At 55.3% G+C, this 49422-nt stretch carries 40 protein-coding genes and 2 pseudogenes (1 of these 42 running past the window's edge); 19 read left to right on the top strand and 23 right to left on the bottom strand.

What is annotated here, in order from left to right:
• Nucleotides 1-52: 52 nt before the first annotated feature.
• Nucleotides 53-637: pseudogene (locus QLG09_RS02910) on the bottom strand (molybdopterin-dependent oxidoreductase); the annotation flags it as partial.
• Nucleotides 638-858: 221 nt separating this feature from the next.
• On the opposite strand from QLG09_RS02910, the gene yddG reads away from it, so the two are divergent.
• The 3 genes from yddG to QLG09_RS02895 all read left to right on the top strand — a co-directional run bounded on the left by yddG (nucleotide 859) and on the right by QLG09_RS02895 (nucleotide 3979).
• Nucleotides 859-1737, top strand: coding sequence for an aromatic amino acid DMT transporter YddG (gene yddG, locus QLG09_RS02905; RefSeq protein ID WP_014170222.1), 879 nt, complete (start codon nucleotides 859-861; stop codon nucleotides 1735-1737).
• Nucleotides 1738-2367: 630 nt separating this feature from the next.
• Nucleotides 2368-3441 carry a porin OmpD gene (gene ompD / locus QLG09_RS02900; protein WP_020884056.1) on the top strand — a complete coding sequence of 358 codons (1074 nt, stop codon included), beginning with the start codon at nucleotides 2368-2370 and terminating at the stop codon, nucleotides 3439-3441.
• A 79-nt stretch (nucleotides 3442-3520) separates the two neighbouring features.
• Entirely contained in the window at nucleotides 3521-3979 is a 459-nt protein-coding gene (locus QLG09_RS02895; RefSeq protein WP_020884055.1) for a GFA family protein, read from the top strand.
• 37 nt (nucleotides 3980-4016) lie between these two features.
• Here QLG09_RS02895 and QLG09_RS02890 read toward each other — a convergent pair whose 3' ends face one another.
• Nucleotides 4017-5504, bottom strand: a complete 1488-nt coding sequence (locus tag QLG09_RS02890; protein WP_025204129.1) for an MFS transporter — start codon at nucleotides 5502-5504, stop codon at nucleotides 4017-4019.
• Between the two features lie 116 nt (nucleotides 5505-5620).
• Here QLG09_RS02890 and QLG09_RS02885 point away from each other — a divergent pair, with 116 nt between their 5' ends.
• The 6 genes from QLG09_RS02885 (at nucleotide 5621) to narI (ending at nucleotide 14508) form a co-directional block, all read left to right on the top strand.
• Nucleotides 5621-6196, top strand: coding sequence for a TetR family transcriptional regulator (locus tag QLG09_RS02885; protein ID WP_020884053.1), 576 nt, complete (start codon nucleotides 5621-5623; stop codon nucleotides 6194-6196).
• Between the two features lie 206 nt (nucleotides 6197-6402).
• Nucleotides 6403-7788 (top strand): NarK family nitrate/nitrite MFS transporter, encoded by a 1386-nt coding sequence (locus QLG09_RS02880; RefSeq protein WP_025204128.1) that lies wholly within the window; start codon nucleotides 6403-6405, stop codon nucleotides 7786-7788.
• Between the two features lie 66 nt (nucleotides 7789-7854).
• On the top strand, nucleotides 7855-11595 hold the full coding sequence (locus tag QLG09_RS02875) for a nitrate reductase subunit alpha (RefSeq protein WP_025204127.1): 3741 nt from the start codon (nucleotides 7855-7857) through the stop codon (nucleotides 11593-11595).
• The gene (gene narH, locus QLG09_RS02870; RefSeq protein ID WP_183516336.1) at nucleotides 11592-13136 is read left to right on the top strand and encodes a nitrate reductase subunit beta; all 1545 of its coding nucleotides are present in this window, start codon (nucleotides 11592-11594) and stop codon (nucleotides 13134-13136) included. The genes QLG09_RS02875 and narH overlap by 4 nt, the downstream gene beginning before the upstream one ends.
• Nucleotides 13136-13831: a nitrate reductase molybdenum cofactor assembly chaperone gene (gene narW / locus QLG09_RS02865; RefSeq protein WP_020884049.1), complete on the top strand. Its 696-nt coding sequence runs from the start codon at nucleotides 13136-13138 to the stop codon at nucleotides 13829-13831. The genes narH and narW overlap by 1 nt, the downstream gene beginning before the upstream one ends.
• Nucleotides 13828-14508, top strand: coding sequence for a respiratory nitrate reductase subunit gamma (gene narI / locus QLG09_RS02860; protein ID WP_014170231.1), 681 nt, complete (start codon nucleotides 13828-13830; stop codon nucleotides 14506-14508). The genes narW and narI overlap by 4 nt, the downstream gene beginning before the upstream one ends.
• Nucleotides 14509-14550: 42 nt before the next feature.
• On the opposite strand, the gene nhoA is transcribed toward narI, so the two are convergent.
• Complete coding sequence (gene nhoA, locus QLG09_RS02855; protein ID WP_020884048.1) at nucleotides 14551-15396, bottom strand: N-hydroxyarylamine O-acetyltransferase; 846 nt, start codon at nucleotides 15394-15396, stop codon at nucleotides 14551-14553.
• Nucleotides 15397-15539: 143 nt separating this feature from the next.
• Here nhoA and QLG09_RS02850 point away from each other — a divergent pair, with 143 nt between their 5' ends.
• Nucleotides 15540-16115, top strand: a complete 576-nt coding sequence (locus QLG09_RS02850) for a flavin reductase family protein (protein WP_020884047.1) — start codon at nucleotides 15540-15542, stop codon at nucleotides 16113-16115.
• Between the two features lie 42 nt (nucleotides 16116-16157).
• On the opposite strand, the gene fusA is transcribed toward QLG09_RS02850, so the two are convergent.
• The gene (fusA, locus tag QLG09_RS02845; protein ID WP_014170234.1) at nucleotides 16158-18257 is read right to left on the bottom strand and encodes an elongation factor G; all 2100 of its coding nucleotides are present in this window, start codon (nucleotides 18255-18257) and stop codon (nucleotides 16158-16160) included.
• Nucleotides 18258-18417: 160 nt separating this feature from the next.
• On the opposite strand from fusA, the gene QLG09_RS02840 reads away from it, so the two are divergent.
• Nucleotides 18418-18717, top strand: coding sequence for a helix-turn-helix domain-containing protein (locus QLG09_RS02840; RefSeq protein WP_014170235.1), 300 nt, complete (start codon nucleotides 18418-18420; stop codon nucleotides 18715-18717).
• A 43-nt stretch (nucleotides 18718-18760) separates the two neighbouring features.
• Here the strand turns inward: QLG09_RS02840 and pptA are convergent, their stop codons facing one another.
• The 10 genes and pseudogenes from pptA to QLG09_RS02790 form a co-directional block, all read right to left on the bottom strand.
• A complete protein-coding gene (gene pptA, locus QLG09_RS02835) occupies nucleotides 18761-18991 on the bottom strand; it encodes a tautomerase PptA (RefSeq protein WP_020884045.1) in 231 nt (76 codons plus the stop codon).
• A gap of 37 nt (nucleotides 18992-19028) precedes the next feature.
• The gene (locus QLG09_RS02830) at nucleotides 19029-19646 is read right to left on the bottom strand and encodes a glutathione S-transferase family protein (RefSeq protein WP_049023420.1); all 618 of its coding nucleotides are present in this window, start codon (nucleotides 19644-19646) and stop codon (nucleotides 19029-19031) included.
• A gap of 40 nt (nucleotides 19647-19686) precedes the next feature.
• Complete coding sequence (locus QLG09_RS02825) at nucleotides 19687-20574, bottom strand: transporter substrate-binding domain-containing protein (protein ID WP_049023421.1); 888 nt, start codon at nucleotides 20572-20574, stop codon at nucleotides 19687-19689.
• Between the two features lie 9 nt (nucleotides 20575-20583).
• Complete coding sequence (locus QLG09_RS02820; RefSeq protein WP_049023422.1) at nucleotides 20584-21357, bottom strand: amino acid ABC transporter ATP-binding protein; 774 nt, start codon at nucleotides 21355-21357, stop codon at nucleotides 20584-20586.
• The gene (locus tag QLG09_RS02815; RefSeq protein ID WP_049023423.1) at nucleotides 21341-22267 is read right to left on the bottom strand and encodes an amino acid ABC transporter permease; all 927 of its coding nucleotides are present in this window, start codon (nucleotides 22265-22267) and stop codon (nucleotides 21341-21343) included. Before QLG09_RS02815 ends, QLG09_RS02820 begins: the two co-directional genes overlap by 17 nt.
• A gap of 9 nt (nucleotides 22268-22276) precedes the next feature.
• Nucleotides 22277-22786 carry a GNAT family N-acetyltransferase gene (locus QLG09_RS02810; protein ID WP_020884041.1) on the bottom strand — a complete coding sequence of 170 codons (510 nt, stop codon included), beginning with the start codon at nucleotides 22784-22786 and terminating at the stop codon, nucleotides 22277-22279.
• A gap of 9 nt (nucleotides 22787-22795) precedes the next feature.
• Nucleotides 22796-25059 (bottom strand): annotated as a pseudogene (locus QLG09_RS02805) (NtaA/DmoA family FMN-dependent monooxygenase).
• 16 nt (nucleotides 25060-25075) lie between these two features.
• Complete coding sequence (locus tag QLG09_RS02800; RefSeq protein ID WP_049023424.1) at nucleotides 25076-26197, bottom strand: amidohydrolase; 1122 nt, start codon at nucleotides 26195-26197, stop codon at nucleotides 25076-25078.
• Nucleotides 26176-27195 carry an LLM class flavin-dependent oxidoreductase gene (locus QLG09_RS02795; protein ID WP_047356439.1) on the bottom strand — a complete coding sequence of 340 codons (1020 nt, stop codon included), beginning with the start codon at nucleotides 27193-27195 and terminating at the stop codon, nucleotides 26176-26178. Before QLG09_RS02795 ends, QLG09_RS02800 begins: the two co-directional genes overlap by 22 nt.
• Before the next feature lie 110 nt (nucleotides 27196-27305).
• Entirely contained in the window at nucleotides 27306-27845 is a 540-nt protein-coding gene (locus QLG09_RS02790) for an AAA family ATPase (RefSeq protein WP_049023425.1), read from the bottom strand.
• Between the two features lie 341 nt (nucleotides 27846-28186).
• Between QLG09_RS02790 and QLG09_RS02785 the strand changes: the two genes are divergently transcribed.
• Nucleotides 28187-29722 carry a PAS domain-containing methyl-accepting chemotaxis protein gene (locus tag QLG09_RS02785; RefSeq protein WP_049023486.1) on the top strand — a complete coding sequence of 512 codons (1536 nt, stop codon included), beginning with the start codon at nucleotides 28187-28189 and terminating at the stop codon, nucleotides 29720-29722.
• A 347-nt stretch (nucleotides 29723-30069) separates the two neighbouring features.
• Nucleotides 30070-31566, top strand: a complete 1497-nt coding sequence (ansP, locus tag QLG09_RS02780) for an L-asparagine permease (protein ID WP_020884034.1) — start codon at nucleotides 30070-30072, stop codon at nucleotides 31564-31566.
• 71 nt (nucleotides 31567-31637) lie between these two features.
• On the opposite strand, the gene QLG09_RS02775 is transcribed toward ansP, so the two are convergent.
• A complete protein-coding gene (locus QLG09_RS02775; RefSeq protein WP_049023484.1) occupies nucleotides 31638-32699 on the bottom strand; it encodes a YncE family protein in 1062 nt (353 codons plus the stop codon).
• Nucleotides 32700-32940: 241 nt separating this feature from the next.
• Here QLG09_RS02775 and pqqU point away from each other — a divergent pair, with 241 nt between their 5' ends.
• Nucleotides 32941-35055: a TonB-dependent receptor PqqU gene (pqqU, locus tag QLG09_RS02770; RefSeq protein WP_063435133.1), complete on the top strand. Its 2115-nt coding sequence runs from the start codon at nucleotides 32941-32943 to the stop codon at nucleotides 35053-35055.
• 133 nt (nucleotides 35056-35188) lie between these two features.
• Here the strand turns inward: pqqU and QLG09_RS02765 are convergent, their stop codons facing one another.
• The 3 genes from QLG09_RS02765 to QLG09_RS02755 all read right to left on the bottom strand — a co-directional run bounded on the left by QLG09_RS02765 (nucleotide 35189) and on the right by QLG09_RS02755 (nucleotide 37793).
• The gene (locus tag QLG09_RS02765) at nucleotides 35189-35857 is read right to left on the bottom strand and encodes a GntR family transcriptional regulator (RefSeq protein ID WP_020884031.1); all 669 of its coding nucleotides are present in this window, start codon (nucleotides 35855-35857) and stop codon (nucleotides 35189-35191) included.
• 254 nt (nucleotides 35858-36111) lie between these two features.
• Nucleotides 36112-37152, bottom strand: coding sequence for an NADP-dependent oxidoreductase (locus QLG09_RS02760; RefSeq protein WP_044868082.1), 1041 nt, complete (start codon nucleotides 37150-37152; stop codon nucleotides 36112-36114).
• 65 nt (nucleotides 37153-37217) lie between these two features.
• Complete coding sequence (locus tag QLG09_RS02755) at nucleotides 37218-37793, bottom strand: helix-turn-helix domain-containing protein (protein WP_014170255.1); 576 nt, start codon at nucleotides 37791-37793, stop codon at nucleotides 37218-37220.
• A 150-nt stretch (nucleotides 37794-37943) separates the two neighbouring features.
• On the opposite strand from QLG09_RS02755, the gene QLG09_RS02750 reads away from it, so the two are divergent.
• Together QLG09_RS02750 and QLG09_RS02745 are read left to right on the top strand one after the other, a co-directional pair.
• Nucleotides 37944-38462, top strand: a complete 519-nt coding sequence (locus QLG09_RS02750) for a GNAT family N-acetyltransferase (protein WP_020884028.1) — start codon at nucleotides 37944-37946, stop codon at nucleotides 38460-38462.
• The gene (locus tag QLG09_RS02745; RefSeq protein WP_014170257.1) at nucleotides 38459-38908 is read left to right on the top strand and encodes a DMT family transporter; all 450 of its coding nucleotides are present in this window, start codon (nucleotides 38459-38461) and stop codon (nucleotides 38906-38908) included. Before QLG09_RS02750 ends, QLG09_RS02745 begins: the two co-directional genes overlap by 4 nt.
• Nucleotides 38909-38922: 14 nt before the next feature.
• On the opposite strand, the gene QLG09_RS02740 is transcribed toward QLG09_RS02745, so the two are convergent.
• Nucleotides 38923-39156, bottom strand: a complete 234-nt coding sequence (locus QLG09_RS02740; protein ID WP_049023144.1) for a YdcY family protein — start codon at nucleotides 39154-39156, stop codon at nucleotides 38923-38925.
• A gap of 51 nt (nucleotides 39157-39207) precedes the next feature.
• Nucleotides 39208-40806 (bottom strand): ABC transporter substrate-binding protein, encoded by a 1599-nt coding sequence (locus QLG09_RS02735; RefSeq protein ID WP_025204114.1) that lies wholly within the window; start codon nucleotides 40804-40806, stop codon nucleotides 39208-39210.
• Between the two features lie 283 nt (nucleotides 40807-41089).
• Here QLG09_RS02735 and QLG09_RS02730 point away from each other — a divergent pair, with 283 nt between their 5' ends.
• From QLG09_RS02730 to QLG09_RS02720, 3 genes are read left to right on the top strand one after another with little or no spacing between them, the layout of a single operon-like run.
• Nucleotides 41090-42442 carry an SrfA family protein gene (locus QLG09_RS02730; RefSeq protein ID WP_047955671.1) on the top strand — a complete coding sequence of 451 codons (1353 nt, stop codon included), beginning with the start codon at nucleotides 41090-41092 and terminating at the stop codon, nucleotides 42440-42442.
• A gap of 4 nt (nucleotides 42443-42446) precedes the next feature.
• Nucleotides 42447-45428, top strand: coding sequence for a virulence factor SrfB (locus tag QLG09_RS02725; protein ID WP_244047205.1), 2982 nt, complete (start codon nucleotides 42447-42449; stop codon nucleotides 45426-45428).
• On the top strand, nucleotides 45425-47599 hold the full coding sequence (locus QLG09_RS02720) for a virulence factor SrfC family protein (RefSeq protein WP_049022274.1): 2175 nt from the start codon (nucleotides 45425-45427) through the stop codon (nucleotides 47597-47599). Before QLG09_RS02725 ends, QLG09_RS02720 begins: the two co-directional genes overlap by 4 nt.
• 33 nt (nucleotides 47600-47632) lie before the next feature.
• Here QLG09_RS02720 and QLG09_RS02715 read toward each other — a convergent pair whose 3' ends face one another.
• The 3 genes from QLG09_RS02715 to patD all read right to left on the bottom strand — a co-directional run.
• Nucleotides 47633-48391, bottom strand: a complete 759-nt coding sequence (locus QLG09_RS02715; protein ID WP_049022276.1) for an alpha/beta hydrolase — start codon at nucleotides 48389-48391, stop codon at nucleotides 47633-47635.
• Nucleotides 48392-48477: 86 nt separating this feature from the next.
• A complete protein-coding gene (locus QLG09_RS02710; protein WP_032670341.1) occupies nucleotides 48478-48651 on the bottom strand; it encodes a GhoT/OrtT family toxin in 174 nt (57 codons plus the stop codon).
• A 155-nt stretch (nucleotides 48652-48806) separates the two neighbouring features.
• A protein-coding gene (gene patD / locus QLG09_RS02705; RefSeq protein WP_232929764.1) for an aminobutyraldehyde dehydrogenase crosses the window boundary here: on the bottom strand, nucleotides 48807-49422 show its final stretch. The gene runs 809 nt beyond the window's last position; 616 of the gene's 1425 nt are visible here — the last part of the coding sequence; the start codon falls outside the window, past its right edge; the stop codon is at nucleotides 48807-48809.

Raw genomic sequence — 49422 nt, 5'->3', positions numbered from 1 at the left:
TCGCACCGCGACCAAATGTTGGAGCAAGACTTGCTACCGTTGGTCCGTGTCAGACGCGCGCCTGGTTATCTACCGCCAGCATGCCAAGGGAGCGCACAAATTTTTGCGTCAGCATGCCGGTTTCATTACTTGCCGCGGATGCGCACAGCATGCCGGTCGACAGCCAGCGGTTCACCGTAACGCCCTGCGCGTTCTTTTCGATAAAGTTGGCGTCGCGGTCAGCTTTCATCAGTTTTGCGATTCGGGAAAACGCCTCATCCCAGGAGATACGCTGCCATTTGTCAGATCCTGGCGCACGGTATTCCGGATAGCGCAGACGGTTTTCGCTGTGGACATAATCCAGCAGACCCGCCCCTTTCGGACAAAGTGCGCCACGGCTCACCGGATGATCCGGGTCCCCTTCAATATGATAAATCGCTTCTTTGGCGTTCTTCGCGCCATCGCCCAGGCTATACATTAAAAGCCCACAACCTACGGAACAGTATGTGCAGGTGTTACGGATCTCTTTCGCGCGCAGCAGTTTATAGTTGCGTGCCTGAGCCAGCGCCATTTTGGGTGCAAATCCCAGCATTGCGGCTGTTGTTCCGGCCATACCGCCCGCGCAGATTTTAAAAAATTGTCTGCGGCTGACGTCCATTGTTGTCCTCGTTTTCATATAAGACTTCGCGCCGCAAACTAGCAGTAAAGCCCCTGATTTTTTTGCGTCAAATCAAGGTCACTTGTCTTCACCCCCTTAATAGTCACCCCCACGGAATTTAAATACCTCTTTTTGATTAAAGACTTAAGAGAATAATTCGCGATGGCAGGAGGATTAATGCTATAAATTTTTCCTTTGATTTTTATAGCGATGGCAGGGTTATGGACAGAAAGAGAGCAACGCTCACGGGACTGGCGGCGATACTGTTGTGGAGCACCATGGTTGGCCTCATTCGTAGCGTCAGTGAGGGGCTGGGACCGGTGGGAGGCGCCGCAATGATATACACCCTCAGCGGATTACTGTGCCTGGTGACGGTAGGATTTCCTGATATCAGACGGTTTTCACCCCGGTATCTTATTGCCGGCAGCGTGCTGTTTGTCAGCTATGAAATTTGCCTTGCCCTGTCGTTAGGCTATGCCGCAACGCGCTCCCAGGCTATCGAAGTGGGAATGGTCAATTATCTCTGGCCAAGCCTGACGATTGTGTTTGCCATTTTATTTAACGGCCAACGGTCCACCCTGTGGGTGATCCCGGGCTTAGCCGTCTCATTGTTGGGCGTCTGTTGGGTATTAGGCGGAGAGCAAGGGCTACATCTTGATGACATCATGCGTAATGTCATCTCAAGCCCGCTCAGCTACGCGCTGGCGTTCGCCGGGGCTTTTATCTGGGCGGCTTACTGCACCGTCACCAGTAAGTTTGCCAACGGGCAAAACGGGATAACGCTTTTCGTGCTGCTCACCGCGCTCAGTCTGTGGGTGAAATATGCGTTCAGCGAACAGCCGCAAATGGTGTTTACTCTCCCGGTGGTCGTAAAGCTCATCATGTGCAGCGTCGCACTGGGGTTTGGCTATGCGGCATGGAATATCGGTATTCTTCATGGCAACGTCACGGTACTCGCAGCGGTATCCTATTTCACGCCTGTACTCTCAGCAGCACTCGCTGCCGTATTGCTGAATTCCCCCCTCTCGTTTTCTTTCTGGCAAGGCGCATTAATGGTTTGTGCCGGGTCTTTGTTGTGCTGGTACGCCACGCGAAAATAATATCGCTATCTTCTGCCGGGTCCATAATCGCCCGGCGGGAATTAACATAAATTTAATATGTGATCGCGCGTCAAAATAATGATCGGCGCGTTAGAAAAGCCGTTTAGATTCTGTTTATATTACCGCCCTTTCGTAAATCTCCGTCGTCCTTTATTGACATAACTTGACACCGTTACGTTATTAATCCCTTGCGAATATTAACAATGTATATAGCACAAAGTGCAATAGTGTGTTTCTGTGTGTTTCATGTCCAACAACGATTATCCCGTATAATGAAATAGTTAACTTACTGATTTTAAACAAATGACATTTATATCAAACGCGTAAAAAGACAGAAAATACCGACAATTAACAAAAGAAACTAAAACGGCTGAAAACTATATTGCGGCCAATGGTTTTGTTGAATAATTCATCAAAAAATGCACAAATCACCACCATCTCATTCGTTACAGCCGCAATTTATCCGATCCGGATCACACTAATTGAAATTATTGCTAATATTTTGAAACTTATTATTGAAACCCTACTACAAGATTCTTAAAAATAGCATGCCATTGATGATTAGCCTCGTTTAGAAATCGTTCAAAGTGGCTCAGGAAATACTGAAGAAAATTATAAGGAATATTTAAGATGAAACTTAAATTAGTTGCAGTGGCAGTGACTTCCATGTTGGCAGCAGGCGTTGTAAACGCGGCTGAAGTTTTTAACAAAGACGGTAACAAACTGGATCTGTACGGCAAAGTAACAGGTCTGCACTATTTCTCTGATGACGCTGGCAACGACGGCGACAAAACCTATGTTCGTCTGGGCTTCAAAGGTGAAACTCAGATCAACGACCAGATGACCGGTTATGGCCAGTGGGAATACGAGTTCAAAGGCAACCGCTCTGAATCTCAGGGTTCTGACGGCAACAAAACCCGTCTGGCATTCGCGGGCCTGAAATTCAACGAATTCGGTTCTTTCGACTACGGTCGTAACTACGGTGTTGCTTACGACATCGGCGCATGGACTGACGTTCTGCCAGAATTCGGTGGTGATACCTGGACTCAGACTGATGGCTTTATGACTGGCCGTACGACTGGCGTTGCAACTTACCGTAACACCGACTTCTTCGGTCTGGTTGATGGCCTGAACGTGGCTGCTCAGTACCAGGGTAAAAACGACCGTAACGACATCACCGAAGCGAACGGTGACGGCTGGGGTCTGTCTTCTACTTATGAATTCGAAGGCTTCGGTGTAGGTGCTACCTACGCGAAATCTGACCGTACTGACCGTCAGGTTGCTGCTGCAAGCAATCTGAATGCAGGCGGCGAAAACGCGGAAGTATGGGCTGCGGGTCTGAAGTACGATGCCAACAACATCTACCTGGCAACCACCTACTCTGAAACCCGTAACATGACCAACTTCGGTAGCGGTTTCATCGCTAACAAAGCGCAGAACTTCGAAGTGGTTGCTCAGTACCAGTTCGACTTCGGTCTGCGTCCATCCATTGCTTACCTGAAATCCAAAGGTAAAGACATTGGTACTTACGGCGACCAGGATCTGGTTGAATACGTTGACGTTGGCGCGAGCTACTACTTCAACAAAAACATGTCTACCTACGTTGATTACAAAATCAACCTGGTTGACGACAGCAGCTTCACTAAAGCAGCTGGTGTTTCTACCGACAACATCGTTGCTGTTGGTCTGACCTACCAGTTCTAAGATTTGTTAGTATAAAAAAGCCAGCCTTCGTGGCTGGCTTTTTTTATTCGGTTTGACTGGCGTAATAAAGGAGCACGCCATGCATATTTTCAAAGGACGCTGCCTGTGTGGGATGAGCCAATTCAGCGTTTCCCTCAACAATTTCGACGTCTATGCCTGCCACTGTACCCAGTGCCAGAAATGGTCGGGGGGAATGGCCATGTATCTGGAAGCGCAGGGGCAACCGCTTGTGGAAGAAGAGTCGATAGCCCCTTCTCATTTCACGTCATCTGCGCGCGGCGAACGCTGGTTTTGTCCCGGATGCGGTTGCCCGCTGTGGTTCACGCTGACCGCACGCTCAACGACGCGCTATTTCATTCCCTGGACACAGCTTGAGATGAGCGAAGACGAACGTCGCCGTCTGATACTTGCCGCTGAAATCTATACAGAAACGCAACCCGCATTCTTTGGCCTGACCGGGCAATACGCACGCTTTAGCGGCACCGAAATTGAAGCACACGACAAGCGCTGCCTGCTGACTCCCCATGACGCACACTGAGGGTTACCCGGTTAGCATTGCACCACCGGGCCTGATTTTACTGTTTCGGTACGTTTGCCAGGCTAAACCAAATCCCGACCGCCAGCACCAGTAACATTGCGCCAGCACTGCCTAACGCCACGCTGTGTGACGTGATAAAGGCCGTTTTTGCCGCCGCAATTAACGACTCCGCCAGCCCTGGAGTCAGGCTCTGTGCCACGTTTACCGCTTCGCCAATCGATGACGAGGCCTTATCGGCCAGCGTCGCGCTCAGTCCCTGCGGCAGGACAATTGACGCCGAGAAGCTGCGGGTTAACAGCAGACCAAAAATGGCAATGCCCAACCCTGCGCCCAGCTCATAGGACATGGTTTCAATCGCCCCTGCGGCAGCCGCTTTCTCTTTTGGCGCAGCCGCCATAATTGCCGAGGTTGAGGCCAACAGCGCACTGGCGGCACTGAAGCCCAGCAGCACCATCAGACTCCATGCCTGCCAGTGCTGCGTGCTGAAGTCGAGCATCGACAGACCGATAAAGCTGACGGCACTCAACCCCATTCCGCCTGCTGCCACCAGGCGCAGCCCCAGACGACCGACCAGCACACCGGCAATCGGCCCGCTAAACCCGCTGGCAACCATCAGCGGCAGCATAAACATCCCCGCTTCAAATGGCGTAAAGCCATGCACAAACTGCAGCTCCTGGGCCATCAACAGCTCAAACCCCACCAGCGCGATCATGGCGGTCATCGCCATCACGACACCGCTTAAAATAATGCGATGACAGAACAGACGCATGTCGATCATCGGCACGCGGGCGCGAAGCTGGATCCGCACAAAGATCATCAGCATCACCGCTCCGGTGAGCAGCGTCATTGCCACCAGCCACGGAGAAAGCACCCCTTTGAGCGCGGTTTTCGCGCTGTAGACCAGCAGCAATATCGCCACAATCAGCATGATTGCATGGGCAATATTCAGCGGCTGTTCCGGGCGTCCCTGTTGACGAGGCACCAGACGCGCGGCAAGGGAAACAACGATGACCACGATCGGCACGTTGATCAAAAAGACCGATCCCCAGTAAAAATGCTCCAGCAACATACCGCCAATCAAAGGACCAAACGCCGCACCGCCTGAACCGACGGCGGCCCAGACCCCAAGCGCGATGTTGCGATCGCGCGCATTAACGAACAACGTGCGGATCCCCGCAAGCGTGGCCGGGATGATCATCGCCGCCCCAATCGCCAGCGAGGCGCGGGCAGCAATCAGCCATCCTGCTGAAGGCGCAAATGCGGCAGCCAGCGATGACAAGCCAAACAGCGTACTGCCAATTATCAACAACCGTTTAAAACCAATGCGGTCACCCAGTGCGCCCATCGGCAGCACCATCCCCGCCATCACCAGCGAGTATATATCGATGATCCACAATAATTCGTTACCGCTGGCACCCAGCGTCATACTCAACGTCGGCGCCGCTACGTGCAGTACCGTCGCGTCGATCGCCACCGGGATATACACCAGCACGATAATGACTAACGCTAACCACTGACGAAACATAAATTTCCTTTTCTTTTAAATCATGGACACATGTCCAGCTTGCGATCCTACGTAAAGTTGAACGAGTGTCCAGCTTTTTGTTACACTTGTTTCAGTCCCATTAAGAGTGAGTGAAAATGCGATATCTGAGCAAGGATGAAAGGCGGGAAGAGATTTTACAGGCCGCTATGCGCGTGGCGCTCTCTGACGGACTTTCCGCAATGACGGTACGGCGAATTGCCGCCGAAGCCGGCGTCGCCACCGGACAGGTCCACCACCATTTCACCTCTGGCGGAGAGCTAAAATCGCTGGCTTTTGTGCGATTGATCCGTGAACTGCTGGATGCGGATGTAGTCGGCAAGCAGGCCAGCTGGCGACAGCAACTGCATGCCATGCTCGGCAGCGATGATGGCCGGTTTGAGCCCTATATTCGTCTGTGGCGTGAGGCGCAGATCCTGGCAAGCCGGGATACGGACATCAGGGGTGCATATGTACTGACCATGGAGATGTGGCACCAGGAGACCGTCGCCCTTATCAAAGCAGGCACTGACGCGGGAGATTTTACCCCGGGCGATCGGCCGGAAAATATTGCCTGGCGTTTAATTGGTCTGGTGTGTGGCCTGGACGGCATTTATATATTAGATATCCCAGAGATGGACGACGCTGCCTTTAATAACCATCTTGATAAATTAATCTCTCTGGAATTGTGTTAATACTCACTTATGAGTATTAACAGCCCTCACTTACAATTAGTAACACATTAAGCGAACCCTTATTTCCCCTCCCGACTCAGGGATTCGCTTTTTTATCTATCCTTTCAGATGTATCCCAAACCATCCAATAATTCCATAAACACACTGTCAGACATCCACCTGTTTTTATTCCATTTTTTCTTTTTATGGTTACGCAAGAGGGCGACATGTCACAACAAAGTGAGAAGAATAATCCTTATCTGCTGAGCAACTGGAAACCCGAAAATGCGCAATTCTGGGAGAATAAAGGAAAACATATTGCCCGAAGAAATCTTTTAATTTCTGTGGCTTGCCTGTTATTAGCGTTTTGCGTATGGATGTTATTTAGTGCCATTGCGGTCAATCTGAATAAAGTTGGATTTAATTTTTCCACCGACCAGCTTTTTATGCTAACAGCCTTACCCTCCCTGTCCGGTGCGATATTGCGCGTCCCCTATTCGTTTATGGTTCCTCTCTTTGGTGGACGCTACTGGACGGTGTTAAGCACGGTGATCCTGATTGTTCCCTGCGTCTGGTTAGGGATCGCGATTCAGGACACTGCCACTCCCTACTGGATCTTTATCGTCATCGCGCTGCTGTGTGGTTTTGCCGGCGCTAACTTCGCCTCCAGCATGGGCAATATCAGCTTCTTCTTCCCGAAAACGAAACAGGGTAGCGCCCTGGGGATTAACGGCGGGCTGGGGAATCTGGGCGTGAGCGTAATGCAGCTGGTCGCGCCGCTGGTGATCTTCCTGCCCATGTTCACCTTTCTCGGCGTAAACGGCGTGCCGCAGGATGACGGCTCAACGATGTGGCTGGCCAATGCCGCGTGGATTTGGGCGCCCCTTCTCCTGCTGGCCACGATTGCGGCGTTTTTCGGCATGAATGACATCGCGAGCTCTAAGGCCACGATTGCCAGCCAGCTACCGGTGTTAAAACGTTTTCACCTGTGGCTCCTGAGCCTCCTCTACCTGGCAACCTTCGGTTCGTTTATCGGTTTTTCAGCAGGCTTCGCCATGCTGTCGAAAACCCAGTTTCCTGACGTCAATATCCTCCATCTGGCTTTCTTTGGCCCACTGATTGGCGCGCTGGCCCGTTCTGCGGGCGGGATGATCTCAGACAAACTCGGCGGCGTACGCGTCACCCTGATTAACTTCGTCTTTATGGCGCTTTTCAGCGCCCTGCTTTTCCTGACGCTTCCCGGTTCCGGGTCGGGCAGTTTTCTCGCCTTCTATCTGGTCTTTATGGGTCTGTTCCTCACCGCCGGACTGGGCAGCGGGTCAACGTTTCAGATGATTGCCATCATTTTCCGCCAAATCACCCTCACCCGCGTGAAGCAACAAGGGGGAAGTGACGAGCAGGCGCAGCATGAAGCAGTCACCGAAACCGCGGCAGCGCTGGGCTTTATCTCCGCCATCGGTGCCGTCGGCGGGTTCTTCATTCCGAAAGCCTTCGGCACGTCGCTGGCCATGACCGGCTCGCCTGTGGGTGCCATGAAAGTTTTCCTCGTGTTTTACATCGTCTGCGTCCTGGTGACCTGGCTGGTTTATGGCCGCAAATCTTCACAACAATAACAATTACACATTCGCCTGAGAGTGGGCAGCCCTCTCCGAAAAGGCTATCGAAGCAGGAGAAATGTCATGAGTAAACTGTTGGATCGCTTTCGCTATTTCAAACAAAAAGGCGACAGCTTCGCCAATGGACACGGGCAGGTGTACAACACCAACCGTGACTGGGAGGACAGCTACCGACAGCGATGGCAGTTCGACAAGATTGTGCGGTCCACCCATGGCGTGAACTGCACGGGCTCCTGTAGCTGGAAAATCTACGTCAAAAACGGCCTGGTTACCTGGGAAACCCAGCAGACCGACTACCCGCGTACCCGCCCCGACCTGCCTAACCACGAGCCGCGCGGCTGCCCGCGCGGTGCAAGTTATTCCTGGTACCTTTACAGCGCCAACCGGCTGAAATACCCGCTGGTGCGCCGCACGCTGATCGAACTGTGGCGTGACGCGCTGGCGCAACACAGCGATCCGGTGCTGGCCTGGGATGCCATTCAGAACGATCCGCAGAAGAGCCGGAGCTACAAGCAGGCTCGCGGACACGGCGGATTTATCCGCTCCAGCTGGAAAGAGCTGAACCAGCTGATTGCTGCCGCCAACGTCTGGACCATTAAACATTACGGCCCCGATCGCGTGGCCGGTTTTTCACCGATTCCGGCGATGTCGATGGTCTCGTATGCCGCCGGGACGCGTTATCTCTCTCTGCTGGGCGGCACCTGTCTCAGCTTTTATGACTGGTATTGTGATTTACCGCCCGCCTCGCCCATGACGTGGGGCGAGCAGACCGACGTGCCGGAATCCGCAGACTGGTACAACTCCAGCTACATCATTGCCTGGGGGTCTAACGTTCCGCAGACGCGTACGCCAGATGCCCACTTCTTTACCGAGGTCCGCTACAAAGGCACCAAAACCGTGGCCATCACCCCGGACTTCTCCGAGGTCGCCAAACTGAGCGATCAGTGGCTGGCACCCAAGCAAGGCACCGACAGCGCGCTGGCGATGGCAATGGGCCACGTGATCCTCAAAGAGTTCCATCTCGACAACCCCAGCGAGTACTTCCTCAACTACTGCCGCCGCTACACCGACATGCCGATGCTGGTGCTGCTGGATGAACAGGCCGATGGCCGCGTGGTGCCGGGGCGGATGCTTCGGGCCTCTGATCTCACGGACGGGCTGGGTGAAGCCAATAATGCTGAGTGGAAAACCGTCGCCTTTGATATCGCCGGCGATCTGGTGGTGCCGAACGGGTCCATTGGTTTCCGCTGGGGCGAAAAAGGCAAATGGAACCTGGCGCCGCTGGCGGCAGATCATGAAACTGAACTCACCCTCTCGCTGCTGATTACCCACGACAGCGTGGCAGAGGTGGCATTCCCCTATTTTGGCGGCAATGAAAATCCACACTTCCGTAGCGTCAAGCAGGAGCCGGTCCTGACGCGCCGTGTACCGAGTAAAACCCTGACGCTGGCCGATGGCAGCCAGAAACGGGTGGTCAGCGTCTACGATCTGATTCTCGCTAACTACGGCCTCGATCGTGGTCTGGAAGACAGCAACGCGGCGGGCAGCTATGACCAGATCAAAGCTTACACTCCCGCCTGGGGCGAGCAGATCACCGGCGTCCCTGCTTACCTGATAGAGAAAATTGCCCGTGAGTTTGCCGACACGGCGCACAAAACACACGGCCGGTCGATGATTATCCTCGGTGCCGGGGTGAACCACTGGTACCACATGGACATGAACTACCGCGGGATGATCAACATGCTGGTGTTCTGCGGCTGCGTGGGTCAAAGCGGTGGCGGCTGGTCACACTATGTGGGTCAGGAGAAGTTGCGTCCGCAAACCGGCTGGCTGCCGCTGGCGTTTGCGCTGGACTGGAACCGTCCCCCGCGCCAGATGAACAGTACGTCGTACTTCTACAACCACGCCTGTCAGTGGCGTTATGAAAAACTGACCGCGCAGGAGTTACTCTCTCCGCTGGCGGACGCGACAAAATTCACCGGTCACCTGATCGATTTTAACGTCCGGGCAGAGCGTATGGGCTGGCTGCCCTCGGCACCGCAGCTAAACCTCAATCCGTTGCACATTAAAGCCCGGGCCGACGCCGCCGGCATGACCCCGCAGGAGTACACCGTGCAGGCATTAAAATCGGGCGATATACGTTTCGCCTGCGAACAGCCTGACAACGGTAAAAACCACCCGCGCAATCTGTTTGTCTGGCGGTCTAACCTGCTTGGTTCTTCGGGGAAAGGTCACGAGTACATGCTCAAATACCTGCTCGGTACTGAAAGCGGCATTCAGGGCGAGGATTTAGGGTCGACGGATGACGTTAAGCCCGAAGAGGTGGAGTGGCAAACTCAGGCCATTGAGGGCAAGCTTGACCTGCTGGTGACACTCGATTTCCGCATGTCCAGCACCTGCCTGTTCTCCGATATCGTGCTGCCCACCGCGACATGGTATGAAAAAGACGACATGAATACGTCGGATATGCATCCGTTTATTCATCCGCTTTCAGCTGCCGTCGACCCGGCCTGGGAATCCCGCAGCGACTGGGAGATCTACAAAGGTATTGCCAGCGTTTTCTCAGAGGTGTGCGTCGGCCATCTTGGCACCGAAACGGACGTGGTACTGCAGCCGCTGCAGCACGACTCCCCGGGGGAACTGTCACAGCCGTTTGATATTCAGGACTGGCGCAAAGGCGAATGCGATCTCATTCCGGGTAAAACGGCGCCGACGATTGCGGTGGTCGAACGACATTATCCGGAAACCTACGAGCGCTTTACTTCACTCGGCCCGCTGATGGACAAACTCGGCAACGGCGGAAAAGGCATTTCATGGAATACCCAGAGCGAGGTCGATTTCCTTGGCAAGCTGAACTACGTCAAGCTCGATGGCCCGGCAAAAGGACGCCCGCGTATTGAAACGGCGATTGACGCCTCTGAAGTGATCCTCGCCCTCGCCCCTGAAACGAATGGCCAGGTGGCAGTGCGAGCCTGGCAAGCGCTGGGCGAACTGACCGGTCGCGATCACACCCATCTGGCGCTGAACAAAGAAGATGAGAAAATCCGCTTCCGCGATATTCAGGCCCAGCCAAGGAAAATTATCTCCAGCCCCACCTGGTCGGGCCTTGAAAGTGAGCATGTCTCCTATAACGCCGGTTATACCAACGTTCACGAGCTTATTCCCTGGCGCACCCTTTCCGGTCGTCAGCAGCTGTATCAGGACCATCCGTGGATGCGCGCGTTCGGGGAAAGTCTGGTGGCCTATCGCCCACCGATTGATACCCGAAGCGTTAGCCATATGCGCGAAATCCCGCCGAACGGCTTCCCGGAGAAGGCGCTGAACTTCCTGACGCCACACCAGAAATGGGGCATTCACTCGACCTACAGTGAAAACCTGCTGATGCAGACGCTGTCACGCGGGGGGCCTATCGTCTGGATCAGCGAAACCGATGCCAGAGAGTTAGGCATTGAGGATAACGACTGGATCGAAGCCTTCAACGCCAACGGGGCCCTGACCGCCCGGGCAGTGGTGAGCCAGCGCGTCCCGCCGGGCATGACCATGATGTACCACGCGCAGGAACGTATCCTGAATATTCCGGGTTCAGAAGTCACCGGTCGTCGCGGCGGGATCCATAACTCGGTGACGCGCGTCTGTCCCAAACCGACACACATGATTGGCGGCTACGCCCAGCTGGCGTACAGCTTCAACTATTACGGCACCGTCGGCTCTAACCGCGACGAGTTCATCATGATCCGCAAAATGAAAAACATTAACTGGCTGGATGGCGAAGGTCGGGATCAGGTACAGGAGGCGAAAAAATGAAAATACGCTCACAGGTTGGAATGGTGCTGAATCTCGACAAATGCATTGGCTGTCACACCTGCTCGGTCACCTGTAAAAACGTCTGGGCCGGGCGTGAAGGTATGGAATATGCGTGGTTCAACAACGTTGAAACTAAACCGGGGATTGGCTACCCGAAAAACTGGGAAGATCAGGAGGAGTGGCAAGGCGGTTGGGTACGCGGGATCACCGGCAAGCTGACGCCGCGTCTCGGCGGGCGCGTGGGCGTGCTGTCAAAAATCTTTGCCAACCCGTCCCTGCCCGGCATTGATGATTACTACGAGCCCTTCACGTTTGATTACCAGGATCTGCACCGTGCACCACAAGGCGATCACCTCCCGACGGCCCGCCCGCGCTCGCTGATTAGCGGCAAACGGATGGACAAAATTGTTGGCGGCCCGAACTGGGAAGAACTGCTTGGCGGCGAGTTCGAAAAACGCGCCCGCGACCGCAACTTCGACAAGATCCAGAAGGAGATGTACGGCCAGTTTGAAAACACTTTCATGATGTACCTGCCGCGCCTGTGTGAACACTGCCTGAACCCGAGCTGCGTGGCCACCTGCCCGAGCGGTGCCATCTACAAGCGTGAAGAAGACGGCATTGTGCTGATTGACCAGGACAAATGCCGTGGCTGGCGCATGTGCATCAGCGGTTGCCCGTACAAGAAAATCTACTTCAACTGGAAAAGCGGAAAGTCGGAGAAATGCATCTTCTGCTACCCGCGCATTGAGTCTGGCCAGCCAACCGTCTGTTCGGAGACCTGCGTCGGGCGTATTCGCTATCTGGGCGTGCTGCTGTATGACGCGGATCGCATTGAAGAAGCGGCCAGCACCGAACATGAAACCGACCTCTATGAACGCCAGTGTGACGTATTCCTTGATCCGCATGACCCGGCGGTCATTGAAGAAGCCTTCAAGCAAGGTATTCCGCAGAACGTGATTGACGCCGCCCAGCGTTCCCCGGTTTACAAGATGGCGATGGACTGGAAGCTGGCCCTGCCGCTGCATCCGGAATACCGCACCCTGCCGATGGTCTGGTACGTTCCGCCGCTGTCACCAATCCAGTCTTACGCAGACGCGGGTGGCCTGCCGCTCAACGACGGCGTGTTACCGGCGGTCGAAAGCCTGCGCATACCGGTGCAGTATCTGGCCAACATGCTCAGCGCGGGCGATCCTGCTCCGGTGCTGCGCGCCCTGAAACGCATGATGGCCATGCGTCATTACAAACGCTCTCAGACCGTTGAAGGCGTGACCGATACCCGCGCCATCGAAGAAGTGGGCCTTAGCGTCGAGCAGGTCGAAGAGATGTACCGCTATCTGGCGATTGCCAACTACGAAGATCGTTTCGTGATCCCCACCAGCCACCGCGAAATGGCGCGCGACGCCTTCCCGGAACGCAACGGCTGCGGCTTCTCCTTTGGCGACGGGTGCCACGGTTCCGACACCAAATTCAACCTCTTTAACAGCAGCCGCATTGATGCCATCAACATCACCGAAGTGCGCGACCACGGGGAGGGAGAGTGATGCAGATCCTCAAAATCATCGCCCTGCTGATTGAGTATCCCGATGAAACATTATGGGAAAATCGCGAGGAAGCACTTTCCCTGATAGAACAGGATCTCCCTGCGTTACTGCCCTTTGCCCGCCAGCATCTGGATGCCGCACTGCTGGATAAGCAGGCCGAATGGTGCGAGGTGTTTGAGCGGGGTCGTGCGACCTCGCTGCTGCTGTTTGAGCACGTTCATGCTGAATCCCGCGATCGCGGCCAGGCGATGGTCGACCTGATGAGCCAGTACGAAAAAGCCGGCCTGCAGCTGGACTGTCGTGAGCTGCCGGACTATCTGCCGCTCTACCTGGAGTATCTCAGCCTCGTCACCGACGACGAGGCCCGCGAAGGGCTACAAAACGTTGCGCCGATCCTGGCGCTGATTGGCGGTCGCCTGAAGCAGCGCGGCGTGGCGCATTATCAGCTGTTCGATGCGCTCCTGACGCTCGCAGGCACGCGTCTGACCAGCGACAGCGTGGCGAAACAGGTTTCCACCGAGAAACGGGATGATACCCGCCAGGCGCTGGACGCCGTCTGGGAAGAGGAACAGGTCAAGTTTATCGAGGACAACGCCACATCGTGTGATACCTCACCGATGCAGCAATATCAACGACGCTTTAGCCAGGACGTTGCCCCGCAGTATGTCGACGTCAGTGCGGGAGGCCCAAAATGATCCAGTTTCTGAACGTCTTTTTCTACGATATTTACCCCTACCTGTGCGGCACGGTTTTTCTGGTGGGAAGCTGGCTGCGTTACGACTACGGGCAGTATACCTGGCGCGCCTCCTCCAGCCAGATGCTGGATAAGCGCGGCATGGTGCTGTGGTCAAATCTGTTCCATATCGGGATCCTGGGGATCTTCTTCGGACATCTTTTCGGGATGCTGACGCCGCACTGGGTTTATTCGTGGTTTCTGCCGATGTCGCAGAAACAGCTGATGGCGATGATTCTGGGCGGCGTTTGCGGCGTGCTTACGCTGGTGGGCGGTGCGGGATTATTGATTCGCCGGCTGACGAACCCGCGTATCCGGGCGACCTCCTCCACGGCAGATATCCTGATCCTCTGCATTTTGCTGGTGCAGTGTATTCTTGGGCTCACCACCATTCCGTTCTCCGCGAAATATCCCGACGGCAGCGAGATGCTCAAGCTGGTGGACTGGGCGCAGTCGGTAGTGACCTTCCGCGGTGGCTCGTCCGAACATCTGGCGGGCGTGGCGTTTATCTTCCGTGTCCATCTGGTGCTGGGCATGACCATTTTCCTGATCTTCCCCTTCACCCGACTGGTGCACGTCTGGAGCGCGCCGGTGGAGTATTTAACGCGCAGGTATCAGGTGGTGAGATCGCGCCGCTGAGTGTTGCCGGGTGGCGCTACGCCTGAGCGCAGCGCCACCGGTCTATTTCCCGGCCTGAGGATGTGTATCAAACCCGGCCATCACCGCCGTCAGCGCGTCCAGCGAAAACCCGTGTTTGGGATCGTCAACGCCCAGTCCAAACCGTGACTGCATCACCTGATACAGCGCGTTCGCGTCGGGAAGATGGACCTGCTCTTCCGCATGCCCCTTCTGCCAGTGGGTAAAGTTAAAGTTGGTCAGGGTCAGCTTTCCGCCGTCAGGCAGATGGCGACACATCAACAGATGGTGGCGAAAATGGGATTGCGGCCAGTGCGCCGACCAGAAGTTGCCCATCACGTAATCGCTGAAATACTGTGTTGTCAGATCAAAATGGTACATCGACTGCCAGTGATCGTGGTGACTGAACTGCAGGATCCAGTCGTTGCCCTCGCTCAGCAAACGATACAGCCCGTGGGGTGTCTCCTGCTCCTCGTTGGCGAGCAAACGAATCGGCGCCGTCAGGGTCTGTCCGCCAAAACCGACGTCGGCAATCCAGCGCTCGCCGTTGAGTTCAACCAGCAGCAGACGATGCGTACGCGGCGGCATCTGTGGCGGACTGGCTAAGACCACGCGGCCCAGCACGCTGCGAACTGTAAAGCCCACTTCACGCAAAACGCGTTCAAAGAGGCCGTTCTGCTCAAAGCAATAGCCTCCACGACGTGCCGTCACCAGTTTGTCGACCAGGCACTGATCTTCCAGATGGATTTCGCGCGGCATCACGACGTCAATATTCTCGAAGGGGATCGCGCAGTTGTGGTGTAAATGCAGCGCCCGCAGGGTGTCGATGTCAACCTGAACAGGCTGTTGCCAGCCCGTACGGGCAAAATAAGCACTCAGAAATGGGGACATGATTCGCTTCCATGATGTGATGTTCCCTGTTTATAAACTATTTTCCGGCCTCCATATGCGCAAAAGTGCTTTTTGCGGGTGCATCTTGATTTCGGCTACCCATCAGACGTTTAATGCCAGAATACCTGCTGAGAGGAATGTTCATGAGCGCGTTTCGTCCCGTTGAATTAAAGCATGCCAGCCGTCTGCTGAACCATGGCCCTACGGTGCTGATTACCAGCCGCGATGAGTCTATCGACCGTCGTAACGTCATGGCCGCGGCCTGGTCGATGCCGGTGGAGTTTGAGCCACCGCGTATCGCAATTGTGGTGGACAAAAGCACCTGGTCGCGCGAACTGATTGAGCGCAGCGGAAAGTTCGGCATCGTCATCCCCGGCGTGGCAGCGGCTAACTGGGCTTACGCCGTCGGCAGCGTGAGCGGGCGCGACGAAGACAAGTTCAACTGCTACGGGATCCCGGTTGTACAAGGTCCGGTACTCGGCCTGCCGGTGATTGAAGAGAAATGTCTGGCGTGGATGGAGTGTCGTTTACTCCCGGTTACCGCAGCCGCAGAAAAATACGATACGCTGTTTGGTGAGGTTGTTTCGGCAGCCGCAGATGAACGCGCGTTTGTCGCCGGACGCTGGCAGTTTGACGGCGATAAGCTGAACACCCTGCATCATCTGGGGGCCGGGACGTTTGTGACCAGTGGGAAAATGGTAAAGGCGCTGGAAAAATAGCCTATAAAAAAAGCCCTCTCCGCGAGGGAAAGGGCTTTTAAATTACTTCGCGCGCCGTGCAATAATTTCATCCGCAACATTACGCGGTGCTTCCGCGAAATGATGGAATTCCATCGTGTAGGTCGCGCGGCCTTGCGACATCGAACGCAGCGTCGTGGCATAGCCAAACATCTCCGCCAGTGGCACATCCGCGCGAATAATCTGACTACCGTACTGCTCTTCCATTCCCTGCACCATGCCGCGGCGGGAAGAGAGATCGCCCATGATGTTGCCGGCGTACTCTTCCGGTGTTTCCACCTCGACATGCATGACCGGTTCAAGAATCACCGGGTCCGCTTTGCGAGCGCCCTCTTTAAAGCCGAGGATCGCCGCCATGCGGAACGCCATTTCCGAGGAGTCGACCTCGTGATAGGAGCCAAACGTCAGGGTCGCTTTCACATCGACAACTGGATACCCCGCCAGGACACCGCTGTTCATGGCTTCGCGCAGGCCTTTCTCCACAGACGGAATATACTCGCGCGGGACAACGCCGCCCTTGGTGGCATCTTCGAATACAAAACCACTGCCGGGCTCTAATGGCGCCAGACTGAGCACCACATGGCCGTACTGCCCTTTACCGCCGGACTGTCGGACAAATTTCCCTTCGATATCCTTCACCGCTTTACGCAGGGTTTCACGGTACGTGACCTGTGGGCGACCAATGTTCGCCTCAACGCCGAACTCACGCCTCATGCGGTCAACGATAATCTCAAGATGTAACTCACCCATCCCGGAGATAATTGTCTGGCCGGACTCTTCATCGGTGTGCAGACGAAACGAAGGGTCTTCCGCTGCCAGGCGCTGCAATGCAATGCCCATTTTCTCCTGATCGCCTTTGGTTTTCGGCTCGATCGCAAGCGAGATAACCGGGTCCGGAAACTCCATCCGTTCCAGCGTAATGACGGCGTTCGGGTCGGTGAGCGTGTCACCGGTTGTCACATCTTTCAACCCAACGCAGGCCGCGATATCGCCCGCGCGCAGTTCATCCACTTCGTGGCGATCGTTAGCATGCATCAGTACGATGCGCCCAATGCGCTCTTTCTTCCCTTTCACCGGGTTGAACACCGCGTCGCCTTTGCGCAGCACGCCAGAGTAAACGCGGATGAAGGTCAGCTGTCCGACGTACGGGTCGCTCATCAGTTTAAAGGCCAGCGCAGAGAAGGGCTCGTTGTCGTCTGGATGACGCTCGGCATGCTGCCCATTCTCATCCACACCATCAATGGCGGGCACGTCCAGAGGCGACGGCATCAGTTCAATGACCGCATCAAGCATGCGTTGCACGCCTTTATTTTTAAACGCGCTGCCGCACAGCATCGGCTGGATTTCACCGGAGATGGTCCGCATACGCAGCCCCCTGATGATTTCCGCTTCCTCTAAATCACCCGTTTCCAGGTATTTATCCATCAGCTCATCGCTGGCTTCCGCCGCCGCAGAGACCATTTTTTCCCGCCATTCCTGCGCAGTACTCACTACGTCATCCGGCACAGGAGCATAGGTAAACACCATGCCCTGGGTGGCATCGTCCCACAAAATGGTACGCATTTTGATGAGATCCACCACGCCGGTGAAGTGTTCTTCTGCCCCCACCGGAATAACAATCGGGACCGGATTCGCTTTCAGACGCTCCTGCATCATTCGCACGACGCGGAAGAAGTCCGCACCCGGGCGGTCCATTTTGTTGACGAAGGCCAGCCGCGGGACATGATATTTGTTCGCCTGACGCCAGACGGTTTCCGACTGCGGCTGCACGCCACCGACGGAGTCATACACCATGACAGCGCCGTCGAGTACACGCATGGAACGTTCCACCTCAATGGTAAAATCCACGTGGCCCGGGGTGTCGATAATGTTGATCCGGTGCGGTTCAAAGCCCCGGTCCATACCTGGCCAGAAACAGCTGACTGCCGCAGAGGTAATGGTTATCCCGCGCTCTTGCTCCTGTGCCATCCAGTCGGTAGTTGCCGCGCCATCGTGTACTTCACCCAGTTTGTGGCTCATACCGGTATAAAACAGGATGCGCTCGGTGGTGGTCGTTTTACCGGCATCGATATGCGCGGAGATACCGATGTTGCGATAACGTTCGAGAGGGATGGGTCGGGGCATAATATTTCCTTAGTCATTAAGACTGCGTTGTGACGACCGGGATGGTCGCGTGTTCGTTCGTTTGCTATAATAGTCCTATTGTACGAGTATTAACGAACTATTTTTTTACGGTTGACCTATTGTTGATATAGCTCAATCTGACACCAGACGCAGGAAAACGATGATCCCGAACCACCCTGAAACTGAACAAATACTGCTGGAAAATGTGCTTTTTGCCCTCGGTAACCCGCTCCGGCTGTCGATTATCCGCAGGCTGGCCGATGGCAGCGAACTGAGCTGTAACGCGCTGCGCCCGGACGAGGTGGTGAAATCGACGATGACCCATCACTGGCGCGTGCTGCGCGACAGCGGCGTGATTTGGCAGCGCCCGCAGGGACGAGAAAATATGATTTCACTGCGCAGGGACGATCTTGATGCCCGCTTTCCGGGGCTGATGGCAATATTGCTGCAGACGAAGTAACGCGTGTGTCGTGTCGGGCGACTCCGCGCCGCCCGACCCTCTCTCACATTGAATAGCCGGGTTTCTTAATTAAGTGATCCAGGTTGGGTTCAATTTCGGTATCCCAGACCTGCGCTTTCCAGTCGGCTTCCTGCACTTCATTCAGGGCGACCGAAATAGAGCGATCTTTACTGTTCAGATGACGGGTAATCACCTCGGCAATATCCGCCGCCAGCGCGGTTTTTTGGTCGTCGTTCAAATCACGGGGAAAACATTTGATATCTACGTGTGGCATATGCAGGCTTCCAGTTATGAATGTGAGTTCCACGTTATCAGATTATCTCGTTTGCCTTTAACACCTTGTGCAGTTCCGGCAGCTGGCACACGGTATCCGCAATCGCCGTTATCTTCGGCGTATTCGCCGCAAACCATGCATGGCGAGGCCCCCAGGTGCGTGCAACCGTGATGTAGACGTCAAGCAGTGTCAGCCGTTCCCCGAGCGCAAAAGGGGTGGCACTGAGCTGGCTGTCAAACCACAGATAGAGTGATTTTCGGTATTCAATACAGCTGTTTTTCAACTGCTCCGGCGCATCCGGCACCCAGCGTTCGGGGTAGTCAGCGTAGGTAAAGGTGGGATAAACGTTCGCAACAAACCAGATGAGCAACCGCTGAAACTGCTGCCGCTCAGCCTGGCCGACGGCAGGCGCAAGATCGGGACATCTGTCCAGCACCATCAGGGCAATCGCCGCCGTTTCGGTCATGATCGCCCCGTTTTCCAGTTCCAGCGTGGGTACCTGACACAGCGGATTGCGTACTTTCAGCAACTCACGCTGCGGGCCGGGCTGGTCGAAACCGTCCACATTGATAAATTGATAAGGGATGTCTGCCAGAGTCAGCATCACTTCACTGATTGCCGATCCCCAGCCGGGTACGCCATAGAGTTTAATCATGTTGCCCCCTCCGGGATGAAAACCCTAAGTGTAGACATGACTAATAGGTTATCCCAGGCGGGTTCACGTCGGATTGCGTCACCGCTTCGCCCTCTTCCCCCCAGCGTGCCAGCACCCGCTGGTACTCTCCACGCGTAATAGCGCCCTCCAGCGCAGCCTGCAAAGCATAAACCAGCCCATTGCCCTTTTTGGTCGTTGTGGCGACATAGGCTCTCTTCGGCCCGAGACCCACTACGCGCGTTTTGCCGGTCAACGCCGCTTTATAGGCTGATACGGATTGAGGCCCGAAGAACACATCCGCCCTGCCGGACTGAATATAGAGGTTGCCGGAAGCATCATCGGTCAGATAGACCGGCAGCGCAGGCGCACGACCGGCTTTTTTGTTCTCTTCATTCCAGCCCAGCAGAATGCGCTCCTGATTGGTCCCGGAACCGACAATCACCTTTTTGCCTGCCAGATCTTTTGCGCTGTTAATCGCCTGGACCGCACTGGTGGATTTCACGGAAAACGCCAGCGAGTCGACGCGATAGGTCGCAAAGTCAAATTTCTCTTTTCGCTGTTCGGTCACCGCAATATTCACCAGCGCCACGTCATAGCGTCCGGAGCTGATCCCCAGCGGCCAGTCTTCCCAGGCCGTGGGAACCAGCTTCAGCTTTAACCCCAGACTGCCCGCCAGCAAGCGGGCAATATCCGGATCGCTGCCAATCCGCGTCCGGTTGTCGCTGGCAAGCAGCGCCAGCGGTGGAGAGTTGAGCGCTGAGATCGCTACCGTGAGCGTGCCCGGCTCAACAAATTTATAGTTCGCGGGGATCTTCGCGACGGCCTGCTGATCTACTGTCACCGGCAGCGGCTGCTCGTTGGCGTGTAAATCGATACCCGCATGGCTCGCGGTCGTAAAAGCCAGACCGACCAGAAAAGCATATTTCATCTGCGCTCCTTACAGCACTTTTGACAGGAACTGGCGCGTTCGCGGGTGCGACGGACGGATTAATACGTCGTCACTGCTGCCCTGCTCCACAATTTTGCCGTCGACCATAAAGACCACCTGATCCGCCACTTCCCGGGCAAAGCCGATCTCGTGGGTGACCACCACCAGCGTGGTACCCGAGCGGGCGAGCTTTTTAATCACATCCAGCACTTCGCCAACCAGTTCAGGGTCGAGCGCTGAAGTGGGCTCATCAAACAGCATTACCCGAGGACGTAACGCCAGCGCGCGGGCAATGGCAATACGCTGCTGTTGGCCACCGGAGAGATGGCGCGACCAGGCGTCGGCTTTATCGCGCAGCCCGACCACATCCAGCAGGCTGTATGCCCTTTCAACGGCTTCTTTCTTACTCAGTTTTTTATGGGCGATGGGCGCTTCAATCAGGTTTTCCAGCACTGTGAGATGCGGAAAGAGATTAAAGTTCTGGAAGACATAGCCCACATTGACGCGCTGTTTGAGGATCTCTTTCTCTTTCAGCTCGTAGAGTTTGTCACCCTGACGGCGGTAACCGATGTAGTCACCGTCAATCTGGATAAACCCTTCGTCGACGCGTTCCAGATGGTTAATGGTACGCAGAAGCGTCGATTTACCCGATCCGGAAGGCCCGAGGATCACCGTTACCGATCCGGGCGGGATCTCCAGCGAGACGTTATCAAGCGCTTTATGGCGACCAAAAAACTTACTGACGCCGGTAATCGAAATATGCCCTTCAGGAGAGGTTTGCATGGACGGGCTCCTGTACTGATGCGGTGGATACAGAACGGACGCGACTGGCTACCCGGTTCTGATTAACGGCTGAACGGCGTTCGCTGCGGGCAAGCCCGCGCTCCACAACATGCTGAATGGCAGACAACACGGTGGTAATCACCAGATACCAGACCGCACCGACCATCAGCAGCGGGATCACCTCCTGCGTGCGGTTATAGATCATCTGAATGGTATAGAAGAGTTCCGGCATCGCCAGGACATACACCATCGCCGTGCCTTTCGCGAGACTGATAATTTCATTAAATCCGGACGGCAGAATCGTGCGCAGTGCCTGCGGCAAAATGATACGCACCGTACGACGCCAGGCTGGCAGGCCGAGTGCCGCCGCCGCTTCGTACTGACCATGATCCACACCCAGAAAACCGCCGCGAATGATCTCGGCGGTATACGCGCTCTGAACCAGTGTCAGTCCCACCACGGCGGTGGAAAACTGTCCCAGCACATTGATGGTTTCGAAGCGACCCCAGGTAATGGCGGTGAAGGGTACGCCGAGCGAGAGCGTGTCGTAGAGATAGGAAAAGTTATAGAGAATGATCAGAACCACAATCAGCGGCAACGAACGAAACAGCCAGATATACCCCCAGGCCAGGCTGCTCAGCAGCCAGGATGAAGAGAGCCTCGCCAGCGCCAGCAGGCCGCCGATGATTACGCTCAACGCAGTACCGATCAGGGTCAACAGCAATGTCTGCCCTACGCCTTCGAGGATAACCGGATCAAAGAACCAGCGGGCAAAGACAGACCACTCCCAGCGCGGGTTAAAGGCCACGGACTGAATGACCACCGCAAGCACAAACAGCGCCACCACGGCACCGACAGTCCGCAGCGGATAACGCGCCGGGACCACCTTAATGGTTTCAACGTTGCTCATTGTCATTCCTCATGCTGTTTTACTGAACGCTTCACTGATCAGCGTTTTGGTGAAACGCAGCCGGCCATCAAACGGCGGCTGGCTGTACTCTTCCGGATCGCGGTTCAGATCGAACTGCGGCTGATAGCCCTGGCTGATATAGAGCCTGACCGCCTCCGGCTGACGAAAACCGGTGGTGAGGTAGATCTGGCTGTAACCGGCCTGTACCGCCCGACGCTCCAGCTCCTGGACGACGCGGGCCGCCAGCCCCTGTTGACGCAGCGCCTTGTGCGTCCAGATTCGTTTGATTTCAGCGGTGCGTTCATCAAACGGTTTATACGCGCCGGTGGCGATGATGTCGCCGTCACGCTCAAGGACAATAAACAGCCCCTGCGGGGCCAGGTACCACTCCGTGAGCTCCACTTCCGCGTCTTTAGAGAAGTAGTCGCCATAGCGGGCGGCATATTCACCGAATAATCCGTCGATAATGGGCTGAAGATCGGCGTCTTCTGGTGACACGTCCCGAAATTGCTCGCGCATAGCGCCTCCTTAGTCACCCAGTCCTGCCGGGTTCACTTCTGATTGAGGGATACGTTCTACCCCTTCTCCCCAGCGGTTCAGCACTTTGTCGTAATCGCCGTTTTTGATGACCCCGTTAAGTGCAGTCTGTACCGGCTCGACCAGGCCGCTGCCTTTTTTCAGCGTCACCGCAATGTGCGCCGCCTTCGGCCAGCCGCCGTCGACAATCCCAACCCGTTTCGTTTTCCCGGTCAGCGCCGCTTTCCATGCGCCAGTCACGTTCGGGCCAAAGAACGCATCTGCGCGACCTGACTGGAGAGACAGGGTTTGTGATGCATCGTCTTTGGTGTAGATCGGGGTAAACGGCTTCAGGCCTTTCTTCACGTTCTGCGCATTCCACGCCAGCAGGATAGCCTCCTGGTTGGTCCCGGAACCTACGATGATGCGCAGCCCGGCGATGTCCTCCGCCTTCTGCAGCGAGGTAATCGGACTGGTCGATTTCACATAGAAGCCGAGGGAATCTTTACGGTAAGTGGCAAAATCAAACTTCTCTTTGCGTTCTCTGGTCACGGTGATGTTGCTGATCGCCGCATCGTATTTCCCGGAGGCGACACCCAGAGGCCAGTCCTCCCAGGAGGTTGGCACCACGTTCAGCTCCAGCCCAAGGCTGTCGGCCACCAGACGGGCAACGTCCACCTCGCTTCCGAGCAGCGTTTTATTGTCGTCGGAAAAAACGGTCAGCGGCGGTGAGTTAAGCGCGGCAACCGCCACGGTGAATTTGCCCGGCACGGCGAAGCGATAATCTTTCGGCAGTTGCGCGATGGCGTCGCTGTTTTTGGCGGTGTTGACGGGCGTTTTGTTGGCTTCCAGGCTCACGCCAGTGCCATTAATGTTCACATTCTCTGCCCAGACGGCAGGGGAAAAGGCCAGCGCAAGCGCCAGAATAAGCGATGATTTCTGCATAGCGAGGTTCTCTATTATTGTTGTGTGAACTGGTTTTGCGGTTCGTCTAAACCCAGACTGTCGCGCAGCGTAGTGCCGGGATAGTCGGTGCGGAATAACCCGCGGGCCTGTAACACCGGGACAACCTGGTCAACAAAACGCGGGAATGTGTCCGGCGTTCCACCCTGAATAATGAAGCCGTCCGCGGCGAATGCCTCAAACCAGCCCTGCAGACCGTCTGCCACCTCCTCCGGCGTACCGGAAAAGCGCGGGCGCGGGGATGCCGCTTCGAGTGCAACCTGACGCAGGGTCAAGTTGCGTTCGCGAGCATTACGCTTAATTTCATCGGTCGTGCTGCGAAAACTGTTTTTACCCAGTTCACCGATGTCCGGGAACGGCTCGTCAAGCGGGTACTGGCTGAAATCGTGATGTTCGAAATAACGGCCGAGGTAATTCAGGGCATCGTTAATCGACACCAGAGCCGCGGTTGTCTGATACTGGTTCTCCACGTCCTCCGCGTCTTTGCCAACAATCACGCTGACGCCCTGAAAAATATGTAAGTCCGATGCCCTGCGGCCATTGGATTCAAGCTGGTGTTTTACGTCGCGATAAAACGCTTTGGCTTCCTCTAACGTTTCATGATGGGTAAAAATGGCGTCAGCATGTTTCGCAGCCAGTTTTTTTCCGTCATCCGATGCACCTGCCTGAAAGACAATCGGGCGTCCCTGCGGCGTGCGGCCAATATTGAGCGGACCGGCCACCTGGAAGAAATCGCCGTGGTGATCAAGCGTATGCAGTTTTGCCGGGTCAAAGAACTGCCCGCTCTCTTTGTTGCGCACAAAGGCATCCCCCTCCCAGGAATCCCAGAGTCCTTTCACCACGTCGAGGTATTCATCCGCTATCCGGTAGCGCAGCGCATGTTCAGGGTGTTTCTCGCGCGAGAAGTTTTTCGCCGACCCCTCGAGCGGTGAGGTCACCACGTTCCAGCCTGCGCGTCCGTTGCTCAAATGATCGAGGCTGGCAAACTGGCGCGCCACGGTAAACGGTTCGCTGTAGGAGGTCGATAAGGTGCCGACCAGACCGAGGCGCGAGGTCAGACTTGCCAGTGCAGACAAGACCGTTAACGGCTCAAACCGGTTTAAGAAATGCGGGATGGATTTCTCGTTAATATAGAGGCCGTCGGCGACGAATAAAAAATCAAGCTTCCCCTCTTCGGCTTTTAACGCCGTGGCTTTTACAAAATCAAAATTAATGCTGGCATCGGCGACCGCCGCCGGATGACGCCAGGCAGACATGTTCCCGGAAGCACCATGCAAAATGGTTCCCAGCCGCAATTGTCGGGTTGCAGACATATTCACCTCTTCAGAATTAAACGTGTTGCAGGGCTTTTTCCGCAAGCTGTGCAAAATAGCGGGCAGCGGGCTCAATTAATGCTTCATCCGGGTTGAAGGCCGGGTGATGTAAACCGAACGGACTGGCGCTGCCGATGCTGACAAACGCCCCGGGGACCTGCTGCAGATACACCGCGAAATCTTCCCCGCCCATATGCAGCTCGGCGTGCTGCGTTTCATACCCAGATTCTCTGGCGATGGCGGTGGCAAATTCGGCCCAGTGCGCGTCATTGACCAGCGCGGTAGGCCCGGCGTACCAGGTGATGTCGATCTGCGCGCTAAACGCGCTGGCAAACCCGGCGGCAATTTCACCGACGCGTGCTTTCACATTCTGCTGCACTTCCACGCGGTGGGTGCGAAGCGTGCCTTCCAGCTCAACGCTTTCCGGCAGGACGTTCCAGGTATTGCCCCCGGTAATGCGCGTGACGCTCAGCACCACGGAATCAAGCGTGTTGACGTTGCGGCTGGCAACGCTCTGCAACGCCGTTACCAGCTGGCTCGCCAGCACGATGGCGTCGTTACCTTCATGCGGACGTGCAGCATGCGCGCCTTTACCGGTAATTCGGATAACAAACCGGTCGACGTTGGCGTAGAACGGCCCACCGCGGGTGGCAAATTCCCCGACCGGAAGCCCCGGCTCGTTATGCATCCCGAAAATGGCACTGACATCACGTAAGGCACCGGCCCGCACCATACTTTTCGCGCCGCCAAAGTTCTCTTCAGCCGGCTGAAAAAGGATCCGCACGCGCCCGTTTAAAGACGCTTCACGCTCTTTAAGCTTTAACGCCGCCCCGAGGATCACACTCGTATGAATATCGTGTCCGCAGGCATGCATCACACCCGCACGCTGTGAGCTAAACGGCACGCCGCTGCGCTCTTCAATGGGCAAGGCGTCAATATCGGCCCGCAGCGCAATCAGCTTTTTCCCCGTGCCGATTTCGGCCACCACGCCGGTCTGAAGCGCATAAGGCAGCGGCGTAATGCCAGCCTTCGTCAGCCACTGACGCAGGCGAGCGGTCGTTTCGACCTCCTGGCCGGACAGCTCCGGGTTCTGGTGCAGCTCCCGGCGCCAGGCAATCAGTTGTTCGTCAAAACGCATACGGCGACCTCCTTGTTAAGCTTCGCCTGCGCCAGCAGACGCAGGGACTGTATTCGCGTTACGCCATCCGCAACGGGCGTATCAATAATGAATTCATCAATGCCCCATTTTTCGTGCAGGGCGTTCAACTGTTCCAGCACCGATTCGGCTGTTCCCGCCAGCAGCGACTGTGCCCGACGGGCAATGCGCACCGGCTCGCTGCCCGCCTGTCGGGCAAAGGCATAGGCCTGCTCTTCGCTGGCCACGGTGACGCGCTGCCCATTTGCCAGTTCGACGCCCCAGACTTCAACCTGTTGTGCCAGTGCCTCCGCCTCAGCCTGCGACTGGGCGACGATGACCTGAACCGCCACAATTGCATCCCGGGCGCTGTGGTTACGCCAGGTGGTGATGACTTCACGCAGCAGCGCCGGATCCCCATTCAGGTGAGCAGCAAAGACAAAATGCCAGTCAAGTTTCGCGGCCAGCAGCGCGCTTTCGGTACTGGCCCCCAGCAGGAACCCCTGCGCCGGAACCGGCGGCAGCGGCGTCGCGCGAACGGCCTCGTCCACCGACTGATTTTCCGGCTGGATCCAGTGATGAAGCTGTGTCAGCTGTTCGGCAAAACTGCCTTTTTGCTGTTGATCGAGGCCCTGCTGCAGCGCCCGGGTGGAGAGCGGCAGGCCGCCTGGGGCTTTCCCGACGCCCAGATCCACGCGCCCGGGAGCAAGCGCGGCCAGGAGGTTGAAATTTTCTGCGACTTTGTAAGGGCTGTAGTGCTGGAGCATGACGCCACCAGAGCCCACGCGGATACGCCGTGTTTGCCCGAGGATCCAGGCGATTAACAGTTCGGGTGAAGGGCTGGCCAGCTGGGGCGTGTTGTGGTGTTCGGCAATCCAGAAACGGTGATAGCCCAGATTTTCTGCCTGCTGTGCCAGCGCCAGGGTTCGCGCCAGTGCATCGGCAGCCGTTTCGTTTTCAGCGATGGGGCTTTTATCCAGAATACTGATTCGCCAGGACATGTTGCGTTCTCGTTTGACTTAACATGTCGTCATTATTAAAGGCGTATTTCACCTCTGAGAAACAATTAATTTACATTTGGTTTGCCGGAAATCAGATATATAAATCCATGCTACGCGTGTGACTTAAGCGATGAAATGAGGTTTTCCACCTCACTGCGGCGGGTAATGCGGACAAAATGAATATGGGCGTATTGCGGGTCTACCATATCGCGTGCATAACGTGCGCGGTTGCTGCGCCAGGTTTTGATTGTCCAGATAATAATGGACTCACGGCTCATGAATGAGCGACGAAAACTCTCACAGTTTCCCGTACCGGGCCACAGTTCCTGTTTGTGCCAGGCGCGCGTGAACGCTCGGGTGACAGCCTGATATAGGGTTCGGGCGAACCCATAATCCACCCACACCACCCGATCCACGTCTCGCCATTTCACAGGGCGCGTACGGTTATAGTTGCCATCAAGCACCCACTCCGCTGACGCCTTTAGCGTCGTCTCCAGTTTTTCCAGCAAGATAGCGTCCGGGGTGCCCTGCCAGTCCGGACACCAGTAAAGTCGGTCCATTTCAATGTAAGGAATATCCAGTTCTGCGGCGATACGCTTCGCCAGAGTGCTTTTTCCACTCCCGCTGGTGCCAATCACATTTACTTTCACCCTGCTGCCCCCTGTTGAAGAAAAACCCTTAAAGCATAGCGTTTTCATCTTGTTAACGAAACGCTATTTCGGCGGGTCAGTTTACGTCGAAGCGTGATCTCCCGCTTTTAATTTGCCTTATGGCGTTTATTTGCAGGGCGCCACAAAAACGCATCGATAAATATTTTCATTTTTATTACATCGGTCGCATTTTAAAAATAAAAAATACTAAATACAGGGTATTCCGGAACGCATAACTTTCGTAGAGAATATGCCGACAGTAAAAATAAAAACAAACCTTTCAATCTTGCCTGAATGTTTAACGGGCTCTTTTTTATTGATATATGACCATGGGGTTACTGATGCGGAATAACACTCCCGTTACACAAAACGAGTATTTACTTAACGAAGGTTCGACGCTTATGTCGACCACCAATACGCACAGCCATATTACCTATGCGAACTCTGCCTTTATTGACGCCAGCGGCTATAAAGAAGAGAGTCTTCTCGGTGAGCCGCATAATCTTATTCGCCACCCCGACATGCCTGCTGAGGCGTTTGGCGACATGTGGTTTACCCTGCAACAGGGTGAGACCTGGACGGGGCTGGTCAAGAACCGCCGCCAGAACGGCGATCACTACTGGGTGCGCGCCAACGTCACACCGGTTTATCAGAATGAAACGTTAACCGGCTATATTTCTGTGCGGAATATTCCTTCGCGTGAAGAGATTGCTGTCAGTGAAAAACGGTATGAGAAAGTGCGCAATAATGAATTAAAACATCACCGCTTTTATAAGGGCCTGTTTGTTCGCCACGGTCTGTTCTCTTTTACGTCGCTGTTTAAACGCCTTAGCACCAGTAAAAGGATCCATCTTGGTATTGCGATAACCGCCCTGCTCGCTTGTTTGCAGCTGTTTATATTTGCCGATCGTATTGTTGAGACTGTAGGTCTGGCTCTGCTATTTATTGCCCTGGCCGTTTATCTTCATGCGCAAATTGCAAAGCCGGTAAAATCCATTGTCCAGCAAATGCAGCGGGTGGTTTCAGGACGTAAAGCGGACTATTACCATTTTGACCGCGTCGATGAAATCGGCCTGATGATGCGCATGGTGAATCAGTCGGGTCTGAACCTCCATTCGCTGGTTGACGATGTCGGTGCGCAAATCAGCGGTATAAGTACAATCAGCCAGCAGGTGGCGAAAGAAGGTATGGCATTACAAACGCGTACCGAAGAAACCGCAGACTTTCTGCAGCAAACGGCCTCAGCCGTGGAAGAAATTGCCAGCGCGGTTCAGCAGACGGCTGAAACGGCGAAAGACGCGATCCTGATGGCAGATCGCACCCGCACCAGCGCTCACCGCGGTGAAGCAATGATGAAAGAGACTATCGGCATGATGCAGTCCGTGTCGCAGGATAACAGCCAGATCGTCGACATCATCAGCGTCATCGATCGTATCGCCTTCCAGACCAATATTCTGGCGCTGAACGCGGCCGTTGAAGCGGCGCGTGCGGGTGATGCCGGACGCGGTTTTGCGGTCGTGGCGGCCGAAGTCCGCAACCTTGCCCAGCACTCTGCCACCGCGGCCAAAGAGATCAAAACGCTTATAGAGAAAAACGTTTCCAGCGTGAACGCCGGCGTGGAGAAGGTCGAGCAAACTGAATCTCAGCTCACGGTGATGATTGGCAATGTCATGGAGATGTCTTCTCTGATTAAGGAGATAGGCCACGCCACGCAGGAGCAAACGCAGGCGCTGGCCCTGATTAACGCGTCCATCTCCCGCATCGGTACAATGACCCAAAACAATACCGGTATGGTGGATAACGTGACGGACGCCGCACACCATCTGACGCAGCGCACGACCCGTCTGCAACAGGCGATTGCCGTTTTTGGCGGTTGAGCAAAGGGGCCGTTATGCGCTGGTTGCTTTGCGCAATCATTAAGCGAAACTGATGATTAAAGCACCACTTCATTAATGGATTTGTCTAAAAACTCACCGCTATTCAGCGTGTTGTGATCCCCGTCTGCTCTGACCACACGATTTCCTTCGACGTGCATCACTTTCGGCACGGTTATATTTTGCGTCGCTTATGAATTGCAGGTAGGATGCCTCGCCATGTTTCGCCTTATCCATACGCAGAATGACTGGGAAGGCAACATGTGTTTGCGCAGAAGCAATCGTTTGTATTGCACTCTGCCAGGCAGGACTATCACGATAATGGTTCAGACAGGCAAACAGGTAACTCAATGAAAACAAGCAATAAAAGCGCAGCCGATCATCACGCTGCTAAACGTCGCTGGTTAAACTCCCATGAAGAGGGCTACCACAAAGCGATGGGCAACCGTCAGGTTCAAATGATCGCCATCGGCGGCGCTATCGGAACGGGTCTGTTTTTAGGTGCTGGCGCTCGTCTGCAGATGGCTGGCCCGGCTCTCGCCCTGGTCTATCTGGTGTGCGGGATCTTCTCTTTCTTCATTCTTCGTGCATTGGGCGAACTGGTACTGCATCGCCCTTCCAGCGGCAGTTTTGTCTCTTACGCCCGTGAATTCCTCGGTGAAAAAGCGGCCTACGTTGCTGGATGGATGTACTTCGTCAACTGGGCAATGACCGGTATTGTCGATATCACCGCCGTCGCGCTTTACATGCACTACTGGGGCGCGTTTGGTGATGTGCCACAATGGGTGTTTGCGCTGGGCGCACTGGCCATTGTCGGCACCATGAACATGATCGGCGTGAAGTGGTTCGCGGAGATGGAGTTCTGGTTCGCGCTGGTAAAAGTGCTGGCCATCGTGGTGTTCCTGGTCGTGGGTACGGTGTTCCTCGGTAGCGGTAAACCGCTCGATGGCAATGCCACCGGTTTCCACCTGATCACCGATAACGGCGGTTTCTTCCCGCATGGCCTGCTGCCTGCGCTGGTGCTGGTTCAGGGTGTGGTGTTCGCCTTCGCGTCCATTGAGCTGGTTGGCACCGCGGCGGGTGAATGTAAAGACCCACAGACCATGGTACCTAAAGCCATTAACAGCGTTATCTGGCGTATCGGTCTCTTTTATGTTGGTTCCGTGGTGCTGCTGGTTCTGCTGCTGCCGTGGAACGCCTATCAGGCGGGTCAAAGCCCGTTTGTGACCTTCTTCTCTAAACTGGGCGTGCCTTATGTTGGCAGCATCATGAATATCGTGGTGCTGACGGCTGCACTCTCCAGTCTGAACTCGGGTCTTTACTCCACCGGTCGTATCCTGCGCTCCATGTCGATGGGCGGCTCGGCGCCGAAATTCATGTCGAAGATGAGCCGTCAGCATGTGCCTTACGCGGGCATCCTGGCGACGCTGGTGGTGTATGTCTTCGGCGTGTTCCTGAACTACCTGGTACCGTCTCAGGTATTCGAAATCGTGCTGAACGTTGCCGCGCTCGGCATCATCGCCTCCTGGGCCTTTATCGTGGTCTGCCAGATGCGTCTGCGCAAAGCGATCAAAGAAGGCAAAGCCGCTGAAGTCAGCTTTAAGCTGCCGGGCGCACCGGTGACCTCCTGGCTCACTTTGCTTTTCCTGTTCAGCGTGCTGGTGCTGATGGCGTTTGATTACCCTAACGGTACCTACACGATCGCCACCATTCCTCTGCTGGCCGTATTGCTGATTGCCGGCTGGTTTGGCGTGCGTAAACGCGTACAAGAAATTCACAGCACGGCGCCGGTTCATCCTGATGATGCCAAACACGACGCCCCGCTGGTTGAAGAGACGTCGCGTTAATATCGACCTGCTGGTTAATACAAAGGGAAGGCATTGCGCCTTCCCTTTTTCTTTGTGTTGAGGAGCGAAACTTAGAGCGTGATACGAATCACGTCATCAGGCTGGGTGGCTTCATGCTGACGGGTCGATTTTTGTTTTACCGTCACATACAGGGTTTTGCCATCCGCAGAGAGCGCCAGACTGTTCGGGTAGACCGGGGTGTCGAAGGTTTTGGTAACGTTGTAGGTTTTCGCGTCGATTACGCTCACCTTACCCGCTTCACGGTGCGTCACATACGCTTCGTTGCGCGCCGGGTTAAACAGAACGGCCAGCGATTCAGGCACGGCAATTTTCTTGATGACGCTGCCGTCCTTCAGATTCACCACCAGCACTTCCGGCTGCTTTGAGTCGGTTAAGAACGCACGCTGTCCGGCGGTATCCAGGCTCAGATTCAGGTAGAAGTGCTCCTTACCGTCGTCCTGCACTTTTTTACGGCTGAGGATTTTGTGGGTTGCCGTATCAATCGTCACCAGTTCGCCATCAGCATTGGTGGTGTAAAGACGTTTTGCCTTCGCATCCAGCGCCAGGCCGGTGCTGAATTTACCGGTACTGCCGATGGTCTCTTTCAGCTTCAGCGTTGCACCATCCACCACCCAAATCGCGCTCTCCTGGCCTACGCCGGTGATGTAAACCGTGTTTGTGCTGTCATCGGCCACCAGCTGGCGCGGCTGCAGAGGTTTGACGGTTTCACTGCGCTGACGGTTATCCAGCACCAGTCGCCCTTTCACCTCACCCGTTTTGGCATCAATCGCGGTTACCGCGCCGTTGATGGTGTTACCAAACCACAGCGTCTGGGTGGCATTATCAAGGGTGGCACCGAATGGTTTGAGATCGTTATGAATGACCTGCGTCACGTCCAGCGTGACCGGGTCAAGGCGATAGACAATCCCGCCTTTGTCCGTTTTGCGGCTCTGCGATGTCGCGACCCACAGCGCATTCTCCTGCTGGCTCACGGCCATTTCATATGCGCCTTTCCCGACCGCTTTGCGCAACATCTCTTCGGCAGCATGAACCTGGAAGGTTCCGGCAAACAGTAACGCCCCTGACAGCAGAGACATACTCAGGCGCGGCGAGCACAGATGACGTAAAGACATAACAATTCCTTTTTTGAACACAGGGTTTACTGCTGACATCACTTCCGACAGGCAACGTCATGGCATTGCCGTTCTGATAATGAGAATAGTAATCATTTATGAGTTAAATGTGGAGTTTTTCTTTCCTTCCCGGCCTTTCATTAACGCAATGTGCGGTTATAGTTTTCAAAAGATTTACAAAAGATTTAACATATATGGACATGTTCCATTTGGTACGTTTTTTCCATAACCGGTCTATTTCATGAAAATCATTTCTGCCCGTAAGGCAACGCTTCCACTGCTGCTGGTTCCTGTTATCTCTGCGCCTCTCACTGCGATGAGTGCCGATGAACAGACCATGATCGTCAGCGCCACACCGCAAACCGTCTCGGAGCTCGATACCCCGGCGGCGGTCAGCGTCGTGAATGGCGATGATATGCGTCATGCTGCGCCACGCATTAACCTGTCTGAATCTCTTGGCAGCGTGCCGGGGCTGCAGATCCAGAACCGCCAGAACTATGCTCAGGATCTCCAGCTTTCGATGCGTGGGTTTGGTGCCCGCTCAACCTTCGGCGTGCGCGGTATCCGTATGTATGTCGACGGTATTCCGGCAACCATGCCGGATGGACAGGGACAAACCTCCAATATCGATCTTTCCAGCGTGGACAGCGTAGAAGTGCTGCGCGGCCCCTTCTCTGCCCTTTATGGCAACGCCTCTGGCGGCGTGATCAACATGACGACCCGGACCGGGCAGCAGCCGCCGACCATCGAGGCCAGCAGCTATTACGGCAGTTACGGTACCTGGCGCTATGGAATGAAAGCCACCGGCGCGATGGGTGACGGGACGCATGCCGGGGATGTGGACTACACCGTGTCCACTACCCGTTTCACGACCAAAGGTTATCGCGACCACAGCGGCGCGCGGAAGAATCTCGCCAACGCTAAACTGGGTGTTCGTATTGATGACGTGAGTAAGCTGACGCTGATTTTCAACAGCGTGGACATGAAAGCTAACGATCCGGGTGGACTGAGTGCCCAGGAGTGGCATGACAACCCTCGCCAGTCTCCGCGTGGCGATCAATACAATACGCGCAAGACCATCAAGCAGACCCAGGCTGGCCTGCGCTACGATCGTCAGCTCAGCACCCAGGACGATCTCAGCGTCATGATGTACGCCGGCGAACGTGAAATGACGCAGTACCAGTCAATTCCTTATCAGCCTCAGCTGAGACCTTCCCACTCCGGCGGCGTGATTGATATGCAGCGCCATTACCAGGGGATTGATACCCGCTGGACGCACCGTGGCGAACTGCTGGTTCCGGTCACCTTTACCACCGGTCTGAACTACGAAAACATGAGCGAAGATCGTCGCGGATACGAGAACTTCGTGATGAACAACGGCGTGCCGGAGTACGGCGTCAAGGGCGACAAACGTCGTAACGAACGTAACCTGATGTGGAACGTCGACCCGTACCTGCAAACCAGCTGGCAGTTAACGCAGAAACTCTCCGTGGATGCCGGCGTCCGTTACAGCTCGGTCTGGTTTGACTCCAACGACCATTACGTGACCCCGGGTAACGGAGACGACAGCGGTGACGCAAGCTATCACAAGTGGCTCCCGGCCGGATCGGTGAAATATGCCGTGACCGATGCGTGGAATCTCTATGCTGCGGCAGGTCGCGGGTTTGAAACGCCAACCATCAATGAGCTCTCTTATCGTGCGGATAACCAGGGCGGCCTCAACATTGGCCTGAAACCTTCCACCAACAATACCTATGAAGTGGGCAGCAAAACCCGTATCGGTAATGGTCTGCTGACGGCAGCGCTGTTCCGCACCGATACGGATGACGAGATTGTCGTCGATGCCAGCGCTGGCGGTCGTACCAGCTATAAAAACGCCGGTAAAACCCGTCGTCAGGGGGTTGAAGTTTCCCTGGATCAGCAGTTTGCTGAGAACTGGAAGCTGAAAATGGCGTGGACCTATCTGGACGCCACCTATCGTACCAACGTGTGCAGCACCGGCGACTGTAACGGCAACCGTATGCCAGGCATTGCCCGCAACATGGGTTATGCCTCGTTTGGCTGGCAGCCGGAAGAAGGCTGGTATGCGGGATCGGATGTGCGCTACATGAGCGATATCATGGCGGATGACGAGAACACGGCGAAAGCCCCGTCCTACACGGTGGTTGGGCTGAATACCGGGTATAAATTCAACTACGGTAACTGGGGAATGGACGTCTTTGGTCGCGTCGATAACCTGTTCGATAAAGAGTATGTCGGATCGGTTATCGTGAATGAATCCAACGGGCGTTATTACGAACCTGCACCGGGCCGTAACTACGGCATAGGTCTGTCGGTCTCTTATCGCTTCGAGTAAGCAAAAAGCATTCTTTTTTGCTGAATATTATTTTTATAAATGGAATAACGCTCCTGATGGCAATAAGCCATCAGGAGTATTTAACCAGGAATATAATTCGCGGCAGGATATAGTCGCTCTGCTAAATAATCTCTCAGTTAAAATATTGTCGCTGTAAAAGCGTGTTCGCTTCATCAATCAACGTCTCTATCGCCTTCTGACTGCCATCAACATCTCTTCGCTCAAGCGCGGACAGGAGCTCGGCGTAGTGATAAGTCGACACCTTGATGTCGTTAAGCTCCTGATGCAGATAGTTCATGCAAGGTCCAATACGCACCCATAGCTGCTCAATTAAGGCGCTGAGTGTCGGCATTTCCGCGTACTGATAAAGCGTAAACCGAAAGATGCGGTTAGCATGCAGCGCCTGCTGAACGTGCCCGTTGCGCATGGCTTCATGGAATGTCTCTGATAGCTTGCGCAACACCTCCAGCTTATTTTCCGTCATATGCTGACAGGCGGCAGCTACCGCCATAGGCTCAAGCTGTTTTCTGATGGCGTTAATCTCGTTATAACGCTCAAGCGTGACCTCAGGAACCAGGAACGCCTGCGCCGGTGTGGCGTGTAATGCCCCAGACGACACCAGACGCAAAAGCGCCTCGCGAACCGGGGTAATACTGGTTCCTAATTTATCAGCAATTTCTTTGGTAATCAGTCGAGCGCCAGGTTTCAGTGAACCTGTAATTAACGCGCCTTTCAAACTGAGTTCGACTTGCATGGTAAGACTGATCCTTTGCGCTTTTTCTAAATGGTCCAAATCAAGCATGTTCAATTCCTGTAGCTAATACTTAATGCTATTTTTAAACGCCGTTTTTTATAAACGACGCTGTTCCGATATATCCTGTATCGTCATGCCTGGTGATGGGAAGTCTGTAAAAATGTCAAGAAATGCAAAATTTATTTTTTTTCGTTTTCGTGCTCATCTGAACGGAAGGCGCGAAAAGCCATGTCCAGTTAATTAAAGACAATATATCGTATCTTCACAAATAAATATGGCGGGAAACCCCGCCATATTTTAGATTATTTATTGTCACCCGCGACGCGAATCACGACTTTGCCGAAGTTTTTTCCTTCAAGAAGGCCAATCAGCGCCTCAGGCGCATTCTCCAGGCCGTCTGTGACCTGCTCACGGTAGTGAATTTTGCCTTCCTGCACCCAGCGCCCCATCTCATCCTGGAACTCCTTGATGCGATGGCCGTAATCCTGAGCGATGATAAACCCCTGCATACGAATCCGTTTCTTCAGAATCGTCGCCATCAATAACGGCAAACGATCAGGCCCTTCCGGCAGACCCGTCGCATTGTAACCGCTCACCAGACCACATACCGGTACGCGCGCCGAGGTGTTCAGTAAGGGCAACACGGCGTCAAAGACTTTCCCGCCGACGTTTTCATAATAGACATCAATCCCTTTCGGGCAGGCCTTTTCCAGCTGGGCCGCGAAGTCATCGGCATGGTGATCCAGGCACTGGTCAAACCCGAGCACCTCGACGGCATGGCGGCATTTTTCTGCGCCACCGGCAACGCCGATCACCCGGCAACCTTTGATTTTACCGATCTGCCCGACCGTCGCACCAACCGGCCCCGTCGCCGCCGCAACCACCAGCGTTTCACCGGCTTTAGGCTGGCCGATGTCCAGTAGCCCCATATAGGCGGTAAACCCTGGCATACCCAGAATGCCCAGCGCCCACGAGGGGTGAGAAATATTTTCGCCCAGTTTCACCAGGCCGCTGCCGTCTGAAATTTCATACTCCTGCCAGCCGCTGTAGCCCAGCACCCACTCACCCGGCGTATAGTCCGGATGATTTGACTGCTCCACGCGGCTGACCGTTCCCCCCACCATGACCGCCCCAATTTCCACTGGCGGTGAATAGGAAGGTGCATCACTCATGCGGCCACGCATGTAAGGATCAAGCGACAGCCAGACCGTGCGCAGCAAAAGCTGTCCTGCCTGAGGTTCAGGAACAGGCTGCTCTTCCAGACGAAAATTCTCCGCGACCGGCGCACCGTGCGGACGAGAAGCCAGAACCCAGCGGCGATTTTGCGAAACAGATTGATTCATCAGGAACTCCTTCTGGTACAAATGTCATTAGAGCCTGGCTCATGATCGGCGTAAACGCTTTAACTTTACGAGCCAGACTGGTTAAGCCGCACAACCAGATAGATACAGGTTTCATTCGTCTCATTAATGAACCGGCAGTCGTTGGGCGGCCCCAGCTCCAGGCAATCACCGGCGTGCATTTCATGACGGGTATCGCCCTCCTGGAAAACCAGTTCGCCAGACTGCAGCCAGATAAGCTGGCGCGCCAGCGCATACGACGAGGCGGGCATAGGGACATCGCTTCCCGCCGGCAGCTCAACCTGAACAAGATCGATGGGCAAATCGGTGCGGGGTGAAACGTGGCGGCGGAGGTAGTGTGTCTGAGGGTCACGCCAGACGGGCTGGTTTTCCAGACGCAGCAGCTTTCCTTCCTGCATTTCGGCCCTGGCGATCAGCGTTGACATGCTGATGCCAAACGCGCCGGATAACCGCGCGAGCAAGGTCGCCGTCGGGCTGCTGTCCCCTCGCTCTATCTTGTGGATCATGGCGCGCGAGACGCCGGCCCGGTCAGCAAGCTCGCTTAATGACCATCCTCGCGACTCGCGTTCAAGGCGAATTCGCGCGCTAATCCTTTGATTCATTGTGTCTGCCATAGTATTCATGACGTCATACTATAGTGTATGACCGGCATTTCAACGCGGTTTTGATAACAAAAAAATCTGGCTTATGTCATAGCCATCCGTCTGTACAGTTGTGTAATATCGTACTCATAACGTAATACTATAGTGAACAACACACTCAGAGGTTCAAACATGATCGTTCGTCATGCCTGCAAAGAAGACTGCGCCGCTATTGGGGAGATTTACAACCACGCGGTGCTGCATACTGCCGCGATCTGGAATGATAAAACCGTCGATACGGATAACCGCATTGCCTGGTTTGAGGCGCGTGCCCTCGCAGGCTACCCGGTGCTGGTGAGTGAAGAGAATGGCGTTATCACCGGCTACGCCTCGTTTGGCGACTGGCGCGCCTTTGACGGTTTCCGGCATACGGTAGAGCATTCTGTCTACGTTCATCCGGATCATCAGGGGAAAGGTATTGGCCGCACGCTGATGAACGCGCTGATTATTGAAGCGCGGACCCTCGGCAAACACGTCATGGTGGCGGGCATTGAGGCGCAAAACCAGGCCTCTATTCATCTTCATGAGACGCTCGGTTTTGTGACCACCGGCCAGATGCCGCAGGTGGGCACGAAGTTTGGCCGCTGGCTGGATCTGACCTTTATGCAGTTGCAGCTTGATGAGCGCAGCGATCCGGACGCTATCTCATGAATCAGTCTCTGACGCTGGCTTTTCTGGTGGCGGCGGGAATTGGCCTGGTGGTGCAAAACACCTTAATGGTGCGCATCACTCAGTCCTCCTCGACCATTCTTATCGCGATGCTGCTGAATTCGCTGGTTGGCATTGTGCTGTTTGTCAGCATTCTGCTGCTAAAACAGGGCTTCGCCGGATTTAGCGAGCTGGCCTCAACGATCCGCTGGTGGACGTTGATTCCGGGGCTGTTAGGGTCGTTTTTTGTTTTTGCCAGTATCAGCGGCTATCAAAATGTTGGCGCAGCGACAACGATCGCCGTGCTGGTGGCAAGCCAGTTGATTGGCGGGCTGGTGATGGATGTACTCAGAAGCAATGGCATCCCCTTGCGCGCGCTGATTGGCCCGGTGTGCGGTGCCGTAATGCTGGTGGTCGGGGCGTGGCTGGTCGCGAGACGCCAGTTCTGACCCCCGGCTCACCGCTACAGTATCGTACCGCCTTTGGTCAGCAATTCCTGACGGGCGTCCATCTCTTCTTTATGTTGCTTACCGTGATGTGCAATCGCGGTACGCAGACGCTGCTGCTGACTGTAGCGATCTTCACGGCTTAACGCTGTGTCATCGCTCAGTTCGATCAGCAGTTCATTCATTCGGCTAATCACTCCCTCTTCGATGGCGGTATCGACACGGGCGATAACTTCATTTAAATGTGACATTGTCACTCCTTGTCAGATGCCCGGCAGGCGCGGTGCCTGCCGGGAAAAATGTCAGTTCAGTTTCGCTTTGGAGAAATCGCTGCCCATCAGGCTCACGCTGTACCCCGTTACGTTGCTGCGGGTGGCGTAGAACGTTTTGCCGTTCGCCAGCGCAATCCACGGTGCCTGAGCATAGAAGATCTCCTGCGCCTGGCTGTAGAGTTTCGCACGCTCACCCGGGTTGCTGGTCAGTTTGGCTTTCTTGACCAGATCATCATACCCCTTATCGCACCAGCGCGCGGCGTTCGATCCGGTTTTGATGCTGTCGCATCCCAGCAGTACATCAGCAAAGTTATCCGGGTCGCCGTTATCGGACATCCAGCCAAACAGCGCGGAATCATGCTCCCCTTTACGCATACCGGAGAGATACTCGCCCCACTCGTAAGAGACAATTTTGGCCTTCACGCCGACTTTTGCCCAGTCGCTCTGGATCATCTCCGCAATACGCTTCGAGTTAGGGTTATACGGACGCTGCACAGGCATTGACCACAGCGTCACGTCCGCGCCCTTCTCCAGACCGGCCTGTTTCAACAAAGCTTTCGCTTTTTCAGGATCGTAGCTGTAGTCCTTCAGATCGTTATTAAAGCCCAGCATATTCGGCGGAATGGGTGATTTCGCCACCGTACCGGAACCCATAAAGACCGCATTCACGATGGCTTTTTTGTCCGTCGCATAGTTCAGGGCCTGACGCACCAGCACGTTATCAAACGGTTTTTTCTCGGTATTGAACGCCAGATACCCCACGTTCAACGCCTCCACGGCGTGCAGCTTCAGGTCTTTATTTTTGTTAATAACATCAAACTGAACCGGTGACGGCGCAGGAATAATCTGACATTCGTTGGTCTGCAGCTTCGCCAGACGCGTTTCTACGTTTGGCGTGATGGAGAAAATAAGGTGTTTCGTCGGAACCGCACCTTCCCAGTAGTTCGGGTTAGCGACGTAGCGGATCAGCGAATCCACTTTGTACTGCTGCAGAACGTATGGCCCGGTACCAATCGGCCAGGTATCGACATTCTCAGGCGTCCCTTTTTTCAGCATCGCGTCAGCGTATTCAGCGGAAAGAATAGAGGCGAAATCCATCCCCCAGTCAGCAAGGAAAGCGGCGTTTGGTTCGCTCAGCGTAAACTGCACGTGATAATCATCAACCTTTTTGACGTCCTGAATCAGCTTGTCCAGGCCTACGTCATTAAAGTATTCGTAATTACCTTGCGAGACATTGTGATAAGGATGCTTAGGGTCTTTCTGACGCATGACGGAAAAAATAACGTCATCCGCATTAAAATCACGGGTCGGCTTGAAGTATTTATTGCTGTTGAACTTGACCCCTTTACGCAGCGTAAAGGTATAAGTCTTACCGTCCGGGGAAATTGTCCAGGACTCTGCCAGCGACGGTACCGGGGTGTTTTTCACCGGGTCGAAATTGATCAGGCGGTTATACAGGACCTGAGAGCTGGCCACGAATGACGGGCCTGAGCTGGCGATCTGCGGGTTGAAAGACTCCGGTGATGCTTCAGAGCAATAAATGATGGTGTCATTATTCGCCGCCCATGCGGCACCTGCTGGTAAGAGAGTGCTCAGCGCGAGGGCGAGCAGCGTTTTCCCTGTAGACATGGTTATAACCCTGGCAGTTTTATTATATTGGACTGTAATAACAGCACAGCCGCTATAACCTGGCAAATAACGAATCACTATCAGGTTATTCTAAAGCAACGTTTTCCGCTGGTTTTACAGCCAGTGCGCCAGAGGTTGATTTGCCTTAAGTGCCATTATTCGTCAAGCACAACCGCACCTTTCTATGCCACAAGAAATCGTCCCTTTTGGCGTCTCTTCCTCCGTTTGGTTGCTTCCCGATTTCGTTAAAGTAACGGTGTGAAGAAGTATATGGGATCAAATCGTGGCAAAAACTCTTTTACGCAGCGGTAATCTGGATGACTTTCAGGCCGTTGGCGGCGGCGGACAAGCCGTTTTTGAATCAGCGTTACAAATCCGGGAAGCGCTCCGGTTACGCAAACAACAGGCGATTGTCGACTGTCTGGCTATTCCGCAGGTCAATGATGGTGGCGACCGTGTCGACTGGTATTCGCCGGTCGACGGTTGCGTAACCAGCTGGAAAGCGGCGAACGAAGACGATCGTTATCGCGCCCTTCGCTATCTGGAAAATACGCTGGCCAGCGTTGAATCGCTGAGTAAGAAGTGCCTGCAGTCGCCAAAAACAGCGCAACAGCTTTTCGGCTCCCTGCTGTCGAAAGCATTTCAGTTTCCCGGCGAAAATTTCCTTTTCCTGGTTGATGGAAAGCCGGTCATAAGCTTCTGGGGGTTTGTAAACCTCAATGAGAATGCACGTGACGACGTACTCGACTGTTTACGTGAATCGCTGATCCCTGAGCCAGCCCCGATTGTCATTGAAGACCCTGAACCCGAGCCGGAACCGACCCCAGTTCTGACCTTTGAACAGGCCGATGAGCCGCTGATCGCCCCGGCCACGGTGGTGCGCATCACGCCGGACGAACTGTATACGCCTGAACCTGCACCGGTCACTGTGCCACCTGTGGAAGCACCCGAGCCAGAGCCTGCGATCGTCGCCAAAAAACGCCGCGTTCCCCTGTGGACGCTTCCGGTTGCCGCCGTGATCGTTGCCGCGATTGCCACCCCGTTGCTGTGGCCAAAACAGGCCCCTTCTGCCGAGCCAGTGGCTGTCGTTGCCCCTGAACCTGTCGCCATTGCGCCAAAGCCGATTAAAGCCGTTGAGCCACTGCCGATGAAATTACCGCTGCATCAGGCAGAGGTGGTCGCGAGCAAAGAAAAAGAGCCGGCTCCCGTCGCTGCCCCAGCGCCTGCGCCGGTTGTGATTGCGGCGATCCCGAAAGACGCCATGGTCATGGAAGCAAACCAGGTGAAAGCGGGGTCGACGCGTTTTCTGAACGGAACATGGCGTGCGATCCTCGACGTGAAAGATCCGATTACCGGCAAACCACCGTCGCTGCGCTATCAGATCCAGAACAATAAAGGCTTCGCTCGTGTTGTTCACGGTGACAATGTTGTCTGCCGCGTGGAGGTTTTCTCCGGGCTGCACAGCAATGGCGAACTGATGATTAAGAGTCGCGGTAATGCCCGCTGCACAGACGGTTCACGCTACCCGATGCCGGAAGTTGCCTGTAAAGCAGGTACCAGCGATGTCGCTGAATGTAATGCCCGTTATGATGCCAAAACCGTCGTTCCACTGACGTTCAAGAAAGCAGGTGCCTGACCCTATGCTGGTAAATCTTTGCGACTATAAACAGAGCGTCACGCTTATTGCCAACAGCGGCGTGCAATTCCTCGATTTTGGCCTGACTCCGCAGGACACCGCCAGCAACGGGCGCTTCGTACGTAAAACCGCCAACGGTCCGCTTCTGCGTCTCGATTTCGATCTCGTCAACGGGCGTTACACGCTGCCGGGATTGAACGGCGGACAGCCTGAAGTGGTGAAACCGGAAACCACGATCCCACTGCATCAGTCCCTGACGGTGCTGGATGGTGTCTGGCTTCCCATTCCCTTCCTGCGCTTCAATCCGCCACGTACCTTTGTTGACGGGCCGGATAACTGGGCGCGTGTCCAGGTGCGTAAACTTGAAACGCCTGATGCGGCAGGTAATACACACCGCGTCACGCTCGCTCTCGACAGCCAGATTGCAGAGCATGCTACTGCCGCGCTGTCCCCGGTTGAAAATGACATTCTCAACGGCACCCGTTTCGGACTGGCATGGCGTGACGATGAGGTGGAAAGCTTCCTCGACCAGACCTGGATTGACGGCTGGCTGCGCGAGGCGTTTACCCACTATGCGACCGACGTTGAAAACCGCGCAGAACGCGACCTGCAGCAGGCAATGCGCAGCTTTGAGTACCAGGCACACTGGCTCAACATGCTGTCCATGCTCGGTGAACAGCTTACCGTGCCAGAAGTGAAATTTGTCACCCATACCCTCAGTACGCCGGCTATTCCGGTCGACCTGATCCTCGACGTCGGGAATACCCATACCTGCGGCGTTATTATTGAAGATCACGGTGATGCGAACGACGGTCTGCGCCAGACGGCCGAACTGCAGGTGCGCTCGTTAAGCGAACCACAGTTCCTCAATGAGCCGCTGTTTACCAGTCGTCTGGAGTTTTCAGAAGCGCGTTTTGGCAAGCAGCACTTCTCGGTGGAAAGTGGGCGTGAAGATGCCTTTGTCTGGCCGTCTATTGTCCGCGTGGGCGATGAAGCACGCAAACTGGCTACGCGCCGTCTGGGCACGGAAGGTAACAGCGGTATCTCCAGCCCGCGTCGCTACCTGTGGGATGAAACCCCGGTGGTCCAGGACTGGCGCTTTAGCCAGATGAACAGCAAAACCCAGCGCGAACCGCTGGCGACCGCGTTCCCGCTGATGAACCTGATGAACGATGACGGTGAGCCGCTCTTTACGCTGCCGCAGGACGAGCGACTGCCGGTCTTCTCTCCGCAGTACAGCCGCAGCACGCTGATGACGCATATGCTGTGCGAACTGCTGGCACAGGCGCTGGGGCAGATCAACAGCGTTGCCACGCGCCTGCGTCTGGGCTTTCCGGCCTCGCCACGCCAGCTGCGTACGCTGATCCTGACCCTGCCCTCGGCGATGCCGAAGCAGGAACGCGAGATCTTCCGTCGCCGCATGTTCGAAGCGATCGCTATCGTCTGGAAAGCGATGGGCTGGCACCCGCAGGACGACGATTTTGCCACCCGTAAGCACCAGGAAAAAAGCGTGGTGCCGGTACCTGCAATCCAGATGGAGTGGGACGAGGCCAGCTGTGGTCAACTGGTGTGGCTGTACAACGAAGCGATCTCACATTTTGGTGGTCAGACGGAAGCGTTCTTCGCCTCCCTCGCCCGCCCTGATCGTGAACCTGAACCGGGCGTGCAGCCGGGGCGCTCGCTGCGTGTCGCCTCTATCGACATTGGCGGCGGCACAACCGACATGGCGATCACCCATTATCAGCTGGATGACGGCTCCGGTAACAACGTCAAAATCACGCCGCAGCTGCTGTTCCGCGAAGGGTTTAAAGTGGCCGGTGACGACACCCTGCTGGACGTCATCCAGCGCTATGTGTTACCCGCCCTGCAAACCCAGCTGCAGAAGTCCGGTATCGCCGATGCCTCTCTGCTGATGGCCTCGCTGTTTGGTGACTCAGGACGTATCGATACTCAGGCGGTATTGCGCCAGCAAACGGCGCTTCAGCTCTTTATGCCGATTGGTCACGCCATCCTTGCCGCGTGGGAATCCAGCGACATCGACGATCCGATGGCAGGCTTGCATGCCACCTTTGGCGATTTGCTGTCGCAGAAACCGACCCGCAACGTGATGAATTATCTGCAACAGGCCGTCGATCATGCCTTGCCGGCAGGTTCAGAGGCCTTCGATCTGTTTGCCGTTCCGCTGCACGTGAATTTCCGTGAAATGCAGGATGCGATGCTGGCAGGCCAGTTCACGCTGGCGTCACCCCTGCATGCGGTGTGCGAGGCCATTTCACATTACAGCTGCGATATTCTGCTGATCACGGGGCGTCCGGGCTGCCTGCCTGGCGTTCAGGCGCTTATTCGCCACCTGCAGCCGGTGCCGGTTAATCGCATCGTCTGGCTGGATAAATACCAGGTTCATGAATGGTACCCGTTCAGCCAGCAAGGACGCATTGGTAATCCAAAATCGACTGCCGCCGTCGGCGCGATGCTTTGCAGTCTGGCGCTTGACCTGCGACTGCCGCGCTTTAACTTTAAAGCCGCGGATATCGGTGCATATTCGACTGTTCGCTATCTGGGTGTCCTGGATAACACCGTAAACACCCTGCGTGAAGAAAACGTCTGGTATCAGGATATCGACCTGGATAAACCGGGTGCGAAACTCGACGCTCGTCTGCACTTCCCGCTGCGCGGAAATGTGACGCTCGGTTTCCGCCAGCTGGCGAACGCGCGCTGGCCGGCAACGCCGCTCTATACGCTTAGCATCAACTCGGCCGAACTGGCCAAAGCGATTGCGGGTGACGGCGTGCTGAACGTGCGGCTCAAACTTTGCGGCGGCAATAAGCATGAAGGGCCTGAATCCTTCGCGCTGAGCGATGCCTGGTTGCAGGACGGGACGCCGGTTCCGCCTGATGCTTTAACCTTCAAACTGAATACTCTGGCCGATCGCCGTCATAGCGGCAGCCACTACTGGATCGACAGCGGGAGCGTATACCTGAAATGACTGCGACGATGACCACCACTCAGGCCTTAATCGGGTGGATAAATGAGACGCGCCTGAACGCCCCTGTGCTGGATAACGAGGCCGATGCCCTTCTTGCGCGCATCAACGCGACGCAGGCACGGGAGCAGGCCATTGACCGCGCCCTGTCACGCCCGGGCAGTATTGGACTTTACGGTCATTCTCAGAGTGCTAAAGCGCATCTGCTTTTATCGCTGTGCGGCAGCGGTAATGGCCGCCTGAACGTTACGCCAGGCCAGCGTACATTTGACTATTTTTCGCACATTAATCCGGGACATGCCCTGACCAACATGGCCGTGCGGTTCACCCGCGGAAATACAGAGGTGATGGATGAGGCGTTCCCGCTGCGCCTGAGCCTGGTGACAGAGGCAGAGCTGGTTCAGCTGTTTATCGCCCGCACCACGCTGCAGCCGGAAATCCGCGCCGTGGATAAAGCGGTCATTGAGACGCGCCTGGAGAAGTGGCGTGGCCTGCGCCAGCCGCAGGGCGTTCCTGGTATTACGGCTCAGGACGTGGGTGCCATCGCCCGCTTCTGGCAAAGCTCAGTACCTGCCGCGAAACAACAAATTGATGATGCCCTGTGGCATCAGTTTGCACAGCTGGTCCCTTCGCTCGATCTCAGCACGCGTGCCAGCGTCTGGTCGCTGCTGTGGGGTGAGCAACAGGAGTTGACCCAGCAGTGGTTAAAGCTCGCTCATGTCCTGCATCAGACCAGCCATGCCGGAGCACTCGCCGCCCCGCTCAGCCTGCTGGTCGATAACTTCGGGCTGCCGGGCGAAGGGTTCCTGACTCACGGCACCTTTTCCCTTCCGGAGGCCCAGGAGACGCTGCTTCATCCGCTGAACAACGGCGAGATGCTTAACGCCATCAGTATCCCTGTCGATACGCTCGCCTTCCTGGCGCGTGAGCTGGTCTTGCCGGTCGAAAGCAGCGCCCTGGATAATGTCGATATTATTGATATTCCGGTCTTTTCAGATAACAGCGCCGATACACTGAATCAGGCTAAATGCCAGTGGTTGCTAGAGCATTATCGCCAGCAGCTGCAACCGGACGTGCTTGTTATCTGCAATGCGACAGCCCAGCACGAGCAAACGGCTAAAAAAGCCCGGGTGCTGATGAACTGGGTCAAAGAGACTCAGCCGGTTGAAGAATCCGCCCTGCCGGGGCTGGTGTGGGCGATTACGCCTCACGACGCACGTTTTACCACCCGTCAGAACCTTGATGAAACGGTACAGCACCTGTTGGGCAAACCGGGTGTGCGCTGGGGGACACTGCAGGCGCTGGACAGCCACAGCATGCAGCGCGTGATCGAGTGGTTGTCTCAGGCCACGTTATCCGCTCAGCGACAGAAGCGTCTTAGCACGCTGAAAGCAATGCTGCGCCAGGAACTCTCGGCCCTGATGAAGGGGTATCTGGCACCGCTGGTTGAGGAACCCGGCGCCAGGCGAACTCAGGCCGAAAACATGGTGCGCGTTCTGCAAAGCTCCGCTGCCCGCCACGGTGAACTGCTTGAAGGTCTTCTGCCGCCGCTTAAAGCCTTTGAAACCCTGCTGGCCGTTCAGCAGCCCCGCGAGGAGCAGGTGAACGGACTGTTTACGGATACCATTGACCTGTTTGCCGAGCATGCCCAGGAGAACGCCAGTCCATTCCAGACCAAAGACAAAGCTCGCCTGGCACATAAAGTCTGGATAAACCATCTGCGCCAGTGGAGCCGCAACGATGCCACTGCCGCGCGCCTTGGGCTGGAACCCGCTGTTTTGCAGCAAATTGCTGACGTTCTGGTGGTGGCCAGCTACCGACTGAACCTGCCGCAGCAGTTGCAGAACATCGTTGAAACCGACAAGAGCAGTGCAGCCCAACTGCATGCCGTGATGGGCAACTTCATTGGCTGGCTGGGCTACGATCGGACACCCGCAGAGGCACGCCCGGCGAGCCGCATCCGTAAAGGCCAGGCAATCTTTGTTACGCCGGTGGTCAACAGTACCGCGCCGCGCCTGACGCGTCTGGGAGAACAACCCGTACATGCGGCAACGGTGTATGTCTATGACTGGCTGGTCGCCCTCTATAGCCGGGCAATAGAGAACATCGATTTCCGCCACCCGCACGATGTACAGCCTGCCGCACGCCAGGCCTTACAAGCCCTGTTACGTTAGCGTTCCTGGCCCGCAGAGATGCGGGCTATCCTTTCAGGTCGTGGTCATACACTCTGCTAACGTCTGCGCCAGTGCCGACGGATTTTCCCAGGACATGGAGTGTCCGGCCGCTGGGATGATTTTCACTTCAACGCCCCGCTTTTGCAGAGAGTCCACATCATCATCAGGCAGGGACCACTCGCCGAAAATCAACGTCACCGGGCAGCGCAGAGACAAAAACTGAACCTCCCATTCCGGCTCTACCCCTTCCACCAGGCTGGACGCGCCACGCCACACGGCATACGGCGCATTGCTTTGCAGACTGCCCGCCCAGGGTGAGGTTTCTGCACTGAGCAGCGCATCATACCCCTGCGCCAGGAACTGTTGTTCCGTCTGTGCTGCAATAGAGCGGCTGAACATGCCACCCCCGGCGTGAAAATTGGGTTCCGACACCATCAACCCTTTTACACGTGGCGCCATCAGTCCTGCTACCTCGATAGCAATGCTGCCACCCATACTATGACCATATAGCCAGAAGCTATTGAGTTTGAGATGGTCCAACAGTTCAGCCACCACTCGCGCCTGCTCGCTGGTGCGATAACGATACTGCACGGGTTTGTCGCTGTAACCGCTGCCCGGGAGATCGATAAGAATGGCTCTGCGCGCACCAAACCGGGCGTCAGAGACGATACGAGGATATTCATAAGAAGAGGCGCAGCCTAACCCGTGAATAAACACCACAGGATCGCCAGAGCCGGGAAGATCGTGCCAGCGCACAACGCAGCCGGCCTGCTGCGAGTAAAAACTGTTCATAAGCACTCCTTTAACGATTCACTGTGTATTTATACAGTCTTCGTGTCTGGAATGCTATGTTCATCTTTTAAAACGGGAAGCGTGCTTCAGAAAAGCGAGATCAACAGCGCAACGGGAAAGCTCATTGGCCAGGTTGACCCCACCAGAAAAGCACTGAGCAGTCGGATACGTTTGCGGTCTTTAGAGAGGAACCAGGTAATTAATGCACAGACAGAAGCCATGATTGCGTAAAAAACCAACATCTTTTGATACAACGTCATTCTGTTTACCAGAGCCGAAAAAATAACCGCACGCAATATGCGTCATATGTTGATACAGATCAAGTTTTTTCGTTACAGAATAACCATCTGAATAATATGGGATATGTACTGCAGGCAGAGAATGCCCGGCGCTGAATGCGACCGGGCATGGGGGCTTAGAGCTTTATCATCACGTGGCGAACAACGGTATAATCTTCAAGGCCGTACACCGACATATCTTTGCCGTAGCCGGATAACTTCATCCCGCCGTGCGGCATTTCGCTCACCAGCATAAAATGGGTATTAACCCAGGTGCAGCCGTACTGCAGACGCGCGCTCATCCGGTGGGCACGCCCTACATCGCGGGTCCAGACCGATGACGCCAGGCCGTACTGCGAATCGTTCGCCCATGCCAGCACCTGCGCTTCGTCATCAAACTCGGTGACACTTACAACCGGGCCAAACACTTCACGCTGAACGATAGCATCGTCCTGTTTTGCCCCTGCCAGAAGGGTTGGCTGGAAATAGTAGCCTGCCCCCTCTTTTTTGCTGCCGCCGGTCACCACGCGAATATGGCTCAGGGCTTTAGCCTCATCAACCGCCTTACAGACGCGTGAAAGATGGGCTTCGGAACTGAGCGGGCCCAGCTCGGTGGTTTCCTCCTCCGGCGCGCCCATCTTCAGGCTCGCCACCGCGGCACCCAGTTTTTCCACCAGCGCGGCACAAACGCCTTTCTGCGCATAAATACGACAGGCTGCCGTACAATCCTGCCCGGCATTGTAGAAACCGAAA

The sequence above is a fragment of the Enterobacter sp. V89_11 genome, from assembly GCF_029967775.1.
Lineage (GTDB): Bacteria > Pseudomonadota > Gammaproteobacteria > Enterobacterales > Enterobacteriaceae > Enterobacter > Enterobacter ludwigii.
This window is presented reverse-complemented; position numbering and strand designations above follow the sequence as displayed.

Bases quoted from the DNA above. Each gene is read 5' to 3' on its own strand.
- yddG (WP_014170222.1), top strand. From the start codon at position 859: ATGGACAGAAAGAGAGCAACGCTCACGGGACTGGCGGCGATACTGTTG.
- ompD (WP_020884056.1), top strand. From the start codon at position 2,368: ATGAAACTTAAATTAGTTGCAGTGGCAGTGACTTCCATGTTGGCAGCA.
- QLG09_RS02895 (WP_020884055.1), top strand. From the start codon at position 3,521: ATGCATATTTTCAAAGGACGCTGCCTGTGTGGGATGAGCCAATTCAGC.
- QLG09_RS02890 (WP_025204129.1), bottom strand. From the start codon at position 5,504: ATGTTTCGTCAGTGGTTAGCGTTAGTCATTATCGTGCTGGTGTATATC.
- QLG09_RS02885 (WP_020884053.1), top strand. From the start codon at position 5,621: ATGCGATATCTGAGCAAGGATGAAAGGCGGGAAGAGATTTTACAGGCC.
- QLG09_RS02880 (WP_025204128.1), top strand. From the start codon at position 6,403: ATGTCACAACAAAGTGAGAAGAATAATCCTTATCTGCTGAGCAACTGG.
- QLG09_RS02875 (WP_025204127.1), top strand. From the start codon at position 7,855: ATGAGTAAACTGTTGGATCGCTTTCGCTATTTCAAACAAAAAGGCGAC.
- narH (WP_183516336.1), top strand. From the start codon at position 11,592: ATGAAAATACGCTCACAGGTTGGAATGGTGCTGAATCTCGACAAATGC.
- narW (WP_020884049.1), top strand. From the start codon at position 13,136: ATGCAGATCCTCAAAATCATCGCCCTGCTGATTGAGTATCCCGATGAA.
- narI (WP_014170231.1), top strand. From the start codon at position 13,828: ATGATCCAGTTTCTGAACGTCTTTTTCTACGATATTTACCCCTACCTG.
- nhoA (WP_020884048.1), bottom strand. From the start codon at position 15,396: ATGTCCCCATTTCTGAGTGCTTATTTTGCCCGTACGGGCTGGCAACAG.
- QLG09_RS02850 (WP_020884047.1), top strand. From the start codon at position 15,540: ATGAGCGCGTTTCGTCCCGTTGAATTAAAGCATGCCAGCCGTCTGCTG.
- fusA (WP_014170234.1), bottom strand. From the start codon at position 18,257: ATGCCCCGACCCATCCCTCTCGAACGTTATCGCAACATCGGTATCTCC.
- QLG09_RS02840 (WP_014170235.1), top strand. From the start codon at position 18,418: ATGATCCCGAACCACCCTGAAACTGAACAAATACTGCTGGAAAATGTG.
- pptA (WP_020884045.1), bottom strand. From the start codon at position 18,991: ATGCCACACGTAGATATCAAATGTTTTCCCCGTGATTTGAACGACGAC.
- QLG09_RS02830 (WP_049023420.1), bottom strand. From the start codon at position 19,646: ATGATTAAACTCTATGGCGTACCCGGCTGGGGATCGGCAATCAGTGAA.
- QLG09_RS02825 (WP_049023421.1), bottom strand. From the start codon at position 20,574: ATGAAATATGCTTTTCTGGTCGGTCTGGCTTTTACGACCGCGAGCCAT.
- QLG09_RS02820 (WP_049023422.1), bottom strand. From the start codon at position 21,357: ATGCAAACCTCTCCTGAAGGGCATATTTCGATTACCGGCGTCAGTAAG.
- QLG09_RS02815 (WP_049023423.1), bottom strand. From the start codon at position 22,267: ATGAGCAACGTTGAAACCATTAAGGTGGTCCCGGCGCGTTATCCGCTG.
- QLG09_RS02810 (WP_020884041.1), bottom strand. From the start codon at position 22,786: ATGCGCGAGCAATTTCGGGACGTGTCACCAGAAGACGCCGATCTTCAG.
- QLG09_RS02800 (WP_049023424.1), bottom strand. From the start codon at position 26,197: ATGCGTTTTGACGAACAACTGATTGCCTGGCGCCGGGAGCTGCACCAG.
- QLG09_RS02795 (WP_047356439.1), bottom strand. From the start codon at position 27,195: ATGTCCTGGCGAATCAGTATTCTGGATAAAAGCCCCATCGCTGAAAAC.
- QLG09_RS02785 (WP_049023486.1), top strand. From the start codon at position 28,187: ATGCGGAATAACACTCCCGTTACACAAAACGAGTATTTACTTAACGAA.
- ansP (WP_020884034.1), top strand. From the start codon at position 30,070: ATGAAAACAAGCAATAAAAGCGCAGCCGATCATCACGCTGCTAAACGT.
- QLG09_RS02775 (WP_049023484.1), bottom strand. From the start codon at position 32,699: ATGTCTTTACGTCATCTGTGCTCGCCGCGCCTGAGTATGTCTCTGCTG.
- pqqU (WP_063435133.1), top strand. From the start codon at position 32,941: ATGAAAATCATTTCTGCCCGTAAGGCAACGCTTCCACTGCTGCTGGTT.
- QLG09_RS02765 (WP_020884031.1), bottom strand. From the start codon at position 35,857: ATGCTTGATTTGGACCATTTAGAAAAAGCGCAAAGGATCAGTCTTACC.
- QLG09_RS02760 (WP_044868082.1), bottom strand. From the start codon at position 37,152: ATGAATCAATCTGTTTCGCAAAATCGCCGCTGGGTTCTGGCTTCTCGT.
- QLG09_RS02755 (WP_014170255.1), bottom strand. From the start codon at position 37,793: ATGAATACTATGGCAGACACAATGAATCAAAGGATTAGCGCGCGAATT.
- QLG09_RS02750 (WP_020884028.1), top strand. From the start codon at position 37,944: ATGATCGTTCGTCATGCCTGCAAAGAAGACTGCGCCGCTATTGGGGAG.
- QLG09_RS02745 (WP_014170257.1), top strand. From the start codon at position 38,459: ATGAATCAGTCTCTGACGCTGGCTTTTCTGGTGGCGGCGGGAATTGGC.
- QLG09_RS02740 (WP_049023144.1), bottom strand. From the start codon at position 39,156: ATGTCACATTTAAATGAAGTTATCGCCCGTGTCGATACCGCCATCGAA.
- QLG09_RS02735 (WP_025204114.1), bottom strand. From the start codon at position 40,806: ATGTCTACAGGGAAAACGCTGCTCGCCCTCGCGCTGAGCACTCTCTTA.
- QLG09_RS02725 (WP_244047205.1), top strand. From the start codon at position 42,447: ATGCTGGTAAATCTTTGCGACTATAAACAGAGCGTCACGCTTATTGCC.
- QLG09_RS02720 (WP_049022274.1), top strand. From the start codon at position 45,425: ATGACTGCGACGATGACCACCACTCAGGCCTTAATCGGGTGGATAAAT.
- QLG09_RS02715 (WP_049022276.1), bottom strand. From the start codon at position 48,391: ATGAACAGTTTTTACTCGCAGCAGGCCGGCTGCGTTGTGCGCTGGCAC.
- QLG09_RS02710 (WP_032670341.1), bottom strand. From the start codon at position 48,651: ATGACGTTGTATCAAAAGATGTTGGTTTTTTACGCAATCATGGCTTCT.